This is a genomic window from Bradyrhizobium sp. AUGA SZCCT0431 (genome assembly GCF_018131065.1).
Classification (GTDB): domain Bacteria; phylum Pseudomonadota; class Alphaproteobacteria; order Rhizobiales; family Xanthobacteraceae; genus Bradyrhizobium.
The window spans coordinates 1-55,925 of sequence record NZ_JAFCLR010000047.1 but is presented as its reverse complement, the minus strand read 5'-3'; the positions used below and the strand labels follow the sequence as shown (position 1 = coordinate 55,925).

At 62.5% G+C, this 55,925-nt stretch carries 55 protein-coding genes and 1 riboswitch (1 of these 56 running past the window's edge); of the genes, 26 read left to right on the top strand and 29 right to left on the bottom strand.

Features of this window, described 5'->3' with window-relative positions; genetic code table 11:
* Positions 1 to 881 carry the 3' portion of a low specificity L-threonine aldolase gene (locus JQ567_RS32360; RefSeq protein WP_212442575.1) on the top strand. Its footprint begins 190 nt before the window's first position, so only the last 881 of its 1,071 coding nucleotides appear in the window; the start codon falls outside the window, past its left edge; the stop codon is at positions 879 to 881.
* A gap of 3 nt (positions 882 to 884) precedes the next feature.
* On the opposite strand, the gene JQ567_RS32355 is transcribed toward JQ567_RS32360, so the two are convergent.
* Genes JQ567_RS32355 through grxD form a run of 4 tightly spaced genes read right to left on the bottom strand, consistent with a single transcriptional unit; the run spans position 885 to position 4,376 of the window.
* Complete coding sequence (locus tag JQ567_RS32355) at positions 885 to 2,156, bottom strand: serine hydrolase domain-containing protein (protein ID WP_409363646.1); 1,272 nt, start codon at positions 2,154 to 2,156, stop codon at positions 885 to 887.
* Between the two features lie 4 nt (positions 2,157 to 2,160).
* On the bottom strand, positions 2,161 to 3,444 hold the full coding sequence (locus JQ567_RS32350; RefSeq protein WP_212442574.1) for a serine hydrolase: 1,284 nt from the start codon (positions 3,442 to 3,444) through the stop codon (positions 2,161 to 2,163).
* A 45-nt stretch (positions 3,445 to 3,489) separates the two neighbouring features.
* The gene (locus JQ567_RS32345) at positions 3,490 to 4,041 is read right to left on the bottom strand and encodes an O-acetyl-ADP-ribose deacetylase (protein WP_212442582.1); all 552 of its coding nucleotides are present in this window, start codon (positions 4,039 to 4,041) and stop codon (positions 3,490 to 3,492) included.
* The gene (gene grxD, locus JQ567_RS32340; RefSeq protein ID WP_212264390.1) at positions 4,038 to 4,376 is read right to left on the bottom strand and encodes a Grx4 family monothiol glutaredoxin; all 339 of its coding nucleotides are present in this window, start codon (positions 4,374 to 4,376) and stop codon (positions 4,038 to 4,040) included. The genes JQ567_RS32345 and grxD overlap by 4 nt, the downstream gene beginning before the upstream one ends.
* Before the next feature lie 301 nt (positions 4,377 to 4,677).
* Between grxD and egtB the strand changes: the two genes are divergently transcribed.
* Positions 4,678 to 5,928, top strand: a complete 1,251-nt coding sequence (gene egtB / locus JQ567_RS32335) for an ergothioneine biosynthesis protein EgtB (protein ID WP_212442573.1) — start codon at positions 4,678 to 4,680, stop codon at positions 5,926 to 5,928.
* Between the two features lie 103 nt (positions 5,929 to 6,031).
* On the top strand, positions 6,032 to 7,003 hold the full coding sequence (gene egtD / locus JQ567_RS32330; protein WP_212442572.1) for an L-histidine N(alpha)-methyltransferase: 972 nt from the start codon (positions 6,032 to 6,034) through the stop codon (positions 7,001 to 7,003).
* A gap of 4 nt (positions 7,004 to 7,007) precedes the next feature.
* On the opposite strand, the gene JQ567_RS32325 is transcribed toward egtD, so the two are convergent.
* Positions 7,008 to 7,307 (bottom strand): hypothetical protein, encoded by a 300-nt coding sequence (locus tag JQ567_RS32325; protein WP_212035102.1) that lies wholly within the window; start codon positions 7,305 to 7,307, stop codon positions 7,008 to 7,010.
* Positions 7,308 to 7,589: 282 nt separating this feature from the next.
* On the opposite strand from JQ567_RS32325, the gene JQ567_RS32320 reads away from it, so the two are divergent.
* Positions 7,590 to 7,781: a hypothetical protein gene (locus JQ567_RS32320; protein WP_212442571.1), complete on the top strand. Its 192-nt coding sequence runs from the start codon at positions 7,590 to 7,592 to the stop codon at positions 7,779 to 7,781.
* 53 nt (positions 7,782 to 7,834) lie between these two features.
* Here JQ567_RS32320 and JQ567_RS32315 read toward each other — a convergent pair whose 3' ends face one another.
* Positions 7,835 to 9,013 (bottom strand): low temperature requirement protein A, encoded by a 1,179-nt coding sequence (locus tag JQ567_RS32315; RefSeq protein WP_212442570.1) that lies wholly within the window; start codon positions 9,011 to 9,013, stop codon positions 7,835 to 7,837.
* A 21-nt stretch (positions 9,014 to 9,034) separates the two neighbouring features.
* Positions 9,035 to 9,271, bottom strand: a complete 237-nt coding sequence (locus tag JQ567_RS32310; RefSeq protein ID WP_057838868.1) for a BolA family protein — start codon at positions 9,269 to 9,271, stop codon at positions 9,035 to 9,037.
* A 184-nt stretch (positions 9,272 to 9,455) separates the two neighbouring features.
* Here JQ567_RS32310 and JQ567_RS32305 point away from each other — a divergent pair, with 184 nt between their 5' ends.
* Together JQ567_RS32305 and JQ567_RS32300 are read left to right on the top strand one after the other, a co-directional pair.
* A complete protein-coding gene (locus JQ567_RS32305) occupies positions 9,456 to 9,815 on the top strand; it encodes a DUF427 domain-containing protein (protein ID WP_212204535.1) in 360 nt (119 codons plus the stop codon).
* A gap of 223 nt (positions 9,816 to 10,038) precedes the next feature.
* Positions 10,039 to 11,220, top strand: a complete 1,182-nt coding sequence (locus JQ567_RS32300; RefSeq protein ID WP_212442569.1) for an acyltransferase — start codon at positions 10,039 to 10,041, stop codon at positions 11,218 to 11,220.
* A gap of 83 nt (positions 11,221 to 11,303) precedes the next feature.
* Here the strand turns inward: JQ567_RS32300 and purL are convergent, their stop codons facing one another.
* Positions 11,304 to 13,511 carry a phosphoribosylformylglycinamidine synthase subunit PurL gene (purL, locus tag JQ567_RS32295; RefSeq protein ID WP_212442568.1) on the bottom strand — a complete coding sequence of 736 codons (2,208 nt, stop codon included), beginning with the start codon at positions 13,509 to 13,511 and terminating at the stop codon, positions 11,304 to 11,306.
* A 159-nt stretch (positions 13,512 to 13,670) separates the two neighbouring features.
* On the opposite strand from purL, the gene JQ567_RS32290 reads away from it, so the two are divergent.
* Together JQ567_RS32290 and JQ567_RS32285 are read left to right on the top strand one after the other, a co-directional pair.
* Positions 13,671 to 14,159 (top strand): PaaI family thioesterase, encoded by a 489-nt coding sequence (locus JQ567_RS32290; RefSeq protein WP_212442567.1) that lies wholly within the window; start codon positions 13,671 to 13,673, stop codon positions 14,157 to 14,159.
* Positions 14,149 to 15,081, top strand: coding sequence for a DMT family transporter (locus JQ567_RS32285; RefSeq protein WP_212442566.1), 933 nt, complete (start codon positions 14,149 to 14,151; stop codon positions 15,079 to 15,081). Before JQ567_RS32290 ends, JQ567_RS32285 begins: the two co-directional genes overlap by 11 nt.
* A gap of 48 nt (positions 15,082 to 15,129) precedes the next feature.
* Here JQ567_RS32285 and JQ567_RS32280 read toward each other — a convergent pair whose 3' ends face one another.
* The 5 genes from JQ567_RS32280 to purC all read right to left on the bottom strand — a co-directional run bounded on the left by JQ567_RS32280 (position 15,130) and on the right by purC (position 19,762).
* Positions 15,130 to 16,731, bottom strand: a complete 1,602-nt coding sequence (locus JQ567_RS32280) for an ABC transporter substrate-binding protein (RefSeq protein WP_212442565.1) — start codon at positions 16,729 to 16,731, stop codon at positions 15,130 to 15,132.
* A gap of 154 nt (positions 16,732 to 16,885) precedes the next feature.
* A complete protein-coding gene (locus tag JQ567_RS32275) occupies positions 16,886 to 17,842 on the bottom strand; it encodes a tripartite tricarboxylate transporter substrate-binding protein (protein ID WP_212442581.1) in 957 nt (318 codons plus the stop codon).
* Between the two features lie 64 nt (positions 17,843 to 17,906).
* Positions 17,907 to 18,608 (bottom strand): phosphoribosylformylglycinamidine synthase subunit PurQ, encoded by a 702-nt coding sequence (gene purQ / locus JQ567_RS32270; protein WP_212442564.1) that lies wholly within the window; start codon positions 18,606 to 18,608, stop codon positions 17,907 to 17,909.
* Between the two features lie 9 nt (positions 18,609 to 18,617).
* On the bottom strand, positions 18,618 to 18,857 hold the full coding sequence (purS, locus tag JQ567_RS32265) for a phosphoribosylformylglycinamidine synthase subunit PurS (RefSeq protein WP_028349990.1): 240 nt from the start codon (positions 18,855 to 18,857) through the stop codon (positions 18,618 to 18,620).
* 137 nt (positions 18,858 to 18,994) lie between these two features.
* Positions 18,995 to 19,762, bottom strand: a complete 768-nt coding sequence (gene purC / locus JQ567_RS32260; RefSeq protein WP_171708996.1) for a phosphoribosylaminoimidazolesuccinocarboxamide synthase — start codon at positions 19,760 to 19,762, stop codon at positions 18,995 to 18,997.
* A gap of 320 nt (positions 19,763 to 20,082) precedes the next feature.
* Here purC and JQ567_RS32255 point away from each other — a divergent pair, with 320 nt between their 5' ends.
* Positions 20,083 to 20,406 (top strand): DUF1476 domain-containing protein, encoded by a 324-nt coding sequence (locus JQ567_RS32255; protein WP_212442563.1) that lies wholly within the window; start codon positions 20,083 to 20,085, stop codon positions 20,404 to 20,406.
* A 58-nt stretch (positions 20,407 to 20,464) separates the two neighbouring features.
* Here the strand turns inward: JQ567_RS32255 and JQ567_RS32250 are convergent, their stop codons facing one another.
* Positions 20,465 to 21,382 (bottom strand): LysR family transcriptional regulator, encoded by a 918-nt coding sequence (locus JQ567_RS32250; protein WP_212442562.1) that lies wholly within the window; start codon positions 21,380 to 21,382, stop codon positions 20,465 to 20,467.
* A gap of 110 nt (positions 21,383 to 21,492) precedes the next feature.
* Here JQ567_RS32250 and JQ567_RS32245 point away from each other — a divergent pair, with 110 nt between their 5' ends.
* Entirely contained in the window at positions 21,493 to 22,311 is an 819-nt protein-coding gene (locus tag JQ567_RS32245; RefSeq protein WP_212442561.1) for an oxaloacetate decarboxylase, read from the top strand.
* A gap of 136 nt (positions 22,312 to 22,447) precedes the next feature.
* On the opposite strand, the gene cynS is transcribed toward JQ567_RS32245, so the two are convergent.
* The 4 genes from cynS to JQ567_RS32225 all read right to left on the bottom strand — a co-directional run bounded on the left by cynS (position 22,448) and on the right by JQ567_RS32225 (position 26,267).
* Positions 22,448 to 22,936 (bottom strand): cyanase, encoded by a 489-nt coding sequence (cynS, locus tag JQ567_RS32240; RefSeq protein ID WP_212413637.1) that lies wholly within the window; start codon positions 22,934 to 22,936, stop codon positions 22,448 to 22,450.
* 20 nt (positions 22,937 to 22,956) lie between these two features.
* Positions 22,957 to 23,868 (bottom strand): ABC transporter ATP-binding protein, encoded by a 912-nt coding sequence (locus JQ567_RS32235; RefSeq protein ID WP_212442560.1) that lies wholly within the window; start codon positions 23,866 to 23,868, stop codon positions 22,957 to 22,959.
* A 4-nt stretch (positions 23,869 to 23,872) separates the two neighbouring features.
* Complete coding sequence (gene ntrB, locus JQ567_RS32230; RefSeq protein WP_212442559.1) at positions 23,873 to 24,712, bottom strand: nitrate ABC transporter permease; 840 nt, start codon at positions 24,710 to 24,712, stop codon at positions 23,873 to 23,875.
* 166 nt (positions 24,713 to 24,878) lie between these two features.
* Entirely contained in the window at positions 24,879 to 26,267 is a 1,389-nt protein-coding gene (locus JQ567_RS32225; protein ID WP_212442558.1) for a CmpA/NrtA family ABC transporter substrate-binding protein, read from the bottom strand.
* A 167-nt stretch (positions 26,268 to 26,434) separates the two neighbouring features.
* Between JQ567_RS32225 and JQ567_RS32220 the strand changes: the two genes are divergently transcribed.
* The gene (locus JQ567_RS32220) at positions 26,435 to 28,366 is read left to right on the top strand and encodes a sigma 54-interacting transcriptional regulator (protein ID WP_212442557.1); all 1,932 of its coding nucleotides are present in this window, start codon (positions 26,435 to 26,437) and stop codon (positions 28,364 to 28,366) included.
* A gap of 16 nt (positions 28,367 to 28,382) precedes the next feature.
* On the opposite strand, the gene JQ567_RS32215 is transcribed toward JQ567_RS32220, so the two are convergent.
* Positions 28,383 to 29,585: a TrmJ/YjtD family RNA methyltransferase gene (locus JQ567_RS32215; RefSeq protein ID WP_212442580.1), complete on the bottom strand. Its 1,203-nt coding sequence runs from the start codon at positions 29,583 to 29,585 to the stop codon at positions 28,383 to 28,385.
* A gap of 311 nt (positions 29,586 to 29,896) precedes the next feature.
* Here JQ567_RS32215 and JQ567_RS32210 point away from each other — a divergent pair, with 311 nt between their 5' ends.
* From JQ567_RS32210 to JQ567_RS32195, 4 genes are all read left to right on the top strand, one after another.
* A complete protein-coding gene (locus JQ567_RS32210; protein WP_212442556.1) occupies positions 29,897 to 31,624 on the top strand; it encodes a S9 family peptidase in 1,728 nt (575 codons plus the stop codon).
* Between the two features lie 64 nt (positions 31,625 to 31,688).
* The gene (locus JQ567_RS32205; protein ID WP_212442555.1) at positions 31,689 to 32,303 is read left to right on the top strand and encodes a hypothetical protein; all 615 of its coding nucleotides are present in this window, start codon (positions 31,689 to 31,691) and stop codon (positions 32,301 to 32,303) included.
* 121 nt (positions 32,304 to 32,424) lie between these two features.
* A complete protein-coding gene (locus tag JQ567_RS32200) occupies positions 32,425 to 33,642 on the top strand; it encodes an NADP-dependent isocitrate dehydrogenase (RefSeq protein WP_212442554.1) in 1,218 nt (405 codons plus the stop codon).
* A gap of 135 nt (positions 33,643 to 33,777) precedes the next feature.
* Positions 33,778 to 34,281, top strand: coding sequence for a DUF3455 domain-containing protein (locus JQ567_RS32195; protein WP_212442553.1), 504 nt, complete (start codon positions 33,778 to 33,780; stop codon positions 34,279 to 34,281).
* Positions 34,282 to 34,589: 308 nt separating this feature from the next.
* On the opposite strand, the gene alaS is transcribed toward JQ567_RS32195, so the two are convergent.
* Positions 34,590 to 37,265 (bottom strand): alanine--tRNA ligase, encoded by a 2,676-nt coding sequence (alaS, locus tag JQ567_RS32190; RefSeq protein WP_212442552.1) that lies wholly within the window; start codon positions 37,263 to 37,265, stop codon positions 34,590 to 34,592.
* A 199-nt stretch (positions 37,266 to 37,464) separates the two neighbouring features.
* Positions 37,465 to 37,555, top strand: a riboswitch (glycine riboswitch).
* Between the two features lie 136 nt (positions 37,556 to 37,691).
* Between alaS and gcvT the strand changes: the two genes are divergently transcribed.
* The 3 genes from gcvT (at position 37,692) to gcvP (ending at position 42,241) form a co-directional block, all read left to right on the top strand.
* Positions 37,692 to 38,837, top strand: a complete 1,146-nt coding sequence (gene gcvT, locus JQ567_RS32185; protein WP_212442551.1) for a glycine cleavage system aminomethyltransferase GcvT — start codon at positions 37,692 to 37,694, stop codon at positions 38,835 to 38,837.
* 10 nt (positions 38,838 to 38,847) lie between these two features.
* Entirely contained in the window at positions 38,848 to 39,213 is a 366-nt protein-coding gene (gene gcvH, locus JQ567_RS32180) for a glycine cleavage system protein GcvH (RefSeq protein ID WP_212264363.1), read from the top strand.
* Between the two features lie 154 nt (positions 39,214 to 39,367).
* Positions 39,368 to 42,241, top strand: coding sequence for an aminomethyl-transferring glycine dehydrogenase (gene gcvP / locus JQ567_RS32175; protein WP_212442550.1), 2,874 nt, complete (start codon positions 39,368 to 39,370; stop codon positions 42,239 to 42,241).
* A 64-nt stretch (positions 42,242 to 42,305) separates the two neighbouring features.
* Here gcvP and JQ567_RS32170 read toward each other — a convergent pair whose 3' ends face one another.
* The 3 genes from JQ567_RS32170 to recA all read right to left on the bottom strand — a co-directional run bounded on the left by JQ567_RS32170 (position 42,306) and on the right by recA (position 45,598).
* Positions 42,306 to 43,352, bottom strand: coding sequence for a hypothetical protein (locus JQ567_RS32170; RefSeq protein ID WP_409363647.1), 1,047 nt, complete (start codon positions 43,350 to 43,352; stop codon positions 42,306 to 42,308).
* Positions 43,353 to 43,427: 75 nt separating this feature from the next.
* Entirely contained in the window at positions 43,428 to 44,396 is a 969-nt protein-coding gene (locus tag JQ567_RS32165; protein WP_212442548.1) for a hypothetical protein, read from the bottom strand.
* A 113-nt stretch (positions 44,397 to 44,509) separates the two neighbouring features.
* Positions 44,510 to 45,598 (bottom strand): recombinase RecA, encoded by a 1,089-nt coding sequence (gene recA, locus JQ567_RS32160; protein WP_192734187.1) that lies wholly within the window; start codon positions 45,596 to 45,598, stop codon positions 44,510 to 44,512.
* Between the two features lie 685 nt (positions 45,599 to 46,283).
* Between recA and JQ567_RS32155 the strand changes: the two genes are divergently transcribed.
* Together JQ567_RS32155 and JQ567_RS32150 are read left to right on the top strand one after the other, a co-directional pair.
* Positions 46,284 to 46,502 carry a DUF3622 domain-containing protein gene (locus JQ567_RS32155; protein WP_212442547.1) on the top strand — a complete coding sequence of 73 codons (219 nt, stop codon included), beginning with the start codon at positions 46,284 to 46,286 and terminating at the stop codon, positions 46,500 to 46,502.
* 355 nt (positions 46,503 to 46,857) lie between these two features.
* Entirely contained in the window at positions 46,858 to 47,031 is a 174-nt protein-coding gene (locus JQ567_RS32150; RefSeq protein ID WP_212442584.1) for a hypothetical protein, read from the top strand.
* A gap of 921 nt (positions 47,032 to 47,952) precedes the next feature.
* Here the strand turns inward: JQ567_RS32150 and JQ567_RS32145 are convergent.
* Entirely contained in the window at positions 47,953 to 48,372 is a 420-nt protein-coding gene (locus tag JQ567_RS32145; protein WP_212442546.1) for a hypothetical protein, read from the bottom strand.
* 315 nt (positions 48,373 to 48,687) lie between these two features.
* Here JQ567_RS32145 and JQ567_RS32140 point away from each other — a divergent pair, with 315 nt between their 5' ends.
* The 4 genes from JQ567_RS32140 (at position 48,688) to JQ567_RS32125 (ending at position 50,822) form a co-directional block, all read left to right on the top strand.
* On the top strand, positions 48,688 to 48,867 hold the full coding sequence (locus JQ567_RS32140) for a hypothetical protein (protein ID WP_212442545.1): 180 nt from the start codon (positions 48,688 to 48,690) through the stop codon (positions 48,865 to 48,867).
* A 248-nt stretch (positions 48,868 to 49,115) separates the two neighbouring features.
* Positions 49,116 to 49,289: a hypothetical protein gene (locus tag JQ567_RS32135; protein WP_192734190.1), complete on the top strand. Its 174-nt coding sequence runs from the start codon at positions 49,116 to 49,118 to the stop codon at positions 49,287 to 49,289.
* 271 nt (positions 49,290 to 49,560) lie between these two features.
* Entirely contained in the window at positions 49,561 to 49,800 is a 240-nt protein-coding gene (locus JQ567_RS32130; protein ID WP_212442544.1) for a PilZ domain-containing protein, read from the top strand.
* Between the two features lie 842 nt (positions 49,801 to 50,642).
* Complete coding sequence (locus JQ567_RS32125; protein ID WP_212442543.1) at positions 50,643 to 50,822, top strand: hypothetical protein; 180 nt, start codon at positions 50,643 to 50,645, stop codon at positions 50,820 to 50,822.
* Between the two features lie 127 nt (positions 50,823 to 50,949).
* Here JQ567_RS32125 and JQ567_RS32120 read toward each other — a convergent pair whose 3' ends face one another.
* The gene (locus tag JQ567_RS32120; protein ID WP_212442542.1) at positions 50,950 to 51,180 is read right to left on the bottom strand and encodes a hypothetical protein; all 231 of its coding nucleotides are present in this window, start codon (positions 51,178 to 51,180) and stop codon (positions 50,950 to 50,952) included.
* 84 nt (positions 51,181 to 51,264) lie between these two features.
* Positions 51,265 to 51,543, bottom strand: a complete 279-nt coding sequence (locus JQ567_RS32115; RefSeq protein ID WP_212442541.1) for a hypothetical protein — start codon at positions 51,541 to 51,543, stop codon at positions 51,265 to 51,267.
* A 388-nt stretch (positions 51,544 to 51,931) separates the two neighbouring features.
* Between JQ567_RS32115 and JQ567_RS32110 the strand changes: the two genes are divergently transcribed.
* Entirely contained in the window at positions 51,932 to 52,393 is a 462-nt protein-coding gene (locus tag JQ567_RS32110; RefSeq protein WP_212442540.1) for a PaaI family thioesterase, read from the top strand.
* A 5-nt stretch (positions 52,394 to 52,398) separates the two neighbouring features.
* Here JQ567_RS32110 and JQ567_RS32105 read toward each other — a convergent pair whose 3' ends face one another.
* The 3 genes from JQ567_RS32105 to JQ567_RS32095 form a co-directional block, all read right to left on the bottom strand.
* Complete coding sequence (locus JQ567_RS32105; protein WP_212264355.1) at positions 52,399 to 52,692, bottom strand: HdeA/HdeB family chaperone; 294 nt, start codon at positions 52,690 to 52,692, stop codon at positions 52,399 to 52,401.
* A gap of 293 nt (positions 52,693 to 52,985) precedes the next feature.
* On the bottom strand, positions 52,986 to 54,416 hold the full coding sequence (locus JQ567_RS32100; protein WP_212442539.1) for a caspase family protein: 1,431 nt from the start codon (positions 54,414 to 54,416) through the stop codon (positions 52,986 to 52,988).
* A gap of 227 nt (positions 54,417 to 54,643) precedes the next feature.
* Complete coding sequence (locus tag JQ567_RS32095; protein WP_212442579.1) at positions 54,644 to 54,877, bottom strand: hypothetical protein; 234 nt, start codon at positions 54,875 to 54,877, stop codon at positions 54,644 to 54,646.
* Positions 54,878 to 55,072: 195 nt separating this feature from the next.
* Here JQ567_RS32095 and JQ567_RS32090 point away from each other — a divergent pair, with 195 nt between their 5' ends.
* The gene (locus JQ567_RS32090; protein ID WP_212442538.1) at positions 55,073 to 55,480 is read left to right on the top strand and encodes a hypothetical protein; all 408 of its coding nucleotides are present in this window, start codon (positions 55,073 to 55,075) and stop codon (positions 55,478 to 55,480) included.
* The last annotated feature ends 445 nt before the right edge of the window (positions 55,481 to 55,925 follow it).

Below are 55,925 nucleotides of genomic sequence, written 5' to 3'. Positions count from 1 at the left end.
GCAAGGAAGCGGCGGTGTTCATGCCGTCGGGCACCATGTGCAACGTCGCGGCGACCTTGTCCTGGTGCCGGCCGGGCGACGAGATCCTGGCGCATGTCAGCGCGCACATCATCGCCCGCGAAGGCGGTGCGCATGCCGCCCTCGGCGGCTTCCAGATCACCCCGCTGCCGGGCGACGACGGGCAATTCTCGCCGGAGACGTTTCGTGCCGCGCTTCACCCACGCTCGCGCTACCAGCCGCCGCAAACCGTCGTCAGCGTCGAACAGACCGCCAATATCGGCGGCGGCACGATTTGGAAGAAGGCCGCGCTGGATGAAGTCGTCGAGATCGCCAAGGCCAACGGGCTCGTCACCCATATGGACGGTGCGCGGCTCTTGAACGCCTGCGTCGCGTCAGGCATTTCCGCGCGCGACATGGCTGCGGGCTGGGATTCGGCCTGGATCGATTTCTCCAAAGGCCTCGGTGCGCCGGTCGGCGGCGCCATCGCGGGCTCGCGCGATTTCATCGACAATGTCTGGCGCTGGAAGCAGCGGCTCGGCGGCTCGATGCGGCAGGCCGGCATTTGCGCAGCGGCCTGCGTCTATGCGCTCGACCATCACGTCGACCGCCTCGCCGACGATCACGCCAACGCGCGGGCGCTGGCGCGCGGGCTCTCGCAGATCGATGGCGTCGAGGTGCAGCAGCCGGAAACCAACCTCGTGTTCTTCAAGCCTGACGGTGCCGGCATCCCGGGCGACAAGATGATCGAGGCTCTGCGCAAGCGCGGCGTGCTGCTCGCGATGATGGACGGCAGGATCCGCGCCTGCACCCATCTCGATGTGACGGCCGCGATGATCGAGGAGACGGTCGGTTTCGTGCGCGAGATCGTGCGCGGGGGTTGACGCTCATCTCCCCAACGCCTGATAGATCAGCGTCTTCAATGCAAGCTGAATCCGTCCGCGCTGCGATGGCGTCTGCACCATGAAGATCGCGAACATATCGTCCCTGGGATCGATGAAGAAGAACGTGCCCGCGACGCCATCCCAACGGTACTCGCTCAGTGGCCATGACGTATTCGGCGGCACCGACGTGCGTACTGCAAAGCCAAGCCCGAAGCCGCTCGTTTCGCCGGGGTAGTAAGCGTAGTCGCGCGCGATTTTGGTTTCCGCGCCGATGTGGTCGGACGTCATGAGCGCGATCGTCTCGGGCCTGAGGTAGCGACGGCCTTCGAAAGTGCCGCCGTTCAGCAGCATCTGGGCGAAACGGGCGTAGTCGCCGATGGTACCCACCATGCCGCCGCCGCCGGACTCCATCCTCCTCGGCTCCATCGGATCCCGAACGTTGGTGACCGGGCTGATCGCGCGATCCCTCGGCATCGGCTCGGCAATGCGTGGCCGCATCGCCGGATCGGCGACGACAAACGCCGTCTCGTTCATCCCGAGCGGACCGAGCAAGCGTTCCCTTTCGAATTCAAGCAGGGATTTTCCCGACGCCACCTCGATCACGCGACCGAGTACGTCGGTGGAATAGCCGTAGTCCCATCGCGTGCCTGGCTGCTCGACCAGCGGCAGTTTTGCGACTTGCTCGGCAAACTCGGCATTGGTCAGGTTGCGGCGGATGAGACCTGCCTCGGCGTAGCGGGCGCGTACGAGACCTCCTCCCATGTACCCGTAAGGCAGGCCGGAGGTATGGCGCAGCAAATCGGTGATCGTAATCGGCCGTTCGAGCGGCTCCTCTACCAGCGTCAGCGTACCGTCGTCGGCGCGCTTCTCGACACCGACTTTGGTCGTCGCAAAGGCCGGGATGTATTTCGAGACGGGATCGTCGAGCCTCAATTTACCGTCCTCGACCAGCATCATCGCCGCCACCGAGGTGATCGGCTTCGACATCGAATAGAGGCGGAAGATGGTATCGGTGCTCATCGGCAGTTTGGTCGCGACGTCGCGGACGCCGAAGCTCTCGCAATAGACCGGCTTGCCGTGCTGCTGAATCAGCAGGATCGCACCGGGGATTTTTCCGGTCGCGATTTCGTTGCGGATATAGTCGCCGACGCGCGTCAGGCCTACGCGCGAAAAGCTTCCCGCGCCCGGCGCAGGCTCGCTGGCACGCACGACATGCGACGAGACGAGGACGACGAATGCGGCCAGCGCCGCGACGAAAAGACCGCGGAGGCTCACGCCGTCAATTCTCCATCGCTTCGTAGACCAACTGCTTGAGGGTGCGCTGGACGCGCTGCCGTTCGGAGGGCGTCTGCTCCAGCAATACGAAGAACATTTCCTGCTTGCGGTCGATCACCATGTAGCAACCCGAGGCGCCGTCCCATTTCAGTTCACCGAGCGATCCCGGCGGCGGCGGCTTGGCGTTGCCGGGATCGGTGCGCACGGCAAACCCAAGCCCCATGCCGAAGCCGTCACCGGGAAAATAGAAATAGTCCCGCTCGACGCCGGAGCTCTTGCCGGCATGGTCCGATGCCATCAATTCGAACGTCTTCGGGCTGAGATAGGTCTTGCCTTCGAACGTCCCGCCATTGAGCAGCATTTGCGCAAAACGCGAAAAGTCCGACATGGTCGAAACCATGCCGCCGCTGGCGGATTCCCATTTCTGGCGAACCTCGGTCCGGTACTGGCGACCGACACGGAAATCACTGTCGTTTGGCACCGGCTGGGCGAGCCTTTGCAACCTCTCCGGTTCGGTGACGAAGAAGCCGGTGTCGGTCATGCCGAGCGGATCGAGCAGCTTTTCCTTCTCGATTGCGAGCAATGATTTGCCGGACACGATCTCCATGATCCGCGCCAGGATGTCGGTGGAATGGCCGTATTGCCAGAGCGCGCCCGGCTGGTTGTGCAGCGGCAGCTTGGCGATCCGTTCGGCGAACTCGGCGAGGTCGAAATCGCCCGCGTAGAGGTTGGCTTCCTTGTAAGCCTTGCGCACCAGACTGTCGCCATAGAAGCCATAGGTGATGCCGGAGGTGTGACGCATCAGGTCGAGAATGGTGATGGGCCGGTTCATCGCCACCAGTTCGAGCGTCCTGTTGCCGTCCTCAGCCTTTTTCTCCACGCCGACCTTCATGTTTGCGAAGGACGGAATGTATTTCGAGACGGGATCATCGAGCTTGATCTTGCCGTCCTGGATCAGCTGCATCGCCACGACCGATGTGATCGCCTTGGTCAGCGACGACAGGCGGAAGATGGTCTTGTCCGTGATTGGCGCCTTGGAGACCACGTCCTGCACGCCGAAGGTCTGATGATAGACCGGCTTGCCGCGCTGCTGGATCAGGACGTTCGCGCCGGCGATCTTGCCGGTTGCCACCTCGTTCGCGAAGAACTCGCTGATCCTGGCCAGTTTTGCTTCATTGAAACGCGCCCCGGCGGGCATGTCGAAGGTGCCTTGAGCGCGGGCGAGCGGCGGCGCCCCCAGCATCAGCGCGCCAAAGGTGAGCACGCGCAGCACTTGACGAGAATTCATTGGACCCCCCCGAATTCGCCCGGGGAGTGTAGCGGCCGCGTGTCATCAGGCACAAGGGCTCCCGAAGGCAGCCAGCGCCGATTCATGCAGGCGGGCGCTATCCTCGGAGAAGCAGCAAAAAATCAGGCTGGTCATTTCAGGTGCCGTGGCCAGCGCATCGACCACGGTTGCGACCGCGATCCCGGCCGCGCGATCGGCTGGGAAGCGATAGATCCCGGTTGAGATCGCCGGAAAAGCCATGGAGGCAAGACCGTGCTTCCGGCAAAGTTCGATCGAGCGGCGATAGCACGAGGCGAGTAAATCGTCTTCACCAAGGTTACCGCCGTTCCAGACCGGTCCAACTGTGTGGATCACATGTTGGGCCTTGAGCCGGTAGCCCCGGGTGATTTTTGCATCGCCGGTCGCGCAACCATTCAGCGCGCGACACTCGACCAACAGCTCAGGTCCGGCCGCCCGATGGATCGCCCCATCGACGCCGCCCCCGCCGAGCAGGGACGAATTCGCGGCGTTGACGATGGCGTCAACGCGCAAGCTGGTGATGTCGGCAACGATGACTTCCAGCCGCGCCTTGCCGATCTGGCGCGCGGTCGAACTCAGGCTGAAGCCGCCGTGTTGACGGTGACGCCTTTGTCGGCCAGCAGCTGCTGCAGTTCACCGGCCTGGAACATCTCGCGGACGATGTCGCAGCCGCCAACGAACTCGCCCTTGACGTAGAGTTGCGGAATGGTCGGCCAGTTGGAGTAGGTTTTGATGCCGTCGCGCAGGTCGGCGGACTCCAGAACGTTCAGGCCCTTGTAGCCGACGCCCACGTGATCGAGGATCTGGACCACCTGCCCCGAAAAACCGCACTGCGGAAACTGCGGCGTTCCCTTCATGAACAGCACGACGTCGTTCGACTTCACTTCGTTGTCGATAAATTGCTCGATGCTCATATTCGCTTCCTTTTGGGGCACGGCCCCCTGCGGCTAAGCCTTGCGGGCCGGCTCGTCCGATTCAACCCGATCCTGCCCATATATGTAGCCCAAACCGTTGTGCATCCAAAGTAAAATGGCGAGTAGCTGGCATGCGCAACCTTGCCGCGGCGCCCAAAAGGCCGGGCGGCTCATAGTCTGATGGCATCAATATCATGGCGCCGGGAGGCTTTTTTCCCGGATGGGAACCCCTATCTAGGACGGACTGTCCGTCAGGAACCTGTCTGCCAGAGAAACGTTCTCTCCCGAACCGGAGCCACCAGTGACGAAATCAGTAGCCGCGGCCGCGTTAGCCACCCCCACCCCGTCACTCTTTTCCGATTCCGGCACCCTCGCCCATCGACTGGTCGACGCCTATCTCGCAGTCCGGGACGAGACCGAGCGCCGGGCCGCACCCCTGAGTCCCGAGGATCAGCTGATCCAGTCAATGCCGGACGCCAGCCCGGCAAAGTGGCACCGCGCCCATACCACCTGGTTTTTCGAGCAATTTCTGCTCGGCGAGCATTGCGAGGGCTATCGGGTTTTTCATCCCGACTACGCCTTCCTGTTCAACTCCTATTATGTCAGTGCCGGCCCCCGCCATGCCCGCCACCAGCGCGGTCACCTGACGCGCCCGAGCGCCGATGAAGTCACCGCCTATCGTCGCCATGTCGATGCCGCCGTCGTCAAATTCTTCCAGACCGCGCGCGAGGACGTCCTCAGCGCGCTGGTACCGCTGGTCGAGGTCGGCCTCAACCACGAGCAGCAGCATCAGGAATTGATGCTCACTGACATCCTGCACGCCTTCGCCCAGAACCCGATCCCGCCGGCCTATGATGCGGCGTGGCGCTTCCCTGCCCCGACACGGGGCGGTGACGAATGGATCGCCCTCAACGAAGGCATCCATACCGTCGGGCATACCGACGACAGTTTTCACTTCGACAATGAGAAGCCCGCCCACCGCGCGCTGGTCGGCCCGGTGAAACTCGCCTGCAACCTCGTCACCAACGCCGAATGGCTCGCCTTCATGAAGGACGGCGGCTACGCGACGGCGACGCCGTGGCTGATGGACGGTTTTGCCGCCGTGAACAACGAGCAATGGCAGGCGCCCGGCCATTGGCGCCAGGTTGGCGGCGAATGGAAGATCATGACGCTCGGCGGGTTGCAGCCGATCGATCCGTCCGCTCCGGTCAGCCATGTCAGTTATTACGAGGCGGATGCGTTCGCGCGCTGGAGCGGAAAGCATCTGCCGACCGAGATGGAATGGGAAGTCGCGGCACGTGCCGGCCTGTTGAACGATGCGTTCGGTATCGTTTGGCAGTGGACCCGCAGCTCCTACTCACCCTATCCCGGGTATCGCGCTATCGAAGGCGCGCTCGGCGAATACAACGGCAAGTTCATGGTCAACCAGCTGGTGCTGCGAGGGTCGTCGCTTGCAACTCCGGCCGGTCACAGCCGTATCACCTATCGTAACTTCTTTTACCCGCACCACCGCTGGCAGTTCACGGGATTGCGCCTTGCAGACTACGCCTGACCTTTCTCAAGCATGATCCGGAACGGCGACGACGCCTTTCCGAACCAGATCACGCCCAACCGATGATCAAAAGCGCGCCGGGAAGCGCGTTCAGGAGAGTATCATGAATGTGCATGCCCCCGCTTTGGCCCACACGCACGAGTTCGATGAACAGACTACGGCGTTTGCGGAAGACGTAATCGGCAACCTCGCGCAGCATCCCAAGCGGCTGTCGCCGAAATATTTCTACGACGTCACGGGGTCGGAGCTGTTCGAACAGATCACGGTGCTGCCGGAATATTATCCGACCCGTACCGAACTTGGCATTCTGCGCGACCGCGGCGATGCGATTGCCGCGATCATCGCGAAAGGAGCGGCGCTGGTGGAATTCGGCGCCGGAGCCACCACGAAGGTGCGCCTGCTGCTGGAACGCAGCGACTTCGGCGCCTACGTCCCGGTTGATATATCCGGCGACTTCCTCAAGGCGCAGGCCGATGCCCTGCGCAAGGATTTCCCCGGTCTCAACGTCTATCCGGTGACCGCGGATTTCACTGCACCGTTCGCGCTGCCGGCCGAGATCGCCAATATGCCGAAGCTCGGCTTCTTTCCGGGATCGACGCTCGGCAATTTCGAGCCGAATGAAGCCAGCGCCTTCCTGCGCACCGCCCGCGAAATCCTCGGCGACGGCGCGCAGATGATCGTCGGCGTCGACCTCGAAAAAGATGAGCGCGTGCTCTATGACGCCTACAATGATTCAGCCGGCGTTACCGCGCGCTTCAATCTCAATGTGCTGGTGCGCATCAACCGCGAGCTCGGCGGCAATTTCGATCTCTCCGCCTTCACCCACCGCTCGATCTACAATCGCGACCGCCATCGCATCGAGATGCATCTGATCAGCCGCAAGGCGCAGAACGTGCGCGTGCTCGGGCACAATTTCTCGTTCCGCCCCGGCGAGAGCATCCACACCGAGAACAGCTACAAATACAGTTTCGAGCGCTTCACCGCGCTGGCGCGTGGCGCGGGCTGGAAGGTGCGGGAGTCCTGGACCGACAAGAACAGGATGTTCTCGGTGCACGCGCTGGCGGCCTTGGACTGAGCCCTCACGTTTTCGCCCCGGACTTGCCGCGCGCCGACCGCGGCTTGCGCGTGGGTATGATCCGTGGCGAAGGCATCATCCAATGATCGGACAATCGCTCGGCGCCGAGCAGCCAGCCGTGAATGATCCGCCATTTGTCTTGCCCTCGAGATTGGAAATCCAATAGCGGCGACCCGTCGTCCTGCAGCTCGTAGAAGAATCGCAGCGAGTCCTTGCCGGTGGGTCCGCCAGGATCGATCGCCTGCGTCAGTATCCAGTCATCCCACTGCTGGAGTATCAGGGCACGTGCTTCGCTTTGTTTCATCGGCGCGCGTTCTCGGCCACGGGCATGCCGTGGGGACTGAGTTGACCGCGCTGGTCAGATTGTACTTGCGAACAAGGTGGCAGCGCCGCCGCGCATCAGCCCCTTCGTCGTCTCGTATGAAAGCAAATGCTTAACAAATTTGCAATTTCGTCATTCTGCGCCAGCAATTCGCTGCAGCAGCGCTGTCGTTTCCCCTTCGAAATGTCCAAATTTTGACGCCGACTCAGCCAATCCTGCTCCGACGACTTGGCTGGGGTTGAGTTCGTGCCAGGGGATCTAATTATGGGGAATGCGTATCCGACGTCCAGGAGCCAGAAGCACCGCTTCGGACCTTTATCGGCGCAAGTCGATGAGGGACCCGATTCCGACGCGAGCGCCGCGCTGGCGTCGCTGATCGAGGAAAATGTCAGGCTTCGTGCCCTTGTGGTCCAGTTGTCCGACCTCGTTCTGAAGAACCTCGTCGCCCAGAAGTAGCGCTTGCAGTTCGCGATGGCGTGCCGCTTACGCGACCGGCACGCACGGATTGTCTACTCGGGCGTGTCGGACCTGAGCGAGATCGATTCCCACACCGCGACCACCACCATGATCGCGGTCGTGAGCAGCGAGAGCCATAGCGGCGACAGGTCGTGCGCGAACCAGGCCAGCCCGCACAGCACGATGATACCGACACCGTGCGAGAGCTGCAGAAAGCCGCGAAAACTGTGCTTGAACAGGATCGTCCCGATCAGGAACAGCAGCGGTCCGCCGGTCGCGCTCAGCACCGTCCTGAGATCGGAATGACCGCCCGGGTGCTTCAGCACGAGTTCGTCGGCCACTGCCGTGACGATAATCCCCGCCACGATCGGCATGTGCAGGTAAGTATAGGCGAGCCTCGCCAGCCGCCCCGGTTCGCTCGATTTTGAAATCTGCTCGGATCCCGCTTCGGCGCCCTTGTTGAAGTAGATCCACCACATCGCCAGGGTGCCGACAAAGGCTGACACGAAGGCCGTAACGTTTTCGATCGTCCAGGTCAGCTCGGCAAACGTAGCACCCGTCACGATGATGGATTCGCCGAGCGCGATGATGATGAACCCCGCGCAGCGTTCGGCCATGTGGCCGCCCTCGATCACCCAATCGGCAACTGAAGACGCGCCGTACCGGGGTATCCAGAACCGCACCGCCGGCGACAGATATTCGATGACAAGCGCGATCCCCCACAGCACCAGCCGGGTTTCGCCCTTCGCAAATCCACCCGCGATCCAGAACACCGCCGACAGCGCCAGCCATGACGTGATGCGGATCGCATTCATCCGCGCCAGTGGACGCGACGGTGGCGTCGCGACCCACAGGAACACGGTCTTGCCGACCTGCATCGCGGCATAGGCCAACGCGAACCACATCCCGCGGTCGTCAAACGCCTTCGGAATCGAGGTCGAGAGCACGAGCCCGCCGAGCGTCAGCGCAAACAGCAGCAGCCGGACCGGGGTCTTTTCGGGATTGAGCCAGTTGGTGATCCAGGAGGTGTAGACCCACACCCACCAGACCGCGAGGAAGAGCATCGTGACCTGCAGCGCGCCCAACGGCGTGAAATGGCCGAGCAGGCTGTGCGAGATCTGTGTGACCGCAAAGACGAAGACGAGGTCGAAGAACAGCTCGGCGTAAGTCACCCGGCTGTGCTGGTGCGGCACGATCGGTCGGAACAGCGCGCCGTGTGCATCCGCCGCCATTGGCGCGCCTCCGAGGTTCGGTCAGCCTTCGGGCACCCCGGTTTGCAGCGCCAGCGCGTGCAGCACGCCGCCCATCTGCCCCTTGAGCGACTGGTAGACGATCTGGTGTTGCTGGACCCTCGACTTGCCGCGGAAGGACTCAGAAATCACGGTCGCGGCGTAGTGATCGCCGTCGCCGGCCAGATCGCGGATCGTCACCTCGGCATCGGGTATGGCTGCCTTGATCATCGATTCGATATCGTGGGCGTCCATCGGCATTCCAGCATGTCTCCGTCAGATGTTGCGAATCACGGCCAGCTCTCGCGACCGTGACGGCCAAACCTAGCGCGTACGCCCTTCTAGGTCATCCTGCCCGGCACTATATCCCGGGTTCAAACGTTTTAAACCATTCAGGTTGAGGCGTCCGGTCACATCCGGCTGACCCAAAAAGAGGCCAAGAACCATGAAACTTCCCGGTCCCGACCATCCGATCACGATTGCGGCCAATCCCAAGCGCGTCCGGGTTTCGGCCGGCGGCGTGGTCATCGCCGACACCACCCAGGCCCTCACTCTCAAGGAGGCGCGCTATCCGGCGGTGCAATATGTGCCGCGCAGCGACGTCAATATGGCGCTGTTGGCCCGCACCGAGCGGACCACGCATTGTCCCTACAAGGGGGACGCGAACTATTTCAGCATCAACGCCGACGGCAAGACACTGGAGAATTCGATCTGGACCTATGAGACGCCGTTCCCGGCGATGGCAGAGATCGCCGGCCATCTGGCGTTCTATCCGGATAAAGTGAAGATCGAGGAAGTGGCCTGAGGGCCTGATCCGCCGGCCAAGGCGCTGACGGCTGGATCGTCAGGCGCGAAGCCGCGCTTCGCGCTTTTTGCCATGCGGCGAAATTCCGAATCGTGTTCAGTCGCATGTCGCGACATTTTTATCGAATGAACGACGATGCCGCGCCGTGGGGCTTGATGATTCGCCTTGCTGATCGGGTTCCCGGCTGCAACATTCCGGACAAACAGCGGCTGGGGAGGCGCGCATGACATCGATTTCCACCGTGGGGCATGCCGACGCCCACGCGGTGCCAAAAACCAAATCGCGAAACCTTTCGCTCGATCGCGCCCGTACCTTCCTGACGCTGGTGGTGCTGCTGCACCACGCCGTCATCCCGTATACTTACTACGGTCACACCGACCCGAAGTCATTCTTCGGCTTCGACATGATCGTGCTCGCCACCGACAGTTTCTTCATGGCGATGTTCTTTTTCCTGTCTGGCCTGTTCGCATGGTCCGGCATTGCGCGAAAGGGACCGCTGAATTACTTGCAGGATCGCCTGTTTCGGCTTGCCCTGCCATTCGCGATCTGCGCGCTGACCGTCATTCCGATCGCCTACTACGCCATTTCCCTGCGTCAGCATCCCGAGGTCAGCTTCGCTTCATTCTGGTGGAAAACCGTCACCGTCGGACCCTGGCCGAGCGGACCGATCTGGTTCCTTTGGGTCTTGCTCGGCTTCGACCTGGTTGCTTGCCTGCTGTATCGGCTGTCACCCAACCTTCTCGATCCGATCAACCGCCTCTCGCTGCACGGTCGCCGCCGGCCCGCGGTGTTCTTCGCGGTCATGCTTGCCGTCACCGCTGCGTTCTACATTCCCGGGCGGATTTACTACGGAGCAGGCAGCTGGTTCGAGTTCGGGCCGTTTTCCGTCCAGCACGGGCGCGTGATGCTCTACGCAACCTACTTCTTTTTCGGCGCCGGCATCGGCGTTGCGATGATGGATCGCGGGCTGCTCGCGGCTGACGGCCGGATGGCGAAGGTCAGCTGGGACTGGATGATCCTGGCGATCGTTCCGTATTACCTCATGTGGGTGCTGATCTCCATCAAGCGCGAAAACCTGGGAAATCCAGCAGACCTGCCCCACTGGTATGAAGGGGCCTATGCTGTCTGCTTCACTGTCTTCAGCGTGGCCATCCTGTTCCTGATCCTGGCCTATTTCCTGAGGTTCGCCAACTCCGGCAGGAGCGTACTCGATCCGATGCAGGGCGATGCCTACGGCATGTTCCTGGTGCACTATCCGATCGCGCTGTGGCTGCAGTATTGGCTGTTCGATTACAATATGCCTGCGACCGTGAAAGCCCCCATTGGCTTCGTATTAACGGTCGCGTTCAGTTGGGCGCTGACGCGCGCGCTGCGGCAGATTCCGGGGGCGAAACGGGTGTTGTGAGGGCCAGTAGCCCGGATGAGCGCAGCGATATCCGGGAACGGTGCATCCCGGATATCGCTTCGCTCATCCGGGCTACAATAAAATCAGGACGCCTTGCCGCTCATATAGGCCGGCAGCCAGCTTTCGAACGCCGTATTGAGCGAGGTCACCGCGACCGGTGCTTCACCGGCCACCGCGATCGCATCACCACCGGTGGAGCCGATCCGTGCGCAGGGCACACCGGCGCCCTTCATCTTCGCCAGCACCAGTCCGGCATCGGCCGCCGGCACCGTCACGATGTAGCGTGCCTGGTCTTCGCCGAACCAGTAGCCGTGCGGCACGATCGAGGCCGGCGCCGCCAACAGCTGCGCACCGACGCCGCTTGCAATCGCCATCTCGGCGAGCGCGACCAGAAGTCCGCCGTCGGAAACGTCATGCACCGCGGTTGCGGTGCCGGCGTGGATCATGCCGCGCACCACGTCGCCATTGCGCTTTTCGGCGGCGAGGTCCACCGGCGGCGGCGCGCCCTCTTCGCGGCCGCAGACATCGCGCAGATAGACGGACTGTCCGAGCCAGCCCTGCGTGTCGCCGATCAAGAGGATCGCCTCGCCTGCCGCCTTGAAGGCGAGCGTTGCTGACTTGGTGAAATCGTCGAGCAGCCCGACGCCGCCGATCGAGGGGGTCGGCAGGATGCCGCGGCCGTTGGTCTCGTTGTAGAGCGAGACGTTGCCGGACACGACCGGGAAGTCGAGCGAACGACAGGCTTCCGCAATGCCCTTCAGGCAGCCGACGAACTGGCCCATGATTTCGGGCCGTTCCGGATTGCCGAAATTGAGATTGTCGGTGATCGCGAGCGGCCGACCGCCGACCGCCGTGATGTTGCGCCAGGCCTCGGCCACCGCCTGCTTGCCGCCTTCGAACGGATCCGCTTCGCAATAGCGCGGCGTCACGTCGACGGTGAGCGCAAGCCCCTTCGGTCCGTCCTGTACCCGCACGACGGCGGCATCGCCACCCGGGCGCTGCACCGTATTGCCGAGGATGACGTGGTCGTACTGCTCCCAGACCCAGCGCCGCGAGCACAGCTCGGGCGTCGCTATCAGCTTTTCCAGTGCCGCCGAAATGCCGATCGGCGGCTTGACGTCCTGCGCGCGCACCACCGGCAACAATGCGGATGCGACATGCGGCCGGTCGTACAGCGGCGCCTCGTCGCCCAATTCCTTGATCGGCAAATCGGCCATGACGTCGCCGCCATGCTTCACCACGAAACGCTTGCTCGGCGTGGTATAGCCGACGACGGCAAAATCGAGCCCCCATTTGCGGAAGATCGCCTCGGCCTCTTGTTCCTTCTCGGGCTTCAGCACCATGAGCATGCGCTCCTGGCTTTCCGAGAGCATCATCTCATAGGCGCTCATGCCGGTTTCGCGCGTCGGCACGTTATCGAGGATGAGATCGACGCCGAGATCGCCCTTGGCGCCCATCTCGACCGCCGAACAGGTCAGCCCGGCCGCGCCCATGTCCTGGATCGCGATCACGCAACCTTTTTCCATGATTTCGAGGCAGGCTTCCAGCAGCAGCTTTTCGGCGAAGGGATCGCCGACCTGCACGGTCGGACGCTTCTCGGCGCTGTCATCGTCGAATTCGGCCGAGGCCATCGACGCGCCGTGAATGCCGTCGCGGCCGGTCTTGGATCCCAAATAGACGATTGGCATGTTCACGCCGGAAGCCGCCGCATAGAAGATCTTGTCGGTGTCGGCGAGGCCGACGGCCATCGCGTTGACCAGGATGTTGCCGTCATAGCGGGTGTGGAAACGCACCTGCCCGCCAACCGTCGGCACGCCGAACGAATTGCCATAACCGCCGACCCCGGCGACCACGCCCGACACCAAATGGCGGGTCTTGGGATGCTCGGGCGCGCCAAAGGAAAGCGCATTGAGGCACGCGATCGGGCGCGCGCCCATCGTGAAAACGTCACGCAAAATGCCGCCGACCCCGGTGGTCGCGCCCTGATAGGGCTCGATATAGCTCGGGTGGTTGTGGCTCTCCATCTTGAACACGACCGCCTGGCCGTCGCCGATGTCGATCACCCCGGCGTTTTCGCCCGGGCCCTGGATCACCCAGGGCGCCTTGGTCGGCAGCCCGCGCAGATGGATGCGCGAGGATTTGTACGAGCAGTGCTCGTTCCACATCGCGGAAAAAATCCCGAGTTCGGTGAAACTCGGCACCCGACCGATCAGCTTGAGGATGCGCTCATACTCGTCCGGCTTGAGACCATGGCTGGCGACGAGTTCGGGGGTGATCTGGGGCTCGTTCATGGGTCCCTTAATAGGAAGATCGGGGGGCTGGGAAAAGGCCTTTTAGGGCGCATTTCCGCCCTGTCCAGAGCTTTACGGCAGGCCGGCCGGGATCGGCGTTTGCACATCACGCCTGGATCGGATTTAAGGGCTCAAACCTGCAAAGGAAGGCCCAATTTCGTGAATGACCTCTCCAATACTGCATTCGTCAAACGTCCCGACCTGCACGTTGAAACCGAGGGCGAATTCGCCGGCTGGCGCACCTGGACCCGTGACAATTTCGAGACCCATAGCGGGCCGTTCTGGCACCGGGTGGAGGAAGACGGCCGGGTCCGCTGCGCCTTCCGGGTCGAGAAAAAACACCTCAACGGCCAGCGCAACGTCCATGGCGGCTGCTTCATGACGTTTGCGGATTACTGCCTGTTCGCGCTGGCCTCGCCGGTGCTGCAGGGGTCGGGCGTGACGGTGGCATTTGGCTGCGAATTCCTCGATGCGGCACACGAAGGCGAACTGGTCGAATGCGAGGGTGAGATCACCCGCGCCGGCGGCTCCCTGATCTTCCTGCGCGGGGTGCTGAAATCGGGCGAGCGGTCGCTGTTCACCTTTTCCGGAACCATCAAGCGGGTGAAGCGGAAGCCGCCGACGGACGCAGGCGCCGTTGCCACCTAGCATTCCCCCGGGGAAGCACAGCTGGCGCGATTATGCCCTGCTGCTGGCGCTGGCGTGCTGCTGGAGTTCGACCTATCCGCTGACCAAGATCGGCCTCGGCTCGATCCCGCCGATCACCTTCATCTCGGCCCGTTCGCTGATCGCCGCCGCATTCCTCCTCGTCATCCTGTACGCGCGCGGATTGCGGCTCCCGATCGATGCCAGGGCCTGGAAGCTGTTCGCCTTCCAGCAGAGCATCAACTCGACCATCCCGTTTTTGATGATCACCTGGGCGCAGCAATATGTGCCGGCATCGAGCGCCGTGGTGCTGGCCTCGACGACGCCTATTTTTGCCTTCCTGATCACCTGGGGCATCACGCGGCACGAGCCGGCGACGCTTCTGAAGCTGGCTGGCGCCATCCTCGGCCTCGCCGGAACGGCGGCGATCATCGGGCTCGACGCGCTCGGCGGTCTCAGCAAGGACGTATTCGCCGAAATCGTCATCCTTGTCGCCACCCTCTCCTTTGCCTGCGCCACCATCTTCGGGCTGCGGTTGACCGATTACGATCCGATGGTGGTGGCGGCGGGCTCACTGCTGTTCGGCGGCTTCGTGCTGCTGCCGGCATCGCTGATCGTCGATCACCCCTGGACCTTGCAGCCGACGGCGGAAGCCCTGGCGGCGACCGTCGCGATGGGCATCTTCTCGAGCGCGTTCGGGCTGATGCTGTTTTATATGTGCCTGAGCCGGCTCGGCACCCTCACCACCAACGCGCAAGGTTATCTGCGCATACCGATCGGCGTCGGCCTCTCGGTGCTGCTGCTCGGCGAATCCGTGCCGGCGAATCTCGCACTTGGACTGGTACTGGTGATGGCCGGCGTCGCCGCCATGACCATTCCCGGCGATCGCTATAGCAAGTGGATCGACCGGTTGCGCGGCCGGTAGAAGGCTGCGCTCGGCACGTTGGCGCGGGCAATGAATCCGGGCGCTTCTCTACTGCAAGCTGACCAGGGTCAGATCGACGAACCACGACTGCGGCGAGACGAAACCCTTGACCTTCGGGCTCATCGCACGCGGGTTAAGATCGTGGACGATGAAAAGCCAGGGAGGATTATCGACGATGCGTTCGTGCGCCTTGCGATAGGCGGCCGAGATGGCTTTCGGATCAGTCGCCTCGGAAATCGTCTTGAGCGCATCCTCGAAATCATCGTCCTTCCATTGCTCAAAATTGAATCCGTTCGGCGAAAAATTGGCCGCCGCAAAGTAACGCGCCATGACACCGGCATCTGACGATGGCGAGCTGATGTTGAGCACCATCGCGCCCTGCAGGCTTGCGTGATCGGGTGTGGCGCGGGCCGCTGTCAACAGAACCTGCCATTCGATCACGCCGACTTCCACATTCACCCCGCAATTTTCCTTGAGGTTCTGCTGCAGGAATTCGTTCATCGGCAAAGGCAACATTTGGCCCGAGCCGGAATTCGAGATCAGCGCCTTGAACGATAACGGTTTCGCCGGTGTGTATCCCGCTTCGGCAAGTAGGGCTTTGCCCTTGGCCGCGTCGAACTTGTAGCGGTTGACCGGGCTTCCGAAATCGGGATCGCTGGCCTTGAGCCAGCCTACCGACGGCTCCGCGGTCCCATTGAGAAGCGACACCAGCCCTTCACGATCGATGCAATAGTTTAGAGCCTGGCGAACCCTGACGTCCTTGAAAGGGCTGTTGGTCGCGCCGATGTTGTAGAACCAGGGCCAGACATGCGGATATGAACCGGTCGTGATGGTGAAGCCCGCCGATTTCAGTGAGGCGAGACCATCGGGCGGCGGCACTTCGATCCAGTCGACCTGGCCGGCGCGCAACGCAGCCAGCCGCGAATTCGCTTCGGGGATCGGCATCAGCACGACGTTGTCGACCTTCGCCATCCGGCTGGGGTCCCAGTATTTATCCCAGCGGGCGAGATCGGCTTCCTGCCGTGGCACGACCTTGGTGATGCGGAATGGACCGGTGCCTGCAGCGGGCAACGTCGCGACCTTGGCCCACTCCCGGCCGGCCTTCTCGAACGACGTAGGCGACGTGAACAGAAGGTACACCGCCATATAGGGAAAGTAAGATGCCGGCTTGGTCGTGGTGATGGCGACGGTGTCGTCATCGACCTTCTTGTAGCTTCCCATGATAGGGACGCGGGCCCGCGAAATTGCCGAGCTTGGCGGCTCAAATTGTGGGCTGCTATTGTTGAAATAGCGATCAAGGTTCCAGATCACGGCATCCGCATTGAAATCGGTGCCGTCGTGGAATTTCACGCCGCGGCGCAGATGGAAGATCCACGTCTTGTTATCGGCTGGGTCCTGCTCCCATTTCTCCGCGAGCCCGGGCCGCAGGGTCGCCAACCGGTCGGTTCTGGTCAAATCCCACAGCACCAGCCCTTCAAAGATCGGATACCCCATAAAGCGCATGCCTTCGAAGCCATTATTTGGCATTCCCGTTGCGGTCGGGATATCGGACGCCGTCATCGCGATGCGCAGCGCAGTTTCGGCCATCGCCGGTTGGTACGACAGCAAAACGGCCGCAAGCGCAAAGGTACGGGAAAGCTTGATGAGCATGACATTCCTCCGTCCGACGATCGGAAAGTCCGCGTTAAGCGGGTAGCCAGAGGATGCAGGAGCAAATTTCAGGCCAGCCGGACACGTTCGCGGCGGAATGGCTGGAAGCCCGTGCCCGCAGATTGCGGAAATGCCGAGACCGGGTAGCGTCGCGCTACTTCTTCTCTTCCAGCAGCTTGCGGTATTTCTCGACGTCGCGCGTCACGAATTGCCCAAGCACTTCCGGTGTGTGCTCATTGGCGTCGGGGGCAACGGTCGAGAGATCGTGAAAGCGCTTTTTGACGGCATCGCTCTCCACCGCGCTCTTCGCCGCGGCATTCAATTTCGCGATGATCGCCGGCGGTGTGCCTTTTGGCGCGAACAGGCCGTTCCAGCCCTGCGCCTCGAATTCGGGGAGGCCCGATTCCGCGGACGTCGGCAGTTCCGGCAAGGTCGCGAGCCGCACCGTCGAGCCGACCACCATTGCCTTGACGAGCTTGTCGTCGATCGCCTGCGACACGGAAGCTGCGGCATCGCAGACGCCATCGATCTGGCCGCCGATCGCGTCCGTCAGCGCGGGCGCCGCGCCACGATAGCCGACCAGCGTGACATCGATGCCGGCGGCCTGCGCAAAGCTCTTGCAGATCAGGAAATTCGACGAGCCAACGCCGGCATGTCCGAGATTGATCTTGCCGGGATTTTTCTTCGCGTAGGCGATGAACTCCTGAAGATTCCTGGCCGGAAAATCCTTGCGCAACGCGACGATGCCGAAGGTCTTCGCCACCATCGCAATCGGCAAAAACGAATCCGGCGTGAACGACAGTTTCGGATAGATCGTATAGGTCGCCGCGCTGGTGCCGGCATTGCCGATCGCGATGGTGTAACCATCGGCTTCAGCGCGCGCCGCCCGCGCCAGCGCGATCGAGCCGCCGGCGCCCACGATATTCTCGATCACGATCGGCTGTCCGAGTGGCTTGGCCATCTCTTCGGCAACCACGCGCGCGATCACGTCCGAAGTGCCGCCGGCCGCAAACGGCACGATCATCGTGACAGGACGTTTTGGATAATCCTGCGCGTGGGCGCTCGTGACGAAAGACAGCGACGCAATGACCGCCAGCAGCCACTTCGTCATTTTATTGAGACGCGTTTTCTTCACGCGAACCGGTTCCCGCTTCGCCTGAAAACGCGATGGGCAATCACGCCGCTTTTTCCAGATGCGCCACGAGGCCCGCGAACAGGCCGCGACCGTCGGTGCAGCCCATGATGTCTTCGACGTGGTTTTCCGGATGCGGCATCATGCCGAGCACATTGCCGCGCTCGTTGACGATGCCGGCGATCGATTCCGCGGCACCATTGATGTTGGAATTCTCGTCGACGACGCCGTCCGCCGAGCAATAACGGTACAGCACCCGCCCCTCGCCTTCGAGGCGCTTGACCGTCTCTTCATCGGCCTCGTAATTGCCTTCGCCATGCGCCACCGGCACGCGGATGACCTGGCCGGCATTGTAGCCGCGCGTGAACGGCGTGTCGGAGCGTTCGACCCGCAGGTGCACATCCTTGCAGATGAATTTCAGCCGCGCGTTGCGCATCAGCACGCCGGGCAGAAGGCCGGCTTCGCAGAGGATCTGAAAACCGTTGCAGACACCGAGCACGAGGCCGCCACTGGCCGCAAAATCCCGCACCGCGTCCATGACAGGCGCACGCGCCGCAATCGCGCCGCAGCGCAGATAGTCGCCATAGGAAAACCCGCCGGGTACCACCACGAGATCGGTGCCCTTGGGCAACGCGGTCTCGGCATGCCAGACCATCGCGGCCTCGTTGCCCGATGCGAGTTTGAGTGCGCGCGCCATGTCGCGCTCGCGATTGATGCCAGGGAAGACGAGAACGGCTGATTTCATGGGAAGCGCCTAGAGCAGTTCGACCCGATAATTCTCGATCACGGTGTTCGCCAGCAGCTTGTCGGCGGCGTCTTTCAACGCCGCCTCGGCCTTGGCCTTGTCCGAGCCGGATAGTTCGATGTCGAACACCTTGCCCTGACGGACGCTGGCGACGCCATCGACGCCGAGCGATTTCAGCGCGCCTTCGATGGCCTTGCCCTGCGGATCGAGAATGCCGGACTTCAAGGTAACGGTAACACGTGCTTTCATATTCTTGGCCCAGTATTCAGGACGTCACCCTGAGATGCGCGGGCGAAGCCCGAGCCTCGAAGGGCGACCTTGTATTTCATCTCCATCCTTCGTGGCTCGCCGAAGCCGGCGAGCCACCTCAGGATGACGGCGACCAATCAGCTCTTCACCAGCACCGGACCCGTACCCGCCGGCCGCTCGTTCTCCATCAGGATACCCAGACGTTTTGCCACCTCGGTATAGGCCTCCAGGAGACCACCGAGATCCCTGCGGAAGCGATCCTTGTCGAGCTTCTCGTTCGACTTGATGTCCCACAGCCGGCATGAGTCGGGCGAGATCTCGTCGGCGACGATGATCCGCATCATTTCGTTCTCGAACAGGCGGCCACATTCCATCTTGAAATCGACCAGACGGATGCCGATGCCCAGAAACAGCCCGGTCAGGAAGTCGTTGACGCGGATGGCGAGCGCCATGATGTCGTCGATTTCCTGCGGCGTCGCCCAGCCGAATGCGGTGATGTGCTCTTCGGAGACCATCGGGTCGTTGAGCTGGTCGTTCTTGTAATAAAACTCGATGATCGAGCGCGGCAGCTGGGTGCCTTCCTCGATGCCGAGGCGCTGCGACAGCGATCCCGCCGCCACGTTCCGCACCACCACCTCCAGCGGCACGATCTCGACCTCGCGAATCAGCTGCTCGCGCATGTTGAGGCGGCGGATGAAATGGGTCGGCACCCCGATGTCGTTGAGGTGCTGAAACAGGTACTCCGAAATCCGGTTGTTGAGGACACCCTTGCCCTCGATCACCTGGTGTTTCTTGGCATTGAACGCGGTCGCATCGTCCTTGAAGTGCTGGATCAGGGTTCCCGGCTCCGGGCCTTCATACAGGACCTTGGCCTTGCCTTCATAAATGCGGCGTCGACGGCTCATAGGGATGTACCGTGTTTTGTTGAAATCCATGAATTTGGTGTGCTCCGGATGACAAGGGTTTACGACCACGACGGAGCTGCCGTGAAGGCCAGGAACCTGATCTTAACCAACTGGAAACAGAACAAGAACCAAGCCTGTTGGCAACCTATCCGATTGGGCTATCCAGCACAATCGACACGGCCCAATTGGGCCAACTTATACCTGTAGACTGCGGCTTAACGGCCCGTTGTTTTGCCGATTCGCCCCCTCTATCTAGGTAGGCGACGGGGCCGCCACAACGCGGCCCCCGCGTGCATCTGGCAGGGATTGGAACCCAGGATATGAACACTTTCGACAAGCGCGAGGAAGGTTTCGAGAAGAAATACGCCCTCGATGAGGAGCAGAAGTTCAAGGCCGAGGCGCGCCGCAACCGGCTGCTCGGAACTTGGGTCGCAGAAAAGCTCGGAATTACCGGCGACGCCGCCACTGCCTACGCCAAGGAAGTGGTCGCCGCCGATTTCGAGGAAGCCGGCGATTCCGACGTCCTTCGCAAGGTAATGGCCGATATCAAGGCCAAGGGCGTCGCCCTCACCGAGCAGGAACTCCGCGCCAAGATGGACGAGCTGATGGCCACAGCCGTCGCCCAGGTGAAGGCGGGGACGTAACCTCGTAGCGTCGTTCCGGGGCGGTGCGAAAGCACCGAACCCGGAATGACGGCCTGAATTACCGCCGCGTCGCTTTCGCTCCGCCGTACTCGGCCCGGACAATCTCCAAGAACCGCCGCGACGCCGCGCTGAGAAAGCCGCCGCGGCGGGTCACCGTCACGACGTCCTGGCTGGCCTTGAGATCACCGACCCGGATGGTCGCGATCGAGCCATATTTCAGTTCTTCCGCAGCGTTGCTCTCCGAGAGCAATGCGATGCCAAGGCCGGCTTCGACCAGACGCTTCTGGGCGGTGAGGCTGTCGACCGGCGTCCAGCCGACCTCCCCCAATCCATGGGTCTGAAACAGCGCGAACACATGTGACGCCGTGATCTCGCGCCGCCCCGGCAGCACCGGAAACGCGATCCAGCGTTCGCCGCGCAAATCGGCCAGTTTGGCGACCCGCCGGCCGGCACGCGGGTGATCGGCCGCGCACACGACCTGCAGCCGTTCGGCTTGCAGCAATTCGCAATCGAGATCGCGCGAGCCGTCGCAGTCGTAGCGCAGGCCGATGGTGGCTTCGCCGCGCCGGATCAGATCGCTGACCTCCGCGCTGGTCGCCGTGCGCAAGGTCAGCTCGACGCCGGGATATTCGGCCGCAAACCGCTTGAGAATTTCGGACAGCCTGCCGCCCGCCAGCGTGCCGACCACGGCGAGTGCGACCGGTCCAGAATCCGGCCGCGCCAGTGCGCGCACCGCATTCTCCGCATCCTGCGCGGCGGCGACCGCTCGCTCGGCGTACGGCACCATCACCCGCCCCGCATCGCTCAGCATCGTCCGTCCTGCGATCCGCTCGAACAGCGGCATGCCGAGTTCCTGTTCCAGGAGCGCGATGCGCCGGGATATCGCCGGCTGCGAACGGTGCAGCGCCTTCGCGGCGCTCGAGATTCCACCACGGCGGTGAACCGTCAGGAAGGTGCTGAGCGCGTCGCTGTCCATTTTCCGGTCCATGCAAAAAGCTGATGATATGAAGAGAAATAACAAATTAGGCTGATGAACGGAAGCCTCCTATGTTTGGCCGCGAAGCAACCAATTGAGGGAAACGACCGATGCGCAGCCAGATGGAAAAAGCCGAACTGTTCCGCGCCCTGCACGCGCGGCCCGGCGCCTTCATCATCCCCAATCCATGGGACGCCGGCACCGCCAAGCTGCTGGCGGCGATGGGTTTTGAGGCGCTCGCGACCACCAGCCTCGGGCTTGCCAACACGCTCGGCAGCGCCACCGTCAGCCTCGACGCCATTATCGAGAATTGCCGCGCCATTGCTGACGCGACCGACCTGCCCGTCAATGCGGATCTGGAGAATTGCGGCGCGGATGACCCGAAGACGGCCGCCAAAGCCATCGCGCGCGCGGCCGAAGCCGGCGTGGTCGGCGGCTCGATCGAGGATTCAACCGGCGATCCCAGACGGCCGATTTACGATTTCGCGCTCGCGGTCGAACGGGTGCATGCGGCGGTCGAAGCCGCCCGCGCGCTGCCGTTCCCGTTCACGCTGACCGCGCGGGCCGAGAACCTGCTGTATGGCCATAATGATCTCGACGACACCATCAAGCGCTTGCAGGCGTTCGAGGCCGCCGGCGCCGACGTGCTCTATTCGCCTGGCGTGCACGACATCGACACCATCCGCACAGTCGTATCGTCGGTCGGCAAACCCTTCAACCTGGTGATGGGATTTGCCGATCCGACATTGACCGTGCCGCAGATTGCCGCCGCCGGCGTCAAGCGCATCAGCGTCGGCGGCGCGATGGCGCGTGTTGCGCTCGCCGCGTTTCTCAAATGCGCCCGCGAGATGAAGGATCAGGGCGCATTCACCTATGTGCGTGAGATGGCGCCGATCAAGGAAGTCAGGGCAGCGTTCGCGGCGGCGTGAGGGTGAGCTCCGCCGTCATTGCCTGCGACAAACGCAAAGCGTTTGCGCAAGGGAGCGTAAGCGACGAAGCAATCCATTCTCTCTTCGCGTGGCGATATGGATTGCTTCGCTGCGCTCGCAATGACGCAGGGTTGGTTCAGCCTTCCTTGAACCCATACTCCGGCACATTGCCGCTGGCGCCGTAATATTTGTAAGGCAGGAATTTTCCGGACATCGTGATCTTGACGCGGTCGCCTTTGGGATTGGCAACGCGCTCCATCGCCATGTCGAAGTCGATCGCCGACATGATGCCGTCGCCGAATTCTTCCTCGATCAGCGCCTTCCACGCCGGGCCATTGACCAGCACCATCTCGTAGAAGCGATAGATCAGGGGATCGGTCGGCGGCATCGGCGTGCCGGTGCCGCGCATCGGCACTTCGTTCAGCATCGCTACTTCCGACTTCGACAGGCCGAACAGCTCACCGGCATTCGCGGCCTGCGGCTTGGTCAGTTTCATCTGGCCGAGAATGGCGCCGACGATCAGCACCTCTGAATAGCCGCCGATCTGTTCGCAGATGTGCTTCCAGCTCCAGCCTTTCTCACGCTTGATGTCGAGCAGCTTTTCGGTGAGGTCTTCGCGTTTCATGTCTCGTCTCCTGGTGAATGTTAACTGGCGATCGTCTGAGCCGGGCTGGTCTCGATCATTTTCGGCGACGCGACGATGGTCGGCTCGCTCAGGCCCGGCCGCACGATCGGCACGTTGCGCGGATCGTGATTGGTTACAGTGGCCGCAAAGGTCTTGCTGCGGCTGACCAGGAAATCGACGATGTGGTTGCGCAGCGCGTAGTAATAGGGATGGCGGTGCAGATCGATGCGGCCGCGGTCCTTTGGCAGCGGATTTTCCACGATCTCGGCGAGCACCGCTCCGGGCCCGTTGGTCATCAGGAAAATCTTGTCGGCGAGATAGATCGCTTCATCCACGTCATGGGTGATCATGAACGCGGTCTGGCCGGTCTCCAGGCAGATGCGGCGCACCTCGTCCTGCAGCGTTCCCCGCGTCAGCGCATCGAGCGCCGAGAACGGCTCGTCCATCAGCATGATTTTTGGCGTGATCGAAAGCGCCCGCGCGATGCCGACGCGCTGCTTCATGCCGCCAGACAATTCCGACGGGCGCTTGTGCTCGGAGCCGGTCAACCCGACCAGATCGATGAACTTCTGCGCATGCGCCTTCACCTTGGCACGATCCCAGTTGCGCCATTTCGAGGTGACGGCATAGGAGACATTGCCGAGCACCGTGCGCCACGGCAGTAGCGCGTGGCTCTGGAAGATCACGGCGCGGTCGAGGCTGGTGCCTTCGATCGCCTGCCCGTCGACGATGACAGCGCCCTCGCTGGGTTCATCAAGGCCGGCGAGGATGTTCAACACCGTGGTCTTGCCGCAGCCGGAATGGCCGATCACGCAGCCGAACTCGCCGCGCGCCATCGACAGCCAGAGATCCTCGAACACGCTGATCTGGCCGCCATCGGCACCGGGATAACGCCGCGCGATGCCTTCGATCGAGATGAATTTGTCGGTCATCGCTCTACTCCGGGAACGTGACCATGCGCGTGAACCGCGCAAGGATCTGGTCGAGCAGCATGCCGACGATGCCGATCAGCAGGATCGCGATGATGACATTGGTGATCGAAAGGTTGTTCCACTCGTTCCAGACGAAGTAGCCGATGCCGGTGCCGCCGACCAGCATCTCGGCCGCGACGATCACGAGCCAGGCGATGCCGATCGAGATCCGCATGCCCGTCAGAATGGTCGGCGCCGCCGCCGGCAGGATCACGGTGAAGGCGCGCCTGACGGTGCCGACTTCCAGCGTACGGGCGACGTTGATCCATTCCTTGCGTACGGCGGCGACGCCAAAGCTGGTGTTGAGCAGCATCGGCCATACCGAGCAAATGAAGATCACGAAGATCGCGGAAATGCTGGAATCCTTGATGGTGTAGAGCGCGAGCGGCATCCAGGCCAGCGGCGAGATCGGCTTCAGCACCTGGATGAACGGGTCGAGCGCTTTGCTGAACAGCGGCGACATGCCGATCAGGAAGCCGAGCGGTATCGCGACGATCACAGCCAGGAAATATCCGAGGCCGACGCGGGCGATGGAATAGCCGAGCTGGATTCCGAGCCCCTTGTCGTTCGGCCCGTTATCGTAGAACGGGCTCTTCAGGTGTTCCCACAGCTTGGCGCCGACATCGAGCGGGCCCGGCATCGCCGATTTGCCGGCGGTCGCGGTCAGCCCCATCAGCTTGGCGTATTCCGGCGTCATGTTGGCGACGGCGCCGGTGCCGCGCGTCGAAATGTGCCAGATGCCGAGGAACGCAGCGAACAGCACGATCGACACGATCGCCGCGCGGAGACGCAAGGAGGAGGTCATCGGGCAAGACCTCTCAGCACGTCGTCCCGGCGAACGCCGGGACCCATACTCCGCGGCGGTGGTGATGAAGGAAGGTCGTTGACGTTGTGCCCCATACAGACAGCACGGCGTATGGGTCCCGGCCTTCGCCGGGACGACAGCGGCAAATGTAGTTGCGCCCTCATCCTCACGAAGCCTTCCTGATCTTGAAGCTGGCGAGGTAATCCTCGGGTTTGGCCGGATCGAAGGTCTTGCCCATCACCGAAAAACTCTTGGTGGTGGTGGTCGGCGGCGTCAGCCCCGCCTCTTTCATCAGCCTTGTGGCGTCGGTGGCGAGATAGACCTGCGCGGCAATGCCGGCATAGTCGACGTCGCCCTTGAGCTGCCCCCAACGCTTCATCTGCGTCATGATCCAGATCGCAAAGGACTGCCAGGGGAACGGATCGAAATCGACGCGGTTCGGTTGGGTCACGACGTTGCCGAGACCGTCGGCGAAGGTTCCGGTAAGAATCTGCTCCAGCACGATCTGCGGCTGGTTCAAATAATTCGCGGGCGCGATGGCCTCCGCGATCTGCTTGCGGTTCTCGGCCTTGTGCGCGTACGCGGTGGCTTCGATGATCGATTTCAGCAGCGCGCTGTAGGTGTTCGGCATCGAGGTGATGAATTCCTTCGATGCGGCAAAGGCGCAGCAGGGATGGCCCTCCCAGATATCCTTGGTCAGGATGTGGATGAAGCCGACGCCGTCATAGACCGCCCGCTGGTTCATCGGATCGGGACCAAGGAAGCCGTCGATATTGTCGGCGCGCAGGTTGGCGACCATTTCCGGCGGCGGCACGGCGCGGATCTGCACGTCGGCATCCGGGTCGATGCCGTGCTCGGCGAGATAATAGCGCAGCAGATAATTGTGCATGGAGTAGTCGAACGGAACGGCGAATTTAAAGCCCTTCCAGGTCTTCGGATCGCGCTTGTCCTTGTGCTTGACCGCCAGCGTGATGGCCTGGCCGTTGATGTTCTCGACCGCCGGCATCGTGTAGGGCAACGGGTTGGAGCCGACGCCCATCGTGATCGCGAGCGGCATCGGCGACAGCATGTGGGCTGCGTCGTACTCCTTGTTGATGGTCTTGTCGCGAATGACGGCCCAGCCGGCTGTCTTGATGACTTCGACGTTGAGGCCGTTCTTGGAGTAAAACCCCATCGGCGCCGCCATGATGATCGGCGTCGCGCAGGTGATCGGAATGAAGCCGACCTTGAGGTCCTTCTTTTCCAGCGGCGCACCTTGCGCGAAGGCCTCGGTCGCGGTCTTCAGCGGGAAAAATTGCGACAGCGCGGCGGCGGCGGTCGCCGCCCCTACCGACTTCAGGAAGGCGCGGCGCGCCACATCCTGCGGAAACATCGCGCGCATCACGGCGGATGCGACCACGTTCTCAAAGCGGGCCTCTTCGGAAGCCGCGACCGCCGGCTGCAGCGCAAGCTGCGCGGCGGCATCATGTTCGGCATCGCTAACGTGCCGGCCGCAGCTGCAACCCTGGGCATGGAGTCGGCGGGCGGGATCGAACGGATTGTCGAACGTGGACATGAAACCTCCTGCGTGACGCTGGGGTCAATTACGCAAGGAGTGTGCCAGCCCGATCCGGCCGCGTTTGCCGAATTAATACAGCTATTTAGCTGGATTGTTGGCAATTACGAGAATTCGTGATACACGAAAAATCGTAGTATAATTACGAATTCTCGGAGTTTTTGAGAATGGACCAGACGCCGCATTTGCATGCCGCGACGCCGCGCGATTCTGATCTGCGCACCCTCACGTTCGACTATCTGGTCGAGCCGACGCTGCTGCTCGACCCCGATACCGACGAGATCATCGATGCCAATCCCGCCGCCTGCACCCTGCTCGGCTACGACCGCACGCTGCTGCGGGAAACCAAATTCAGCGCGCTGCATGCCGGGCAAGTGCCTGCGCTGATCGTGTTCAGCCAGGCCGTGCTCGACAAGGGCGCCTACTGGACCAACGCGCTGACGCCGCGCCATGCCACCAGCCAGAAGCTGCGGCTGGAATATACGGGATCGATGCTGCCGCATGACGGACGCGCACTGATCCTGCTCACGATGAGTGATCTCGAACAGCGCCGCCGCCGCTATGTCGATGCCACCGCCGAGGACCATATGCGCGGCGGGCTCGCCGCCTGGCAGCGGGTCGAACGCGTGTTCCAGGACATCGAGCGTGAGAACCAGCTGATCCTGCGCGCCGCGGGCGAAGGCATTTACGGCGTCAACGCCGAAGGCAAGACCACCTTCGTCAATCCCGCCGCGGAACGCATGCTCGGATGGACCGCCGAGGAACTGGTGGGCAAAGCGATCCATCCGATCGTTCACCACAGCCACCATGACGGCAGTCATTACCCCGATGAGGACTGTCCGATCTATGCGGCGTTCCGCGACGGCGCGGTCCACAACGTCGATGGCGAGGTGTTCTGGCGCAAGAACGGCTCGCCGGTCTGGGTCGAATACACGTCGACGCCGATCCGCGACCGCGGCACGGTGGTCGGAGCCGTGATCGTGTTTCGCGACGTCAGCCACCGCCGCGAGGCCGACGAAAAGCTGCACGCCGCGCTTGCCGAAGTCGACCGCTTGCGCGAGCGGCTGGAACTGGAAAACGCCTATCTGCAGGAAGAGATCCGGATCGAGACCAATCCGCGCGGCATCATCGGCCAGAGCGAGGCGATCCAGAAGACGCTGCGTCAGGTCAAACTGGTCGCACCGACCACGGCGGCCGTGATGATCACGGGCGAGTCCGGCACCGGCAAGGAATTGATCGCGCGCGCCATTCATGAAGCCAGCAACCGCCGCGACCGGCCGCTGATCCGAGTCAATTGCGCGGCGATCCCGCGCGAACTGTTCGAGAGTGAATTCTTCGGCCACGTCAAAGGCGCCTTCACCGGCGCGGTGCGCGACCGCATTGGCCGGTTTGAACTTGCCGATGGCGGCACGCTGTTTCTCGACGAGGTCGGCGAAATCCCGCTGGAACTGCAGGGCAAGCTGCTGCGTGTGCTGCAGGAGGGCAATTTCGAGCGTGTCGGCGAGGAACGCACCCGCACCGTCGATGTGCGCGTGATCGCCGCCACCAACCGGAACCTGAAGCAGGAAGTGCAGCGCGGCCGGTTTCGCGAGGATTTGTATTTCCGGCTCAACGTGTTTCCGGTGGAATCGGTGCCGCTGCGGGACCGCCGCGAGGACATTCCGCTGCTGGCCCAGCATTTTCTGATGAGCGAGAGCAACGAGCTGAAATCCGATCTGCGGTTGTCGGAAGGCGATGCGCGGCGGCTGCAGCGTTACGACTGGCCCGGCAATGTCCGCGAACTGCAGAACGTGATCGAGCGCGCGGCGATCTTGTCGCAGAATGGACGGCTGCGGATCGATCTGCCGGATAATGTTGGCGCGCATTCGCCGGCCAGCGCCAGCCGCCACAAGAGCGACGTGCGGCCGGCCGTCATGACATCAGCCGAGATGCGCGATCACGAACGCGCCAACATTCTCGCCGCCCTTGCCGCCTGCAACGGCAAGGTGTTCGGCGCCGGCGGCGCCGCCGCGATGCTCGACCTCAAGCCGACCACGCTGGCCTCGCGCATGAAGGCGCTCGGGATTTCAGCTGCCCGTTCGCGGCAGGCCAGTTCCTGATCGGGACTGACTTGTCTTAACCAGCCTGCCGCAGGCTCGCCTCCAGCCGCCCCAACTCGGCCTCGAGGTCGCCCTCCACATCCGCCACCCGCATCTCGACCACCCGGTAGTCGCGCGCCTCCAGCCAGCTCCGCCGGGCGGCCCGGTCGGCGACGATCGCCTCGGACTCGGTCAGGTTGACCAGCTCGATCGCGATCCGGTGCACGAAGGAGACGAAGTCGGGGATGTGGCGGCCAACCGGGGTCTGGCGTTTGAACTGGCCGGCGAAGCGGCGGTCCCTGGTCAGGGACTGCCACAGCATCCGCTCGGCGTCGGTCGGGTTGCGGCGCAGCAACCGGGCCAGCCCGCGGACGGTTCCGTTTTCGGAAGGCGCGGCGGCCTGGCTATGTTCGGCCAGCAGCGCCCGCAACCGCGTCGCCTGTTCGCCGTCGAGTACGCCGCCCTTGGCCGGACCCTTGCGGCCCTCGGCGATCGCCATCACCACTCCATGGAGGGTGTGCATGTCCTGCTTGGTCGGGTCCATCCGGGTAAAGATGTTGCGCAGGTTGACCAGCATGGTGTCCCGTTTCTCGGCCGGGCGCAGGAACTCGACCTTGTCGAGCTCCCGGACGAGGTTGTCGAAGAAGGCCTGCATCTGGTGTTGGGAAGCCGGCTCGGACCGTTCGGGCATCGCGAACGGGAGGGTGCCGCCGGTCGACAGCTTGAACCACTCGTAGCCGATCAAGAGCACCGCCTGCGCCAGATTGAGCGAGGCGAAGCCGGGGTTGACCGGGAAGGTGATGATCCGGTTGGCGAGTGCGACCTCCTCGTTCTGGAGACCGTAGCGCTCCCGGCCGAACATGATGCCGACCCCGCCTCGGTCGGCGACATGGGCCACGATCTCAGCCGCGGCATCGGCAGGTGTCACCACCGGCTTGGCCTGGTCGTGGGCACGGGCGGTGGTCGCAAACAGCAGGGTCAGATCCGCGACCGCCTGCTCGACGGTGTCGAACAATTCGGCGCTCTCCAGAATCTGGTCCGCACCGGCGGCGGCGCGTTGGGCTGCGATGTTCGGCCAGCCGTCGCGCGGATTCACGATTCTTAAACGGGAAAGAGCGAAGTTGCCCATCGCTCGCGCGGCCATGCCGATATTCTCGCCGAGCTGTGGTTCGACAAGGATCACAACAGGTCCAGCTAAGTCCAAACCAGACTTGGTTTTATCGGTCCCAGACCCGGACATTTCGCGCGTCACTTTCCAATTCAAGTTCGGAAGCTGATTCAACTTCTGAAGGTTTTGAATCAGGATGCGAAGCACCTGATTCAAAACATCATTCCATGTCTCGATGAGCGGCCACGGCAGCGGCCAAAATTCTCAAGCCAGACAACGGGCTTAGTAGCGTTTCCGGAAGTTCGGTCAAAGCCTCAATTGGGCAGAATCGCGCGTGGCTTGTACGCGCACCGCTTTCGGATAGGCTAACAATCACACTCAAAGCGAAGCTGCAAACAAACAGGCGGCCGGTTCAACGGCTGAGGCCAAAAGAGGAGACGTCCATGCGCGGCAGATGGTCGTTGGCGATTGTCGGTGTCCTCCTCATTCTGGCCGGCGGCCTGCTGGCCCATCTGACCCAGACCTCCGGCGGCATCCGGATCCAGGACGTCAGGTTCAAGGGCGCCAAGGGCAACACCATGAGTGCCCTGCTCTACATTCCCGCGAACGCCACGCCGCAGATTCCGGCGCCGGGGATTCTGGCGGTCCACGGCTACATCAATTCGCGCGAGACCCAGGACGGCTTTGCCATCGAGTTCGCCCGCCGCGGCTATGTCGTCCTCGCCCTCGACCAGACCGGCCATGGCTATAGCGACCCGCCCGCCTTCGCCAACGGTTTTGGTGGTCCGGACGGACTGGTCTATCTGCGCAGCCTCGACTTCGTCGACAAGACCAATATCGGCCTCGAGGGGCATTCGATGGGCGGTTGGACCGTGCTGGCGGCGGCGACCGCCATGCCCAATGACTACAAGTCGATGGTGCTGGAGGGGTCCTCGACCGGCAAGCCGTTCGCCGCCGACGGCACCCCGACCTGGCCGCGGAACACCGCTTTGGTGTTCGCCCAATACGAGGAATTTTCCACCCTGATGTGGGGCGTCGATCGGGCCCGGGATGTCACCCAGAGCCCAAAGCTGTGGGCCGTGTTCGGGACTCAGGGGCCGGTCGAGCCGGGCAAGGTCTATGGCGACATCGCCCAGGGAACCGCGCGGGTGCTGTACACCCCCGCCATCACCCATCCGGCCGAGCACATCTCCCATGAAGCGATCGGCTACAGCCTCGACTGGTTCGCCAAAACCTTGAAGGGCGGCACGCCGCTGCCGGCCGATGACCAGATCTGGTTCCGCAAGGAACTCGGTACGCTGGTGGCGCTGCTCGGCTTTGTTGCCCTCCTGATCGGGGCCTTTGATGCCCTGCTGGAAGCCGGGATGTATTCCCGCCTGCGGCTGCCCGAGATCGCCGATGGCACCATGCCGGCGCATTCGGCGGCAGACGGCCGGCGCTGGACCACCGCCTTCATCCTGACCGCGTTCATCCCGGCGCTAACCTACTATCCGGCCTTCGCGCTGGCGGGCACTTTTGTAAAACCGTCGGCCTGGCTGCCGCAGGGGATCACCAACCAGATCATGGTCTGGGCCGTCATCAACGCCCTGATCACGCTGGCCTTGATGCCGTTCGCGCCCAAACGCGCCAGCCGGGCTGGGATTATCGGCCAGTCGCTGGTGATCGCGGTCGCGACGGTCGCGATCGGCTATGCGGCGCTGTGGGTGGCCGACCTCGCCTTCAAGATCGACTTCCGGTTCTGGATCGTGGCGCTGAAGCTGATGAGCGCCAGGCAGGCGTTGATTTTCCTGATCTACCTGGTGCCGTTCACGGCGTTTTTCGTGGTGGCGCTGCATGTGCTGCACCGGAATTTCTCGACCATGGCTGCGGGGCGGGCCACCCTTTACCTCACCAACATCCTGGCGCTGACGCTGGGCTTCATCGTGCTGCTGGTGCTGCAATACGGCACGCTCTGGCTGACCGGAAAGTTGTTCAACCCGCTGCCCGATCCCGGCTTCGTGCCGCTTTCGACCATCGTCGCCATCCAGTTCGTGCCGCTCCTGGCGATCTGCGCCGTGGTCGCGACCTTCACCTGGCGGCGGACCGGCTCCAGCCTGCCGGGCGCGCTGATCTGCGGCCTGTTCGTGACCTGGTATGTGGTGGCGGGAACGGCGACACAGGCAGCGTTCTGACCCTGATCGAGCCTGAGGCAGGCCTCGGAGCGAACCGCGTCCGCTCGCGCCGCGACCAAGCCACATGTCTTCCCACGAGCAGCGCTATCCGCACACGCCAACGCCCTCACATATGTCCCTGATCGGACGTCAGCGGGCGGGACAGCTGGCGCCGACCGACACCGCCAAGGCGCTGCAGGCGGCGCGCGGCTGCCCCGATGCGTGGTATCGCGTCCAGGCTCTGACCTCGGTTGCGGAATACGCGGACCCAGGCGCGGCCCTGTCTATTCTGGAAGAAGCCGCGCGTGAGGCGCAATCATGCCATGACGCCTATGGCACGGTGGCCGTGATGGCATGGCCGATCGGCGTGGCGTTCAAACAGGGGCGACTGGTCTTTGCCGAGCGCGAACTCAAAAAGTGCCTTGATCTGGCCTCTCGAATTGAGCCTCACGCATCGAAGGCCTATGCGCTTGAGATTCTCTGGCGCGCCTGCTTCGCGGAGCATCCCAGCCATGCCAACGCGGTGTGGCGCAGAATTCTGGAGCTGTGCCATCCGGACCACAGCTGGCGTGCCGCCCGGCTCTATTTGCACATCGCCGAAATCCAGCACCGGCAGAACCGCAACGCCGCCGCCGTGATCCGCGCCATGCCGCCGGGCAAGGCGCGAAGCTGGCTGGAACGGCGTTTCGGGCTCGCCTGAAAACCAGCCATATCTGCCCCGCCAATCGCCTTCCAGCCCGCGTTTTCGGATGCTATAGCGACGGCACCACCATCCCATCCGCCGCTAAACGCGCGGTTTTCCAAAAAAGGCCCCCTCCGTCATGGCAAAAATCAAGGTGACCAACCCCGTCGTCGAACTCGATGGCGACGAGATGACCCGGATCATCTGGCAGTACATCAAGGACAAGCTGATCAACCCGTTCCTTGACGTGAACCTGATGTATTTCGACCTTGGGATGGAATACCGCGACAAGACCAATGACCAGGTCACGATCGACGCCGCCAACGCCATCAAGAAGGTCGGCGTCGGCGTCAAATGCGCCACCATCACCCCGGACGAGGCCCGGGTGAAGGAATTCGGCCTCAAGGAAATGTGGAAGTCGCCCAACGGCACCATCCGCAACATCCTCGGCGGCGTGGTGTTCCGCGAACCCATCATCTGCAAGAACGTGCCGCGCCTGGTGCCCGGCTGGACCAAGCCGATCATCATCGGCCGCCACGCCTTCGGCGACCAGTACCGCGCCACCGATTTCAAGTTCCCCGGCAAGGGCACGCTGACGATGAAATTCGTCGGCGATGACGGCCAGGTGATCGAGCGCGAAGTCTACAAGTCGCCGGGCGCCGGCATTGCGCTTGCGATGTACAATCTCGACGACTCGATCGCCGATTTCGCCCGCGCTTCGTTCAACCAGGGCCTCGCCAAGAGCTACTCGGTCTATCTTTCGACCAAGAACACCATCCTGAAAACCTATGACGGGCGCTTCAAGGACATCTTCCAGGACATCTACGACAAGGAATTCAAGGCCAAGTTCGAGGCCAAGAAGATCACCTATGAACACCGCCTGATCGACGACATGGTGGCGGCGGCGATGAAGTGGTCCGGCGGCTATGTCTGGGCCTGCAAGAACTACGACGGCGACGTGCAGTCCGACACGGTGGCGCAGGGCTACGGCTCGCTCGGCCTGATGACCTCGGTGCTGATGACGCCGGACGGCGATACCGTGGAAGCCGAGGCCGCCCACGGCACGGTGACCCGGCACTACCGCGAGCACCAGAAGGGCAAGGAAACCTCGACCAACTCGATCGCCTCGATCTTCGCCTGGACCCGCGGCCTGTCGCACCGCGCCAAGCTCGACAACAACGAGGAACTGGCGAAGTTCGCCGACACGCTTGAGAAGGTTTGCGTCGACACCGTCGAGGCCGGCTACATGACCAAGGACCTCGCGCTCCTGGTCGGTGCCGACCAGCGCTGGCTCTCCACGACCGGCTTCCTCGACAAGGTCGCGGAAAACCTCACCAAGGCGATGGCGGCGAAGTAAGCCGCCTCGTCGCTACAAGCGTAGACCCGTCAACGTCATTGCGAGCGAAGCGAAGCAATCCATTTCTCTGCTGAAGAAAGAATGGATTGCTTCGTCGCTCTCGCTCCTCGCAATGACGGGTTTTGGAGTATCGCCATGCTTCCACACCGGATTGCCGCGATTTCCCTCCTGCTGCTCGCGAGTTCGGCGACCACGCGCGCCGCCGACCCGCTTCCCGAAGCCATCGCCGCGCCAGGCCAGGCCGTCGTCGTGACCCTGCATGCCGAAGGCGCGCAGGTCTACGAATGCAAGGCCGGCGCCGACGGCAAGGCGATCTGGTCGTTCCGCGAACCGATCGCGACGCTGCTCGCCGACGGCAAGACCGTCGGCCGCCACTACGCCGGACCGAATTGGGAACACAGCGACGGCAGCGCGGTGGCCGCCAAGGTCGCCGGCAACGCCCCCGGCACGACCGCGAACGACATCCCGTGGCTGAAGCTCGAAGTGACATCCCGGCGCGGCAGCGGCGTCCTGGCCGATGCCACCATTGTGCAGCGGATCAACACCAAGGGCGGCAAGCGTGACGGCGCATGCGAGACCGTCGGCAGCTTCCTGAACGTGCCCTACTCCGCGGACTATGTGTTCCTGCGCAAGGGGTGACGACGGGGCCTAGTACACTTGGCCCTTCCGCTGGCACCAGCAGCCGGATTTGGAACAGGTCCAATAGAAGCCAGCATCACACTTCTTCGAAGTATCGGCTTGCGCGATACGGAGCCCGTTGTGGCTTTGCGTTATTTGAGGAGCCCTCTGGATCGTTGAGAGGGCACCGGACGCTTCCAAAGCGAAGGCGCTGCCGATCAAGCCAAATGCGAAAACGCAGCCCAACACAAATCGCGCGCTCATAGCCGCCCTCCGTGTGCAGCACATGCGCGGCGAGCGCCGGCATACGCCTAGTCTACGTAACCAAACTACCCGCCCGCCATGGCCTGTTCGATCGCCGACAACGCGGCATCGGCCTTGGCGCCGTCGGGCCCGCCGGCTTGTGCCAAGTCGGGCCGCCCGCCGCCGCCCTTGCCGCCGAGCGTCGCGGAGGCGATCTTGACCAGATCGACCGCGCTGAAGCGCGAGGTCAGGTCGGCCGTGACGCCGACCACCACCCCGGCCTTGCCATCCTCGGTGACGCCGACGATCGCAACCACGCCGGATCCGATCTGCTTCTTGCCGTCGTCGACGAGACTCTTGAGGTCCTTGGTCTCGACGCCTTCGACCGCACGCGCGAGCAGCTTGACGTTGCCGACTTCGCGCACGCCGCCGGCTGCTGCCGCGCCATTGCCTCCGCCGCCACCCATCGCCAGCTTCTTGCGCGCATCCGACAGGTCGCGCTCGAGCTTCTTGCGCTCTTCCACCAGCGCGGCAATGCGCGCCGGCATTTCCTCCACCGAGGTGCGCAGTTCGCCGGCCGCGTTCCTCGCAAGCTGCATGGTGTCGTTGGTGTGCTTTCGCGCGTGCCGTCCGGTCAGCGCCTCGATGCGGCGGACGCCGGAGGCAACCGCGCTTTCCCCAGTCACTGAAATGAGGCCGATGTCGCCGGTACGGCGCACATGCGTGCCGCCGCACAATTCCACCGACCAGCCGAGCGCGTTCTGGCCCTGCTCGCGGGCCTGCCGGCCCATCGACACCACCCGCACCTCGTCGCCATATTTTTCACCGAACAGCGCGCGCGCCCCGGCCTCGCGGGCATCGTCGACCGCCATCAGGCGCGTGGTGACTTCGTCATTCTCCAGCACCACCTCGTTGGCGATATCCTCAATCCGCGCGAGTTCTTCCGCCGTGATCGGCTTCTGGTGCACGAAATCGAAGCGCAAGCGATCGGGCGCCACCAGCGAGCCGCGCTGGGCGATGTGGTCGCCGAGCACCTGGCGCAGCGCCTCATGCAACAGATGCGTCGCCGAGTGATGCGAGCGGATCGAGGAGCGCCTGATATGATCGACCTCGAGCTGCAAGGCGGTGCCGACCTTCAGCGTGCCCTGCTCCACTGTGCCCTGGTGCACGAACAGATCGCCGGCCCGCTTCTGCGTATCGGTGACACGGAACTTGACGCCCTCGCCGATCATCACGCCGGTATCGCCGACCTGGCCGCCGGACTCCGCATAGAACGGCGTCTGGTTGAGAACGATCGAACCGGTCTCGCCGGCCTTGAGGCTGTCGGCATCCTTGCCGTCCTTCACCAGCGCCGAAATCACGCCCTCGGCGCTCTCGGTTTCATAACCGAGGAATTCCGTGGCGCCGAGTTTTTCGCGCAGCGGGAACCAGATGTTCTCGCTCGCGGTATCCCCGCTTCCGGACCACGACGCGCGCGCCTTCTCTTTCTGCTTTTCCATCGCATCGGTGAACGAGGCGAGATCGACGCTGATGCCGCGCGATTTCAGCGCGTCCTGCGTGAGATCGAGCGGGAAGCCGTAGGTGTCGTACAGCGTGAACGCGGTATCACCGTCGAACATGTCGCCCTTCTTCAGCGAACTGCTCTTCTCATCGAGAATGGAAAGGCCGCGGGCCAGCGTCTTGCGGAAGCGGGTTTCCTCCAGCCGCAGCGTTTCCTCGATCAGCTTTTCCGCCCGCACCAGATCCGGATAGGCCTGCCCCATCTCGCGCACCAGCGCCGAGACCAGCCGATGCATCAAGGGATCGCGCGCGCCAAGCAACTGCGCGTGGCGCATGGCGCGGCGCATGATCCGGCGCAGCACATAGCCGCGGCCCTCGTTCGAGGGCAGCACGCCGTCGGTGATCAGGAAGGCCGAGGAGCGCAGATGGTCCGCGATGACGCGGAACGACGCCACGTTCTGCTCCTGCGGTCCGTCCCCGAGCGCGGATGCGGTAGCATCGATCAGGTGACGGAACAGATCGGTTTCGAATACGCTCTCGACGCCCTGCAGGATGCAGGCCATGCGCTCCAGCCCGAGGCCGGTGTCGATCGATGGACGCGGCAGCGGCAGCCGCTCTTCCTTCGTCACCTGCTCGAACTGCATGAAGACGAGGTTCCAGAATTCGAGGAAGCGGTCGCCGTCCTCCTCCGGGCTGCCCGGAGGCCCGCCCCAGATGTGCTCGCCGCGGTCGATGAAGATCTCCGAGCAGGGACCGCAGGGCCCGGTATCACCCATGGCCCAGAAATTGTCCGAGGTCGGGATGCGGATAATGCGGTCGTCGGAAAAGCCCGCGATTTTCTTCCAAAGGGCGGCCGCCTCGTCGTCGGTGTGATAGACGGTGACGAGCAGCTTGTCCTTCTTCAGCCCGAAATCCTTGGTGATCAGGTTCCAGGCAAGCTCGATCGCACGCTCCTTGAAGTAGTCGCCGAACGAGAAATTGCCGAGCATCTCGAAAAAAGTGAGATGGCGCGCGGTGTAGCCGACATTGTCGAGGTCGTTGTGCTTGCCGCCGGCGCGGACGCATTTCTGCGAGGTGGTGGCGCGCTGATACGGGCGCTTCTCGACGCCGGTAAAGACGTTCTTGAACTGCACCATGCCGGCATTGGTGAACATCAGGGTCGGGTCGTTGCGCGGGACGAGCGGCGACGAGGCCACGATCTCATGACCATTCGCCTTGAAGTAATTCAGAAATGTCGACCTGATCTCGTTGACGCCGCTCATGTTCATCCAATCGGAAATAGGACCGGGTCAGGCCGCAAATAGCCTTTTCTGCCGGCCGAACGCTTTTAGACAAGGCCAAAGGCGGTGTCCAGAAACTGTGCAGGCGGATCATAGGCTTGCCGCAGCACACAAGACTGGTTGATAGCTGCCGCCGTGCGTTGACAGCCATGGTGGCGCCGTGTTTTCCTGCCTATGTTCAAGACGTCACGTCGGGAGAGATCGGCTTAAGCGCCGGCGCCGAAGGAGCAACCGCCCCGGAAACTCTCAGGCAAACGGACCCCGTGACGGACTAGCATCTGGAAAGAGACGCCGAAGGGCTTTGGCCCTGACGTGTCCGCCGACGGGATAATACTCTCAGGCACAGCGACAGATGGGGCTTTCTTTGGGTTTTTGGGGGCTGGTCCCCGAACCCTGGAGGGTCCCTGAATGCTGGCACGCGACGAATCTCCCTTAAATCACACACCCTTGCACGCGCTCCATGTGGCGCGGGGCGGCAAGATGGTTCCGTTTGCCGGCTATGAGATGCCGGTGCAGTACGCCGCCGGCGTGCTCAGGGAACACCAGCACACCCGAAGCGCCGCCGGCCTGTTCGACGTCTCGCATATGGGCCAGCTCGCGCTGCGGCCGAAATCCGGCAAGGTCGAGGACGCCGCACTGGCGCTGGAACGGCTGGTGCCGCAGGACATCGTTGCGGTGGCGCCCGGGCGGCAACGCTACGCGCAGTTCACCAATCCCGATGGCGGCATTCTCGACGACCTGATGGTGGCGAATTTCGGCGACCATCTGTTTCTGGTGGTGAACGCCGCCTGCAAGGCCGAGGACGAGGCGCATCTGCGCGCGCACCTTTCGGAAGCCTGCGTGATCGATTCGCTTTCCGACCGCGCGCTGATCGCGCTGCAGGGCCCGAAGGCCGAATCCGCGCTGGCGAAGTTTTGTGCAGACGTCGGCGGGATGAAATTCATGGACACCGGTCCGCGCAAGGTCGCGGGCTACGACTGCTTCGTCTCGCGCTCCGGTTATACCGGCGAGGACGGGTTTGAAATTTCGGTTCCGGCTCAACACACCGAAGCACTGGTGACCGCGCTGCTGGAGAACAGCGACGTGCTGCAGATCGGATTGGGCGCCCGCGACAGCTTGCGGCTCGAAGCCGGGCTTTGTTTGTACGGCCACGACATCGACGCCACGACAACGCCGGTCGAGGGCGCGCTGGAATGGTCGGTGCAGAAAAGCCGCCGCACGGGCGGCGCGCGCGCCGGCGGTTTTCCCGGTGCCGAAACCATTCTTGCCCATTTTGAAAAAGGCGCGGCGCGCCGCCGCGTCGGCCTGCGGCCCGAAGGCCGCGCGCCGGTGCGCGAAGGCGCGGTGTTGTTTGCCGATAGCGCCTCGGCCGAGCCGATCGGCAAGGTCACCTCAGGCGGTTTTGGCCCGAGCCTCAATGCACCCGTCGCGATGGGCTATCTGCCGTCCTCGCTCGCCGCAGCCGGCACGCAAGTTTTCGCCGAAGTCCGCGGCCAGCGCCTGCCGCTGCAGGTCGCCCCCATGCCATTCGTTCCCAACACCTATAAACGCTGAAGGAAGTCTCATGACGATCTTGTTCACAACCGACCATGAATGGCTCCGCATCGAGGGCGATGTCGCCACCATCGGCGTCACGGACTATGCGCAGTCGCAGCTCGGCGACGTCGTGTTCGTCGAACTGCCCAAGGTCGGCCGCAGCCTGAAGAAGGCGGAGGCCGCCGCCGTGGTCGAATCCGTCAAGGCCGCCTCCGACGTCTACGCGCCGATCTCCGGCGACGTGCTCGAAGTCAACGAAGAACTCGCCGCCGAACCCGCGCTGGTGAACTCCGACGCCGCCGGCAAGGCCTGGTTCTTCAAGCTGAAGATCAAGGACAAGAGCGAACTCGACGGCCTGATGGACGAGGCCGCCTACGCCAAGCACACCGCGTGAGAAGATGAAGCGATTTGCAATCACACACTCACTGTCATCGCCCGGCTTGACCGGGCGACCCAGTACGCCGCGGCCTTTCGGCCTAATCACTGATTTCCCGGCGTACCGGATGCCCGCCTTCGCGGGCATGACGGCGAATTAAAGAGGAACGACCATGAACGCGCCGCTCAAGCATACCAACGAGGCCGTCACCGATTTCGTGCGCCGCCACATCGGCCCCTCACCCCGCGACATCGCGGCGATGCTGGAGAGCGTCGGCGCCAAGAGCCTCGGCGAACTCATGAGCCAGACGCTGCCGTCCTCGATCCGGCAGAAGACGCCGCTCGATCTCGGGCGCGCGTTGAGCGAGACCGAAGCGCTGGCGCATATGGGAGAACTCGCCGCGCAGAACCAGGTGTTCACCTCGCTGATCGGCCAAGGCTATTCCGGCACCATTCTGCCCGCCGTGATCCAGCGCAACATCCTGGAGAACCCGGCCTGGTACACGGCGTACACGCCGTACCAGCCCGAGATCAGCCAGGGCCGGCTGGAGGCGCTGTTCAACTTCCAGACCATGATTTGCGACCTCACCGGCCTCGATGTCGCCAACGCCTCGCTGCTCGATGAAGCCACGGCTGCGGCCGAAGCGATGGCGCTGGCGGAGCGCTTCTCTGGCGTGAAGAGCAAATCGTTCTTCGTCGATGCGGACGTGCATCCCCAGACGCTGGCGCTGCTGCGCACCCGCGCCGAGCCGCTCGGCTGGAAACTGATCGTCGGCGATCCCCTCGCCGATCTCGACAAGGCGGACGTGTTGGGTGCGCTGCTGCAATACCCCGGCAGTTCCGGCGCAGTGCGTGATCTGCGCCCCGCGATTGCGTCACTGCGCGCCAAGGGGGCGCTTGCCGTCGTCGCCGCCGATCTGCTGGCGCTGGCGCTGCTGGCCTCGCCCGGCGAACTCGGCGCCGATATCGCGATCGGATCGGCGCAGCGCTTTGGCGTGCCGATGGGTTATGGCGGGCCGCATGCCGCCTATATGGCGGTGCGCGACGCGCTGAAGCGCTCGCTGCCCGGCCGCATCGTCGGGCTGTCGGTGGATTCGCGGGGAGAGCCGGCCTATCGCCTCGCGCTGCAGACCCGCGAGCAGCATATCCGCCGCGAAAAGGCGACCTCCAACATCTGCACCGCGCAGGTGCTGCTGGCGGTGATCGCCTCGATGTACGCGGTCTATCACGGCCCCGAAGGACTGACCTGGATCGCGCGCCAGGTGCACCGGCGCGCCGCCGTGCTGGCGGCGGGATTGAGCAAGCTCGGCTTTGCGCCGGCGTCGCAGAATTTCTTCGACACCGTCACGGTGCCATCAGGCGCGAAGCAGGACGAGATCGTCGCCCGCGCCCGCACTGAGAAGATCAATCTGCGGACCAGTGACGGCACGCTCGGCATTGCCGTGGACGAGACCACGACGCCGGCCGTGATCGAGGCGGTGTGGCGCGCGTTCGGCGGCAAATTGTCCTACGCGGAAATCGAGATTGGCGTACGCGAGGACCTTCCGCCCGAGTTGAAACGCGCCACCGCGTTCCTGACCCATCCGGTGTTCCACGCCCACCGCTCCGAGACCGAGCTGCTGCGCTACATGCGCAAGCTCAGTGATCGCGATCTCGCGCTCGACCGCGCGATGATTCCGCTCGGCTCCTGCACCATGAAGCTCAACGCCACGGCGGAGATGATCCCGCTGACCTGGGCCGAATTCGGCAGCCTGCATCCGTTTGCACCCGCCGAGCAGGCCAAGGGCTATCACGCACTGTTTGAACGGCTGGAGAAATGGCTGTGCGACATCACCGGCTATGACGCGATTTCGCTGCAGCCGAATTCCGGCGCGCAGGGCGAGTATGCCGGGCTGCTCGCGATCCGCGGCTATCACGCCGCGCGCGGCGAGCCGCATCGCAAAATCTGCCTGATCCCCTCCTCCGCGCACGGCACCAACCCGGCCTCCGCCGCGATGGTCGGCATGGATGTCGTGGTGGTCGCCTGTGACATCAGAGGCGACGTCGATGTGGACGACCTGCGGGCGAAGGCCGAGAAGCATTCGAGGAATCTCGCGGCGATCATGATCACCTATCCCTCGACCCATGGGGTGTTCGAGGAGCACATCCGCGACATCTGCGAAATCGTGCATGGCCACGGCGGACAGGTCTATCTCGACGGCGCCAACATGAATGCGCAGGTCGGCCTGTCGCGGCCCGGCGATTACGGCGCCGACGTCAGCCATCTCAATTTGCACAAGACGTTCTGCATTCCGCACGGCGGCGGCGGCCCCGGCATGGGACCGATCGGGGTCAAGGCGCACCTCACGCCGTTCCTGCCCGGCCACCCAGCGACCGATGGCGCTACCCCGCACCCGATCGGGCCGGTGTCGGCCGCGCCGTTCGGCTCGGCGTCGATCCTCACGATCTCCTACATCTACATCCTGATGATGGGCGGCGAAGGCCTGACACGGGCGACCGAGATCGCGATCCTCAACGCCAACTACATCGCGAGCAAACTCGATCCGCATTTTCCGGTGCTGTACAAAAATGCAAAAGGCCGCGTCGCGCATGAATGCATCGTCGATCCCCGCCCGCTCAAAGCGACCAGCGGCGTCACCGTCGACGACATCGCGAAAAGGCTGATCGACTACGGCTTCCACGCCCCGACCATGAGCTTTCCGGTGCCGGGCACGCTGATGATCGAGCCGACCGAATCCGAATCGAAGGCGGAACTCGATCGCTTCTGCGACGCCATGATTGCGATCCGCAACGAGATCGCCGAGGTCGAAAGCGGCCGCTGGAAGATCGAGGCCTCGCCGCTGCGCCACGCCCCGCACACCGTGCACGACATCGCCGACGACGCCTGGGCCCGCGCCTACAGCCGCGCCGAGGGCTGCTTCCCGGCCGGCACCTCGCGGACGGACAAATACTGGTGCCCGGTCGGGCGAGTCGACAACGTCTATGGCGACCGCAACCTGGTGTGCTCATGCCCGCCGGTTTCGGATTACGCGCAGGCAGCGGAGTGAAGCTTGCGCGTTGCGGAGGGATTGGCTTCGCCGAACTTCGGTGAAGCCAACTCATTCGCACCGATCAAAGCGGCTCGCGAGTCGGGTGGGTTGTGGGCCCGGGCACAAAAGTCGATATAGGCCGGGATGGCTGAGGCGCGACAAGCGCCGGATTCCAGCGCCACAGACAATCATTGGTCAGCCTGGTCCCGCCCCACCAGCGATCGATCGGATTGTAGCGGCTGAAATCTTCCTTGTGTGCGACGATCGCCCAGCCGAGTTCGGTCAGCGACAGCAGGCTTCGCCGATAAGCCACGTCGCGGTCGCGATCGTTCTCCCTGTCAAGCGTGCGCAACTCATCGTCAAGGCCGGCGATCGCTGGATTCGGGCCGTGCGCCAATCCCTCAAGCAGGAAACCGATTTCCCGGGTGTTGAAGACTCGCCGCTGCCGAACCGAATAGAGATAGAACAACGCATTCGTGAGTGTGTAGCCTCGCGCAATGAGTTCCAGCAATCGCATTTCCGTCGCGCCGAGTCCTGTCGCGTGGGAAGGCAGTTCTTCGAGCAGGTCAAGCATGGCCGGTCTCAGCAAGGGCAGCGCGCTCAAATCCCTGGCCAGCAAATCGAAGCAAGCTTCCGGCGTCGCGGAGCGATACGCCTGCCAGGCCATGCTGGCGGTCTGAAGCTCACTCTCGGTGACGTCGATAGCAGGGACCTTCCATCTGGCAAGTTCTTCGGGCTTCGCCATGAGCAGATCGAAATCGACAAGCCGCACCTTCAACTTGGCCACCACCTCCGAATGCGAACTTAGAAGGTCGAGCAGCCAAACCAGTTGCAACTGATCGTTCGGGGCCGGATCGAACCACAACTCGACGGTCTCGAACCGCCGGCAGGCCTCGACCAGACTGAGGGCCTTGAGACTGTCATGCTGGCGATGCCAGCGGGCCGTGTAGACCGACCAGTGGGCTCCCGGACCGTGCTTCTCCGTTAGTTCCCCAGCATATGCCGCGAGTTCGTCCGCAGAGGGCAACTTCCCATCTACAAGGCGAAACAAGAATGTGGCAGGCGCTTCGGTCCGCCCCGAACGTTCGAAATTCCAGCCATGCTCGCCGGCAAGGATTAGTGGCTTCATGGACCTCACCAATTCTAAGCATCAGAATAAAGCAACTCAGTATATTTGAACTCTTCTCATCAGCGGCGAGGCAATTCACGGCGCGATCAACGCGCGATGCGGATCCCATCGCCACAGATTGTCATTGGTCAATTCCGTCCCGCCCCACCAGCGATTGATCGGATTGTACCGGCTGAAATCTTCAGCCTGCGCCGAGACGGCCTCGCCGAGCGGGGTCAGCGACAGTTTGCTCTGCCTGTATCGCGCGAGGCGCGCAGCAGCATCGTGCATCTCATCCGTGAAAGGCCCCTCCTCAAGGCCGGCTACGGCAGGTGCCGGACCGCGAGCCAAGCCGTCCAGCAGCGCGCCGACCTCCCAATAGCCGAACACTCGCCGCGTGTTGCGTTTCTGATGACCCGGAAAGACGTCGAACGGAGTTGCGTCACCGGCAGCGACCAGTTCCAGCATCCGCATTTCGGTCGCGCCCAGGCCGGTTGCAGGCATGGGTAGTTCTTCGAGTAATTCCATCACGGTCTGCCGAAGCTGCGGCAAAGCGCTTAGATCCTTATCGAGCAAATCAGCCCAATGCCGTGGCGTAGGCTGACGATAAGCCTGCCAAGCCATATTGGCCGCCTCGGTATGCTCAATTTGGATTTTAATGCCGGGCGGCTTCCATTCCGAAATCGTTTCCGGTCGCTGCTGCGCAATGTCGACGTCCGCCTGATACAAGCTCAGCTTCGAGACGATATTCTTGCGCGAATTCAGGCAATCGAGGATCTGAACGAGCATGAGTTGTGCGTTCGGCTCCGGATCGAACCACAATTCGACAGCCTCGCAGCGCTCGCAGAGATCGAGCAGCCCCACCTCTTTTGCATGAAACTTTCCAAGCCGATGCTGGGGGAAATGGTCCAGTGAGCCCGGCCCTATCATGGCTTCCAGCTTCGCGTCGGATGGCAATTCGCCCCAGACGAACCGGAAGCCAAATGGAATTACGATATCGCCGACCCCGGCGCGCAGGAGGCACCCGGCGCCTGAGTCGCGCGATGTCAAAACCAACCGCGTCATCTTCGTCACCCGTATACGCAAAACAAAACGGGCACTGAAAACGTCGGCAACTCAACGTCCTCAGCACCCGCTATGTCGAAACCCGGGTCAGACGACCCGAGGTTCGGAAAATCCTATTCGTCTGCCGGCTCTTCGCCGTCGGCGTCGCGCTCGGGCGGACCGGCGAGAATCTGTTCGGCGATCAGGCCGGAGTTCTGACGGATCGCGGCCTCGATCTTTGCGGTCATGTCGGGGTTGGCCTTGAGGAACGCCTTCGAGTTCTCACGCCCCTGCCCCAGTCGCTGGCTGTCATAGGAGAACCAGGCGCCGGATTTCTCGACGATGCCGGCCTTGACGCCGAGGTCGAGGATTTCGCCCATCTTGGAGACGCCTTCGCCATACATGATGTCGAATTCGACCTGCTTGAACGGCGGCGCCAGCTTGTTCTTCACGACTTTCACGCGGGTCTGGTTGCCGACCACTTCATCGCGCTCCTTGATCGCGCCGATGCGGCGGATGTCGAGGCGGACGGAGGCGTAAAATTTCAGCGCGTTGCCGCCGGTGGTGGTTTCCGGCGAGCCGTACATCACACCGATCTTCATGCGGATCTGGTTGATGAAGATCACCATGGTGTTGGATTTGTTGATCGAGGCGGTGAGCTTGCGCAGCGCCTGGCTCATCAGCCGCGCCTGCAGGCCGGGCAGCGCATCGCCCATCTCGCCTTCGAGTTCGGCCTTCGGCACCAAGGCGGCGACCGAATCGACAACCAGCACATCGACCGCGCCCGAGCGCACCAGCGTGTCGCAGATTTCCAGCGCCTGCTCGCCGGTGTCGGGCTGCGAGATCAGGAGCTCGTCGATGTTGACGCCGAGCTTGCGGGCATAGACCGGGTCGAGCGCATGTTCGGCGTCGATGAAGGCGCAGATGCCGCCCTTCTTCTGGGCTTCGGCCACCGTGTGCAGCGCCAGCGTAGTTTTGCCTGATGATTCCGGCCCGTAAATTTCGACCACGCGGCCTTTCGGCAGGCCGCCGACGCCAAGCGCGATGTCCAGCCCGAGCGAGCCCGACGAAATCGTCTCGATATCCATCGAGCGATCGTTCTTGCCCAGTTTCATCACAGAACCCTTGCCGAACTGGCGCTCGATCTGGGAGAGCGCGGCGGACAGGGCCTTGGTCTTATCCATGGAGGATCCTTCGACGATACGCAGGGCAGTGGCGGACATGGGTGCTCCTTATGGCGGGGATTCGCTAGCGGGACAAACGGACGACGAGGATCTCAGGGGATTCGATTGACGGTGAGAACTTGTACCACCTTTGTTCTATGTTCGCAATATGTTCTTTTAGAGAGAGCGGTGCTGGCCCCTTTCGATCCCCATCTAAGTTAATGGTCCCTTTTGATTTTTAGGGTGGCCCTTTTTGGCCTCGCCAGCGCCGCGCTCTTGCCGCGCTCTGTACCCCGTAAAAGTATGGTCTGTTCATGCGCACTTTGGAGTACCCAATTCCGTATAGGCCGACTGGCTGTACGTAGTTCTCCGACCGTGAACATTGTTCCAGCAATCGGGAAAATGGCAGTCGCCTAGTTTGGTGATGGGTCCGTTTGATTGTGGCAGGGTTCCGGGCTGGAAAACGGGCCGCGTCGGGCGCATATTTGGGGCATGGAAACAACAGTTGTCCAGTGCCGGTGCGGCGCTGAATATAAGCGCGTCGAACCAATGTCCTTAATGCCGCATAGCGGCCACGTATCCTGTGAAGTCTGCGGGGCAGTATTAGAGTCTTGGGCTGAAGACACTCACGTTGCCACATTCGAACTGGTCAAGCGTCCAGATGGAAAGCCCGTATGACTAACCACCCCTAGTTTGCCTAAACTTCGGTCTGCTGCGGTGCGGCGGCCGGGTCTAGCATGACGGCATGCCGATCAACCCCAACGACTATTACGCGACCACTTCCCGAACGGGTGAGCAGCCGGAACGATGGAAGTGGGAAATACACCGCAAGAGCCAACCACTGGGCATTAAAATGACCGTAGATGGTTTCCAGTCCGACTCGGCTGCCCAGTTTTCAGGGAAGAAGGCGCTGGCGGATTTTCTGTCCGATCTCGCAAAGGAAGACAAACGGCCGCTGAAGTAAGGCCGCCTCAGTTGGCGGCCTCTTTCATTGCTCACCAGCTTCGCGGGGCCAGCACCGAGAGAGCGATACTGGCCTGTTTCCGGCCTCAGTGGCCGGTTTTGAAAATCGCATTGGCCTGGTTTGATTTAACGAAGATGAACAACCTAGGTTGTTCATCTATATGAACAACCGCCTCAAAGGGGTCGCACTTCTGCGGCGACCTGTACGCCGTAAGACTTCGGTATGTTCATGCACCCTTTTGGGGTACCTCATTGGGAGTGTCCTAATTTCATCAGCCCGTAATTTTACGGTCACGAACCTTTCCCGGCTCCCGGCGGTTCGATAGGATGGGCGCGGGGTGAGATGGGTGGCGTGTATGATGACAAGGCACACTCAATTGGCAGTAACACCACGCGACCGCTTTCTTGAAGCGGCGCGAGAAGAACTCGCGGCCTTCGAGGAACGCGAGCGAGAGTTTTCCAAGAAGGAAAAGAAAGAGCGGGCGGCGGAGTTGCAATTGCCCGTTGAGAGACCCGGACTTCACAGCTAGGCGGGGGCCTGGATCGCGAGACGTAGAGAGGCCGCCTCAGTTGGCGGCCTCTTTCGTCGCCGGCCAGTACCGAGAGAGCGGTACTGGCCCCCTTCCATCCAACTCTAAGCTAATGATCCCTTTTGATTTTGAGGTGGCCCCTTTTTGGCCCTCACCAGCGCCGCGATGTTGCCGCGCTCTGTTCATCCCCCTAAATGGGTAGGCCAGAACCGGCCGGTTCCGCCCCCTGGCGGGCCTAAGTTAAAATGCGCAGTGGCCTTTTTGGATTGTTCACTTCGGAACCGACGCCCGGGATCGGAATTTTATAGGATCGGACATGCAAACCCTACGGTTAGGACCCGTAAGCAACGAGGTTGTATCATGCAGCGTCGCCGATCCGTTCCCCACACATTTGAAGATCGAATTGCAGCTGAGAAGACCCGGTTGGAAGCACAGGTAACCAAGCTCAAACCTGGTCCTCAGAAGGAAGTGCTGCTCAGGAAGATCAGGCAACTAGAGACGGCCTCTCACATAAACGAGTGGCTCGCCTCTCCTGGACTTCAACCACCGGAACCAGCCTAGAAAAAGTACGGCCGCCTCAATTGGCGGCCTCTTTTCCTTTGCAGGAACGCTTTCGTGACGACTGTCACAGTCGCCCCGACAGCCGCCCGGCATACTCGCTCCAGATCGACGGCGCACAAGGGCGCCACAGCGCGGAGCGGGACCATGAACAACCAGAATGGAATTCGCGAACCGATGCGGAGCAACTGACCCACGATGCACTTGAATCGGTCTCAGGCGGTAAAGTCATTTCGAAGGGCGTCATCAATTCAAGTGCAATCAGCCTTCCGAAGCCCAGATACCCGCCCGCCGCGTAAACGAGGCCGCCCGAGTCGGCACTGCCCGTAGTTCTCCGACCGTGAACAAGGTTCCGAGGCCGCATCAGTTGGCGGCGCCTTCTTCGTCATCGTCCTCCAAGACTTCCTTTGTTTTTGGCCTCGAGCAACTTTGATCGGTTTGCCGATCTCTATCGGTCCATCTTCCCTCGACCAATAACCGCACATTGATCTCGCGACCGACTTTGTTGCGCATCCAACCCGCAGCCAGCGTATTGCTATCCTGATCGTTGTCTCTCTCACCAGCAAAGGGCGCGCTGCCACCATCATTCGTGAAACTGGTTATCGAAGCACTGGCGCCTGCCGTGCCCTCGAAGCTGTCTTGGCGCGCCCAAAGAAACGGCCCCAGCCTCGGGGAAGAGGCACTGGGGCCGCTTATGCTGCCGGGGCAACTGGGGACTGGCAGCGCCTTCACAACTCCGCCCATTGCCACTTGTTCCCGAAATTCTGCGTCCCTTTTCAGCAACCTTGTCCTGTCCCGGACGTATACTCCAAGCTGGGCATTGCAATTTCCAGCTCTGGTGCAGCGCCGCCAAGCATTATTCAGCTTGGCGGCGTTGTGCTTTTGAGTGGCCTACTTTGCCTTCTCGGGTGTTCTATTTCGGCCAGTATCCGACTCGGCGTCATCGGCGGGACCCATTCTACTTTGCATGGGGTTGTTTTCGCGATTTTGCGTCTGAGCCGTCGTGTGACGGTCATCACAGCGGTGCGTTGCGGGTCAGCCTATCCCTGACATCCAGGGTGGCGGGAATGGTCCTGCCCACGCAAACAGGAGACGGACATGACCGAACTCAACAACGAAATCTGCGAAATGTCGTTTGAACAACTCGAACAGGTCAGCGGCGGCGCCATCCTCGACCGGATCGTCGACGCGTACCTGGCGGCTTTGGGCGCCCGCTTGCTGGACGCCGTGCACCAGCCGCTGGTATCGCCGCAGAAGATGACCCTGCACATGCGATAAGGCCGGTCCGTCAAACCGGAATTGAGAGGCCGCCCCGCTTGGCGGCCTCTTTTGTTTGAGGGACGCCGCCAGCGTCATCCAAGAATGCCTGACGTCCGATTTCGCCAGTTGCGAGAAGCTATGCTGACCGCGTATCCGCTCAACGCAAATTTGCGGCGACGATAGTGTGCCAGCCATCACAGCCAACGGGAACATGCGAGCGCACCCTTGCAACGTGATTGTCGTAATCCCCAACAAAGGAGAGACGCATGATTGAGATTGGCCAGAAGCCTATCGATGAACTGAACGTCGGCGAACTGACCATCGACGAACTGGACGCCGTGAACGGCGGCGGCCGTTTGAGCGATCTTTATCACCATGTCGTAGCCGTCATTCGCTTCCATACCGGTACCATCAGGAACATCGCGACAACCCTGCCGTAACCAACGCTTTGAAGAGGCCGCCTTTCGTTGGCGGCCTCTTGGGCGACCTGAAAAAATGCGTTCAAGGACGGGATCCGCAAAGGCTCCGGCGAGCGAACCGTAATGCGGCGCCAGGCCGTCGTTGCAAGGCGGCCCTCCCCCGTAGTTCTCCGGACAAGAACAAAGTTCCCAACCGGATGGTCGCCAGTTTTTCGCCTTGTGTTCGCGCCTTACCCCCGCGCGAACTCCGGCCACCATCCATTTGCCGGTGAATCAGTGCTATAATGGGGCTATGGACGAGACTCGGATCGCACCGCGGCGTCGCACGTTGAAGGCCGGAACCATCGAGTTCGGCGGCGGCGGGATCGATTGCACCGTTCGGAATCTCTCGGCCTCCGGCGCAGCGCTCGAGGTCGTGACCGCGCTGTTCATCCCGGACCGCTTCACATTGTTCGTGCCATCAGAACAATTGAAGCGGCCGTGCCATATCGTCTGGCGCAAAGAGAAGCGCATCGGCGTCACGTTCGATTAAGCCGCCGCGCCGGGCGCGTCGCCAGAGCAAAACGACCCCGCCGCATGGGGCCATACGGACGGGGTCGCCGACAGCGGGGGAATAATCTGGAGGACCACCCCACAGTCAGACAGATACGGCGGCAGCGATCGCTTCGTTTCAGCATCGGATTTTTTTAACAGGAGACGTTGAACCTTTTGCAGGGCCGCCAAGACATATTGCTGCCTGGGACATTGCATCACTCGGGGTATAAGCCTGCGCCGCCAAGCGACCATATTCCGCTTGCGCGGCGCGGTGCGTTTTGGAGAGGTCAGGAAGGTCAAAGACTGCCTCTGCGGGCATTCCAGCTCGCTGCCGGCAAGCAGCAAGCCGCGGCTCGTGGGAGCGCCGGCAAGGCGGCTTGGCCACCCCAACTGCCGAACGCGGGATTGCCACCTCGCATAGCGATCACGGCCTGTCACAGGCGCGCTTTATCGTTAGGCGACCGCAAAATACGCCATCGGACAAATGGAAACTTTACCCGCCCAACTCAGTTAATCCAGTTGGCGTATGGGGAGATTCCCTATGAATCACAAAGGCATAGAATATACGCTGACAAGATCGGAAACCCCGGGGATCTGGAACTGGCAATTCCGGATCGGTGACCTCGTCAGGTCGGGAAGAACGGAAGCGAGACTGCTCCTGCTCGCGATGCGCCGCGTTCAGCTGAAGATTGACCGCGAACTCAGGCACACCGGGCGCGGAGCGACCTCGCAGTTCGGTGCCCCGCACCCACCCATTCCCTCAACGGGCTTCAAATAATATTTACAATCTAAAGTGACAGTCTCGGCTTGAATGCGGCTTGGGTCGGACAGGGCTGCTTCATGATCTACAAGGGCGTCGAATACACCGTGACTGCGGTTGCTCCGGGTATCTGGAAATGGCAATTCCGGATTGACGACAGGGTCGTCACCGGCAAAACCGAAGCCAAACTCTATCTGCTCGCGGTGAGACGGGTACAGCTGCGGATCAACCGCGAGCGGAAAAAAAACGCATCTGGCTAGTTCGCCGTTCCCTGCATTGCCAGCACCATCTCGATGACCAAGCGGCCGCCTTGGCGGCGGCCTCGAACAAGCGCTGGGCTCCAAGCGCTGGCTTGCAGCACTAGACTTGCGACCAACACCTGATTTTCTAGTCCGCGCTGGGGAGCCGCCGCATCGTGAATTCGATGTCGCCGCCGGGTAGTTCGCGCCAGCTTTCGACCGCGCTCAAATAGGCCGCTTTGGGATAGCGGCTGAGGAAATCGCGCGCCCTCGTCCGCGCCACCTCGCGCGGCAGCGTGAAGGTCTCGCGCAGATAGCCATCATCCGGCTTGCGCCGGGAGGCCATCCGGCTGGCGAGATCGCGCGGGCGCGTGACCATGTCGCAACTCCGAAACACATGACGACACGTTCAATATAGGACCGGCGGAAGACGATTCCGAGTCTGGGCTATGGGGGCTTTCGGCTAGCGGGGGGTATTGGCTGCACTGCCGGTCTTCGGCTTGGCCGGCGCGGCCGCTTTCGGCGTCTCGTTGCTGCGCACGGTTCCCCATGGATCGGAAGCGGCCTTGGCGTCGGGAATCTTCCTCAGCGATTCCTTGTAGGCCTTATCCTTGACCGCATCCTGTTCCCGCTCCTCCGGACTCCTGGAGGCGGCTTCAGGGATCAGGTTGATGTTGGGCATTTGCGCGTAAGCGGGCGCCATCAGCAACACCATCATTGCGGCCGCGCTTAGAATTCTCATCAGATGCTCTCCTTACGGACGCTCTCCCCCAGCGTCTTCGGGCGGTATATCACCGCCGCAGCCGCGCCGCCAAGCGCGCGCCCATGATGGATCAAAGCCGGTCCGACTTGCAGGATTTGGGGGATTGCACCCAGTCGTCCCAGATCGGACCGCATTTGGTGCAGCCGCTAAGCGCAAGGCCCACGGCAATCAGGCCCGAAATCAGTACCACCCGGCGAAACATGAACGCGCCCCACTCCCCGAAGCGGGGATCATGTCCCTCAAGTCTGGCATTTTCAAGCCAATGCAGGCCGGATGTTTGGGAACGCCGAGCGGGCCTGCCATGGTCATTTCGGCCGAATGCCCCTTACAATGGGCGGATAAAATATCGTCCGAGGAACAACCATTCATGCAACAGCAACAGACCGCGGCATTCGGCATCGCGGAAGCAAAGCGGGTGCTGGACGAGGTGTTTGCACCGTGGGTGCTTGACCTCAATCTGTCGATCGAGGGTTTCGACTTCACCCCGCCGCCGGCTGGATCGGCCGACTGGCAGCCCGGTGCGATCCTGCGGATGCCGTTCTCGGAACGGCTGTGCCGCAATGGCGGCGTTGTCTCCGGCCAGGCGCTGATGGCGTTTGCCGACACCGCGATGGTGATTGCCAACGTCGCCGCCAATCGCGGCTATCGCCCGATGACGACGGTCGATCAGACCACGCATTTCATGCGCGCGGTCACCGCCTCCGACGTGCTGGCCGATGCGCGCGTGGTTCGCCTCGGGCGCACCATGAGCTTCGGCCGCGTCACGCTCTCCAGCGCCACCGACAACAAGCCGGTGGCGATGGTCTCGAGCGCGTTCGCGATGCTGTAGTTTGTTTACTTGCCGAGGACCGATTCAGCGGCATTGACGATGCTCATCGTCGGGTTCTTTCCGCAATAGGTGCCGAACTTCTTGGCGTTCTCGACGAACACGTCGGTGTCGATGATCGCCTCGTCGGAGTCGCCCTTGTACCAGCCGTCCATCCAGGTCAGCACCATCTTGATGGTGTCATCACCACCATCGACGAACTGCTTGCAGGTCATGGTCGACAGATCGAGCACGACGGCATGCGCCGGAACGGATGACAGCGTGAGCGCCGCCGCAAACAGGATCGAAACAGTCGTCTTCATGATGCTCTCCCTTGGCGCATGACGGCGAAAGCCGGCACCAATGCCGGAAAACCGCGCCAGCACGTTTCCCGGGCAATGTCGTAAACGAAATCCGAATGCACGCGCAAGCACCGCTTGTGCTCAATCGATCGTCCGCAATTACGCTGCGCTAGATGGGATTCTCAAACAGAGCACGATTACGTTTCGCACGCCGCCGGCGGCGCCGGCGCCATGCGGCGAGCACCAGCAGCGCAACAACGAGAAGCGCCGCACGGGCGGCGCTCTCTTGCAACATCGATTACGTGATTGCCGCCTCAGTATCTGCCCCGGCCGCCCTGATGACCGCCACCACCATAGCCGCCGCCACCGATGCCAATCCCGATGCCGACGCCGACAGGCGGCCCGACGGGCTCATACACCTCGCGCGGCGGCGGGCGGCGATAGACCACTTCATCATCATAGTAGTCGGGCCCGCGCGCCCGCTTCGGCGGCGCCCGCTCGACGCGCTTGGGCGGATCCGGATCGACGCGCTTGATCGGCGTATTGCTCTTCTTCAAGAGCGGCGCTGACGCCGGCGGGGTGCAGGGACAGGTCAGCGCGACGTTCTGCGGCGTAGCGCCACCGCTCACCGCCACCGCCGGGATGATCTCGGGACGGTTGCGCAGGCGTTCCTCCATCGTGCGCGCGGTCGGCGTCAAATCGCTGTCCGGGAATCTCGTCAGGAAGGCGCGATAGCCCGCCGCGGTGTTGGCGATCACCGCATTGTTCCACGCCACCATGCGCTTGTGCCGATTGAGCCAGTCGCGGGCCAGTGCACCGAGCGGAGTCTGCGCGTACAGATTGGCAAACGCCTCGTAGGATTCATCGGTGCCGTCGGCGACGATGATTTCGTTCGCGGCCTCGACCGGCTTGCCTTTCAGTTCGCGCGTCCACTCCTCGACGGTTTTCTTGGTCGCGGCCAGTTTCGGGCCGGCCACCGGGGTGCCGGAAAATCTGAAATCCTCGGTCAGCGAGGAACTGTCCCACGGCGTCTGCCGCCCGTCGGTCGCCTTGTTGACCGACACGCGCGTGCGCTTGAAGGTTTCCTCGATCGGAATGTTGGTTTCCTTGGCCGCGGCGATCAGCGCGGTGGTGTAGGGACTGTTGCTGCCCGTGCCGTCCTCGGCCACCGCACCGGGCGAAGTCGAGAACGACAGGAACGTATTCGGCGCGCCGATCTTGGCGTCGATGATCGCGAGCCCGCCGCCCGCGCTCTTGCTGATGCCGGGGAACGGATTGTTGCGGCAGGCATCGAGCAGCAGGATACGCATCTTGCTCGGCGCCGAGGTCAGCGTGTTCAAGACGTCGTTCAGCCGCACCGCCTGGATCGGAATGTCGGATTCCCGCTTCGGATCGATGTCGACCGGCACCAGAAAATTCTCGCCGTCGATCTGCACGCCATGTCCGGCGTAATACACCAGCGCGATCGAATCGCCGCCCTTGGACGCGACCTTGCCGGCGAACTCCGAGAGCTGGTCGCGAATCTGGCTTTGCGACAGATCGGAAGCGGTCGAAACCTCGAAGCCGGAATCGATCAGCATCTGGCTGACCGCCCTGGCGTCGTTGATCGGATTGGGCAGCGCCGGAACGGATTTATAGGCCGACTGGCCGATCACCAGCGCGAGGCGGCTTTCGGCGGAGGCGGAATGCGCGCCCAGCAGCAGCGCCGCCGGAAATACCAAATGGAAAAGCGCGTGACGAAACATGGGGCCACCTCCGGCAATGCAGGCTGCAAATTGGTCAAGGTCTTGGTGGTAAAGGTTCAAGCAAGGCAGGCAGTGTGAGGTGGGACACAGACTCAGTTCAACGACGAATTTGTCGCAGGCATAAAGCCCGCGCGATTTGATGCAATCAATTTGGTTTACTTGGATTACCTGGATTATTTGGATTACCTGGATTTCCTGGATTACCTGGATTTCCTGGATTTCTTGGATTACTTGGATTTCCTGGCGGGTTCCGCCGGGCGCGCGACGCCCCAGGGATCGTATTTTTCCTTCGGTTCGGGAATTCGCTCGAGCGCGGCCTTGTAGGCTTTCTCGTCCACCTTCGGCTTGGTGTCCTGCTTCGCCCTCGGTTCCTCACCACCACCTTGCTGTCGCCGGCCCTGGGCGTGCGCCGGCATCGCAAGCAACGCCAGAATGAACGCCGCAATCGTAATGGTCTTCATCGCCCCTGCTTTCTTCGCCATCCTGTTCGGCGACGTTCCGTCGGGATGATGGCAATCCCGCGATCGGTATCCGGGCACGATAGCCTGTCCGGGTGCGCCGTTCAGCAAATGTTGATCGGCGCCGCCCGATCGGCCGTACAATTTGATCGCCGCCGGGGGGCGCAATTTTCGTCGTCCCGGGGTAGAAAGCCGGCGATGGGGCGGGTCATTGTTCACATTGCGTTGATCGCGGGCGTTGCGCTTGTGCTGGCGGGCTGCGGCTTTGCCGACGTCCGCTCGCCGGTGCCGGAATTCATGCGCGCCAAAGCGCCCGAACCGCCGCCGCTCGAGGCACCGCCGGACGTCAAGCGTCTGCTCAGCGAAAAACTGGACTCGGTGTTCCTGGCGGCGTCGAATCCGAGGGGGGTGCAGGTCTCGGCGCCGCGCCCCGAGTTGCGCGGAACGGGCTGGACAGCCTGCGTCAAGGCCGATCTGACCTCGGTGAACGGCAAGCCGCTCGGCACGCAAACCTATCGCATCACGATTTCCAACGGCGCGATTTTCGATCGCCGCCACGTCGAGGCGGAAGACACCTGCGCGACGGAGAGCTACGAGCCGATTTAGCGGGGCTGTTGCAACGGATTTCAATTTCAAACAACGCTGTCGTCCCGGCCTAGTGCGCACTTGCGCACGGGGGGCCGGGACCCATAACCACCGGCGATCATTGCTTTTGCACGCAGGTCGTTATCTTTCTTTTTCAATAACAAGGGCCGCGGCGTATGGGTCCCGGCCCCCGTGCGCAATTGCGCACTAGGCCGGGACGACGAGGATATGGTTTCGCATTCTCGCGACGCATTGCGCCCGAGGCTTTCAGATTCTTCACCCTCGAAATCCAGAGGGCGCAGGGAATGCCGGATGCGCGCTGCACCCGCGGTCTCGTGTGCGAATAGTGCAAACAAAGCTGCACACGAGCATACAGGGCAGCGGAGAGCATCCGACATTCCCTGCGCAATGGCTTTACGGCTTGCTTCGTGCTCTCCTCGGTCGGGCCGAGCTCGTTGTCACCGTC

Coding starts and splice junctions, on each gene's coding strand:
- JQ567_RS32165 (WP_212442548.1), bottom strand. CDS start 44,396: ATGACGCGGTTGGTTTTGACATCGCGCGACTCAGGCGCCGGGTGCCTC.
- gcvH (WP_212264363.1), top strand. CDS start 38,848: ATGACGATCTTGTTCACAACCGACCATGAATGGCTCCGCATCGAGGGC.
- JQ567_RS32100 (WP_212442539.1), bottom strand. CDS start 54,416: ATGTTTCGTCACGCGCTTTTCCATTTGGTATTTCCGGCGGCGCTGCTG.
- JQ567_RS32115 (WP_212442541.1), bottom strand. CDS start 51,543: ATGAGAATTCTAAGCGCGGCCGCAATGATGGTGTTGCTGATGGCGCCC.
- JQ567_RS32255 (WP_212442563.1), top strand. CDS start 20,083: ATGAACACTTTCGACAAGCGCGAGGAAGGTTTCGAGAAGAAATACGCC.
- grxD (WP_212264390.1), bottom strand. CDS start 4,376: ATGAGCATCGAGCAATTTATCGACAACGAAGTGAAGTCGAACGACGTC.
- cynS (WP_212413637.1), bottom strand. CDS start 22,936: ATGAAACGCGAAGACCTCACCGAAAAGCTGCTCGACATCAAGCGTGAG.
- purC (WP_171708996.1), bottom strand. CDS start 19,762: ATGAGCCGTCGACGCCGCATTTATGAAGGCAAGGCCAAGGTCCTGTAT.
- JQ567_RS32170 (WP_409363647.1), bottom strand. CDS start 43,352: ATGAAGCCACTAATCCTTGCCGGCGAGCATGGCTGGAATTTCGAACGT.
- alaS (WP_212442552.1), bottom strand. CDS start 37,265: ATGAGCGGCGTCAACGAGATCAGGTCGACATTTCTGAATTACTTCAAG.
- JQ567_RS32250 (WP_212442562.1), bottom strand. CDS start 21,382: ATGGACAGCGACGCGCTCAGCACCTTCCTGACGGTTCACCGCCGTGGT.
- JQ567_RS32325 (WP_212035102.1), bottom strand. CDS start 7,307: ATGAAACAAAGCGAAGCACGTGCCCTGATACTCCAGCAGTGGGATGAC.
- recA (WP_192734187.1), bottom strand. CDS start 45,598: ATGTCCGCCACTGCCCTGCGTATCGTCGAAGGATCCTCCATGGATAAG.
- purS (WP_028349990.1), bottom strand. CDS start 18,857: ATGAAAGCACGTGTTACCGTTACCTTGAAGTCCGGCATTCTCGATCCG.
- JQ567_RS32350 (WP_212442574.1), bottom strand. CDS start 3,444: ATGAATTCTCGTCAAGTGCTGCGCGTGCTCACCTTTGGCGCGCTGATG.
- JQ567_RS32090 (WP_212442538.1), top strand. CDS start 55,073: ATGGGGCGGGTCATTGTTCACATTGCGTTGATCGCGGGCGTTGCGCTT.
- JQ567_RS32305 (WP_212204535.1), top strand. CDS start 9,456: ATGAAACTTCCCGGTCCCGACCATCCGATCACGATTGCGGCCAATCCC.
- purQ (WP_212442564.1), bottom strand. CDS start 18,608: ATGAAATCAGCCGTTCTCGTCTTCCCTGGCATCAATCGCGAGCGCGAC.
- JQ567_RS32300 (WP_212442569.1), top strand. CDS start 10,039: ATGACATCGATTTCCACCGTGGGGCATGCCGACGCCCACGCGGTGCCA.
- JQ567_RS32245 (WP_212442561.1), top strand. CDS start 21,493: ATGCGCAGCCAGATGGAAAAAGCCGAACTGTTCCGCGCCCTGCACGCG.
- JQ567_RS32310 (WP_057838868.1), bottom strand. CDS start 9,271: ATGCCGATGGACGCCCACGATATCGAATCGATGATCAAGGCAGCCATA.
- JQ567_RS32225 (WP_212442558.1), bottom strand. CDS start 26,267: ATGTCCACGTTCGACAATCCGTTCGATCCCGCCCGCCGACTCCATGCC.
- gcvP (WP_212442550.1), top strand. CDS start 39,368: ATGAACGCGCCGCTCAAGCATACCAACGAGGCCGTCACCGATTTCGTG.
- JQ567_RS32205 (WP_212442555.1), top strand. CDS start 31,689: ATGTCTTCCCACGAGCAGCGCTATCCGCACACGCCAACGCCCTCACAT.
- JQ567_RS32095 (WP_212442579.1), bottom strand. CDS start 54,877: ATGAAGACCATTACGATTGCGGCGTTCATTCTGGCGTTGCTTGCGATG.
- JQ567_RS32135 (WP_192734190.1), top strand. CDS start 49,116: ATGATTGAGATTGGCCAGAAGCCTATCGATGAACTGAACGTCGGCGAA.
- JQ567_RS32200 (WP_212442554.1), top strand. CDS start 32,425: ATGGCAAAAATCAAGGTGACCAACCCCGTCGTCGAACTCGATGGCGAC.
- JQ567_RS32235 (WP_212442560.1), bottom strand. CDS start 23,868: ATGACCGACAAATTCATCTCGATCGAAGGCATCGCGCGGCGTTATCCC.
- JQ567_RS32110 (WP_212442540.1), top strand. CDS start 51,932: ATGCAACAGCAACAGACCGCGGCATTCGGCATCGCGGAAGCAAAGCGG.
- JQ567_RS32315 (WP_212442570.1), bottom strand. CDS start 9,013: ATGGCGGCGGATGCACACGGCGCGCTGTTCCGACCGATCGTGCCGCAC.
- JQ567_RS32280 (WP_212442565.1), bottom strand. CDS start 16,731: ATGCTCATCAAGCTTTCCCGTACCTTTGCGCTTGCGGCCGTTTTGCTG.
- JQ567_RS32220 (WP_212442557.1), top strand. CDS start 26,435: ATGGACCAGACGCCGCATTTGCATGCCGCGACGCCGCGCGATTCTGAT.
- JQ567_RS32155 (WP_212442547.1), top strand. CDS start 46,284: ATGCCGATCAACCCCAACGACTATTACGCGACCACTTCCCGAACGGGT.
- ntrB (WP_212442559.1), bottom strand. CDS start 24,712: ATGACCTCCTCCTTGCGTCTCCGCGCGGCGATCGTGTCGATCGTGCTG.
- gcvT (WP_212442551.1), top strand. CDS start 37,692: ATGCTGGCACGCGACGAATCTCCCTTAAATCACACACCCTTGCACGCG.
- JQ567_RS32130 (WP_212442544.1), top strand. CDS start 49,561: ATGGACGAGACTCGGATCGCACCGCGGCGTCGCACGTTGAAGGCCGGA.
- purL (WP_212442568.1), bottom strand. CDS start 13,511: ATGAACGAGCCCCAGATCACCCCCGAACTCGTCGCCAGCCATGGTCTC.
- JQ567_RS32210 (WP_212442556.1), top strand. CDS start 29,897: ATGCGCGGCAGATGGTCGTTGGCGATTGTCGGTGTCCTCCTCATTCTG.
- JQ567_RS32320 (WP_212442571.1), top strand. CDS start 7,590: ATGGGGAATGCGTATCCGACGTCCAGGAGCCAGAAGCACCGCTTCGGA.
- JQ567_RS32195 (WP_212442553.1), top strand. CDS start 33,778: ATGCTTCCACACCGGATTGCCGCGATTTCCCTCCTGCTGCTCGCGAGT.
- JQ567_RS32120 (WP_212442542.1), bottom strand. CDS start 51,180: ATGGTCACGCGCCCGCGCGATCTCGCCAGCCGGATGGCCTCCCGGCGC.
- JQ567_RS32275 (WP_212442581.1), bottom strand. CDS start 17,842: ATGACGAAGTGGCTGCTGGCGGTCATTGCGTCGCTGTCTTTCGTCACG.
- JQ567_RS32140 (WP_212442545.1), top strand. CDS start 48,688: ATGACCGAACTCAACAACGAAATCTGCGAAATGTCGTTTGAACAACTC.
- JQ567_RS32125 (WP_212442543.1), top strand. CDS start 50,643: ATGATCTACAAGGGCGTCGAATACACCGTGACTGCGGTTGCTCCGGGT.
- egtD (WP_212442572.1), top strand. CDS start 6,032: ATGAATGTGCATGCCCCCGCTTTGGCCCACACGCACGAGTTCGATGAA.
- JQ567_RS32215 (WP_212442580.1), bottom strand. CDS start 29,585: ATGTCCGGGTCTGGGACCGATAAAACCAAGTCTGGTTTGGACTTAGCT.
- JQ567_RS32105 (WP_212264355.1), bottom strand. CDS start 52,692: ATGAAGACGACTGTTTCGATCCTGTTTGCGGCGGCGCTCACGCTGTCA.
- JQ567_RS32150 (WP_212442584.1), top strand. CDS start 46,858: ATGATGACAAGGCACACTCAATTGGCAGTAACACCACGCGACCGCTTT.